The organism is Paenibacillus sp. JGP012, assembly GCF_014203995.1.
GTDB lineage: Bacteria > Bacillota > Bacilli > Paenibacillales > Paenibacillaceae > Paenibacillus > Paenibacillus silvae.
In genome coordinates this window covers 115,343-173,013 of sequence record NZ_JACHKG010000002.1, presented here as the reverse complement: position 1 = coordinate 173,013, position 57,671 = coordinate 115,343, and the positions used below count along the sequence as shown (strand labels likewise).

Sequence of the window (57,671 nt, the reverse complement as noted above, 5' to 3'; positions counted from 1 at the left end):
GTGGTTTCTTTTAGTCCACTTTTTAGTTCACCTTCGTTTTGTTGAACATCATTAATGACGAGCGATCGTACTTCCCCTTCGGCTTCATTACTGACTTTAAACTCTAACGGTTGGTTTAAAAGCTCTTCATATTTTCCTGGAGTCAGCCCGCCATATAAGTAAACCTTTTTCCCATCTTGAAGCGCTTTTTGTAAGAACGATCTCAGTTCAGGGTTGTTTTCAACTTCCTTTACATCATATGCGAAAGAGCTATAATCATTAAGATTTGGCAAATTAGAACTAGATTTTTCTAATGCAATGTTTGACCGTGCCACGTTTTTGCTAATTTCTTCGGTGGTAGCAAAAAACAACCCTTCTGGTTCAACAGGAGCAGGAGCTGCATACAAAGATGAACTAGTCACTGAGAACATAAGAGATGCAGCCAAGCTTAATCCAAACAATTTCACCTTACTCTTAGACAATTACTTCACTCTCCCATAGTTTTTTTCGAGTAGGAAAATAATTGTATGTAACACATTTCATATACTATTGTTTTCCACCTCTAATAATATATAACAGCAAAAGATCAAAGAAGGTTTTAAATTTTTTTTATTTTTTGTTATATATATTTATTCTTTATCGTTTACTTCTCTTAACCCTTCACCTTCTATGGTTTCAATACAGCTCCGTCAAGAGTAGTGTTGTGCAGCAGCAACATTAAAGTCTATATTGAAATTGGTAGGGAACCTGAACACTCCAAAGCCTGTTTAAATGTTTCTGTACTGAAAATATTTAGTTCTTCAATATACTTTTCCTTAATCTCCATCAATAGCTTGCACAGCAAGGAGCATTGCGGATGAAAACATTCGATCACAGTCTCAACTACGAAAAGCTGGATTTGCGCGAGCACCCCGAATTATATACGGTGGGCCGAGGTGAGCAGGGGGTGCTGATGGTGGAGCCGTATAAAAGCGAGATTCTGCCGTACTGGCGGTTCAAAACACCCGAGATTGCAACGGAATCTTCAAAGAAAATCTATGAGCTTTTTCTAACGTATAAAAAGAACAACGACTTCGTTGGCATGGATATGGCCCGCAAATTTTTGCAGATGGGTTACACCCGGGCCAGACGTTACACGAATCATAAGGGGGGACGCAAATATTCGAAGCAGGATGGCTTTGTCCTGCCTTATCAGAATGATCCCGTAAAGGCCGAGTCTGCTGCCATTTTCAAAGCCCAATGGGAAATTGCCAAACAGGATGAGCATTACATCCAGATGAAGAAGCAGCACATTGAGAAATATGAGTCCGAGACGCCGGATTGATCTGAACACGCTGTACAATGTTACAATCAATGAAAGTGGAGTCTGGCTTACCAGGACTCCATTCAACAGATAGACGTTAATGAACGTAGGTGAAGGTGATTGGTAGCGAAGTTAATTGGAACAACCGGATTGGTATGGTATCAATGAAGTCTTTCCTGGCTTGCTTGGAGCGCCCATCATTGATTCTGGAGCACAGTTGCTGACTGTCGGAATTATTCAGGCGATCTGGACCATGCTCTGCCTGTACTGGCTTCTCCCCAACGTACTGGGCTTCGGCAGACTCGGGCGAAACATCGAATCTGCGGCACTCCTCGCGGCCGGATTATGTATTCTGTATGGCGCACTCCGCCTGTGACATGCGTGAACGTGCCGACGGCAAGCAGGTTGTCATCGGCACGTTTAATCGCATCATGGAGTTCTGGGTTGTACTTTGCTGCTCTGCTGACGCGGCCGCAGCATACCTCCAACCACACGAAGAATTAGCCTGCGCGGCAGAAATCTCGCCAACTGGGCTGTCCAGTAGTTGGACGCTCCAGGTACAGCATAAGACTTGCCGGATTGAAGAGCCTTCATCGCAACCTCCACCACATGCTCGGGTGTATCACGCTTGCCCACAGAAGCCTCTTCCGCATTAACTACATCGAAGAAGGACGTCTCTGTAGCACCCGGACAGATTGCCAGAAACTGGACACCGCGCCCCCGATTCTCCTCATACAACGCTTCTGTAAAAGAAAGCACATACGATTTCGTAGCTCCATACACAGCCATGTACGGATCAGGCTGGAAGGCTGCCGTGGAGGAAACGTTAATTACCGCTCCGCTTCGGGACTCGATCATACCCGGCAGGAACAGGTGTGTCATATTCGTAACGGCAACCACATTAAGCATAATTTCCTCTTGCTGTCGCAATCCATCTACTTGCTCAAACCATCCATGTGTCGCAAAACCCGCATTATTTATCAGCGTATTTACCCGAATGCCTCGTTTCTTACATTCATCATAGATATATTGAGGCCCCAGCACCTCGGACAGGTCAGCTGCCATGACCTCTGCTTTGACAGAATACATCCGCTCGATTCGTTGTGCCAGCTGGATCAGCTTCGCTTCCGACCTTGCCACCAATACAACATGGTACCCCTGTGATGCCATCTCGATCGCAAACGCTTCCCCGATTCCTGACGATGCTCCTGTAATTAACGCCCATTGATGTTGCTTTGTTTTCATGTCAAGGCCACCTTTTCACATTCGTTTTTTTATTGGAAACACTGTTTCCTAATGAAAACATAGTATCTATATTCTTGAATGTTGTCAATCCTCACTTCACAAATTGACGTTCTTCGCTTCATAACAGTAAAATAGGTTTAGGAAACAACGTTTCCTAACAAAAACAAATATAACGACTGAGGATGAACATAGATGAAAAAATCAACGACTACACAGACGGAGTCGCTACGTCCGGTGACGACCTTTCAAGAGACAAGAATGCAGCATTCGGAGAATCTGCGTCAAAATATTGTCCACGCCGCCGCAGCCCTGCTTCAGGAGCACGGTCCTGAAGCGGTTACTGTTCGGCGAGTGGCCGAGCGAATGGAGTGCTCTACCAAAATCATTTATAACCTTTTTGGCAAAAAGGAGGGGCTCGCTAAATATTTGTATCTGGAAGGCTGCATGATTCTGTCCAGATCCTTCGAAGCAGTACCACAACAGCCTTCACTTCAGCAGCAGCTTCGCGCCCTCGCTCATGCCTACTGGGACTTTGCCATTACGCAGTCCAGCTTCTATCAAGTAATGTTTGGCGGTTCATTCGCGGAGTTTAAACCGGATGCAGATAGTCTTGAGGGAACGGCTACCGCCATGAAACAACTCACGCAACTTGTAGAAGAGGCTCAGGCTCAGCAATACATTCGGGAGATGGATACGATCGCTGCCGTACAGATGATCTGGGCGCCATTGCATGGTGTGATTCATCTCTATTTGGGGGGACATCTAGAGAGTCAAGGCGCAGCCCAAACCCTGTATGAGCACACCTTGTCTATGATCCTACAGACGCTCTTTACTTCGGATTCGAAGGAGTAGGAACAGCAGAGACATGAAAAAGAGCAGAGATTTAGCCCATTTGTATGGGTTAAATCTCTGCTCCTGTTAATGCATCAAGCACGTCCATGATATGACACTGCTATAGTTTTATTTTCACATATCCGAGATGCTTGACTACAGACTGCTCAAATTATCTCAGGCATTCTCTGCTTCCCAGCGGGCAATCTCCTTGCGTACGATCGGTGCGACTTCCTTGCCAAGCAGTTCGATAGCGTGCATAACCTCATCATGCGGCTGCGTTCCGAGCGGCGTATGCAGCATGAAACGGGTGATGCCGACTTCTTTGCGAAGATAGATGATTTTCTCAGCTACAGTCTGCACATCGCCTACATACAGCGCACCTTCCAGGCTGCGTGCTGCATCGAAGGTTTCCCGGCCATAGTGCCCCCATCCGCGTTCACGTCCGAGCTGATTCATAACAGCCTGTGCAGGGCGGAAAAACTTCTCTACTGCTTCATCTGTTGTGTCGGCAATGAAGCCGTGGGAGTGAGAAGCTACGGTCAGCTTGGAAGCGTCATGACCCGCGTGCGCAGCTGCTTTCTTGTACAGCTCGACCAGCGGTGCGAACTGCTTCGGACGACCACCGATAATCGCAAGCACAAGCGGCAATCCAAGCAGACCTGCGCGCACAACCGATTCCTGATTACCGCCGCTGCCGATCCAGACCGGAAGCTTCTCCTGCACCGGACGCGGGTAGATGCCCAGGTTGTTGAAGGAAGGGCGGTGTTTACCCGACCAGGTGACCTTTTCGGATTCTGTCAGCTTCAAGAGCAGATCCAGCTTTTCATCAAACAATTCATCATAGTCGCTCAGCTCATAACCAAACAGCGGGAAGGATTCAATAAATGATCCACGTCCGGCCATAATCTCTGCACGTCCGTTAGAGATGCCGTCCAGCGTTGCAAAGTCCTGAAATACACGTACGGGATCATCCGAGGACAACACCGTTACCGCACTTGTCAGACGAATATTTTTGGTCTGGGATGCTGCTGCTGCCAGGATCACAGCCGGGGATGAAGCGGCATAATCAGCACGATGATGCTCTCCCACACCGTATACATCCAGCCCTACCTGATCTGCCAAAACAATCTCTTCCACGACATCGCGAATACGCTGCGCATGACTGATTAATTCTCCTGTATTTACATCCGGGTTTGTTTCCACAAATGTACTGATTCCGATTTCCATTGTATGTTCCTCCCTGTTAATGAAGCGATCCGTCGTTCATCTAACCTATTGTAAGTAGATCACCTTTTGTTATTTATCTTCATATTGAACTATTTTGAGGAAAAATACAAGTACCCTCTGTTTCCAGAGGGCAATTTTCATTCAATCCGGTGATAAGCGTATGCTCCCGATGTAGCTTTCTTGCAGAAAACTTTCAGGCCACCGCTCTTATTTCTTACAGCTTCCTCCCGATATACAGCAGATGAGATGAAATCCCCAATATGTAAGGGTCCTTGGCCGCTTCAATCAGGTAATGAAACAGCTCCTGCTCCTCGCCGCGCTCCTTCCAATACTGCTCCTGTTCGTCCGTAAGCATCGCTTTCAGGCTGGAGGAGCCAATCAGATGCACGGTCTCGAAACCATGCTGCTCCATAAATGGCACAACGTCCTGCACATGAACATAGTATGCTCCCGTGAAACGGCCCTGATCCTGATGGTCGAACGTAGGTCTCATCGTCAATCCCGTTCAGATGGGTCGCATCCAGCACATAAAATCCTTCAAACTGTTGACTCAGCTTCATTTCCTGAGCCTTCTGTCTGGCCATATCCACAGAGGCAGGGGTCAGATCTGAGAGTGTAACACGGTATCCTGATCGTGCAAGCTCCATCGCATACTTACCCGGCCCGGCCCCGTTGTCCAGCACAAGTCCTGTGGCGGGAAGCGCCTCTCTTATATAATGCATGTTAATCATGAATTCAAGCGGCTCCCGATCCAGCCTTCCCCACTCGTCAAATCGAGAATAATAGTCCACCACACGTGATCTTTCCATCCTGCCGCACCTGCCTTTTCTCAACATTAAGGCCTGTTATATAAAACAAAAAAACCTGCCGCCTCAGCTAAGAGGCGACAGGTCTGACCTTCGCGGTACCACTCTTGTTGAATTATGAACAGGATAAATATATCCGAACCTATCCTGCCATAACATCTCAGAACCTGATGACGGAGGTTACCCGTCAGGGTCTACATGAATTCAGTTCTGTATATCTATGAATCTATTCAGCTACTTATTAGCCGGATCAATGGAGACATACTATAACTGCTCTTCAACCCTGCTGCTCACAGGTGAGTTGGGGTCAGGCTGGACTGTCTTGCACCCTGATTGACAGCTCTCTGCACCGATGCCATATACCTTACTACTCCTGATCATTGCATTTAACTGTTAAATTTTAACTAGTATATTATTCCTGATTATTCCTGTCAACTCCGGGAATTGAAATGCACTCTTCGAACAAAAATGTAAAAATATATTATAATAATGAAACATATTCAAATACTATACACTTTGAAAAAAGGAGACCTGACTTTGTCCTAGTTTTCCAATGACCCGATCCTGACTCGTATTTTCACTTCTCTTCCAGCAGTGGTACAGTCACTTCACGTTCCGGTTCTTCTATACTGTACATATAAGGATATACAACTGCCGTATCTGAAGTGTACTTCTCATATCGGTCAATGCCCTGGTTGTTCCCGTCTCCGGCAAACTGTGTCTTGGCCGGCATGCCGTAGCTCCGTTCGCCTTTCTCAAGCATAAACGTCTGATTTATTCCTCCAAAACGAGGGTCATCGCTATACCTCTCCACATACAAATCACCGTCCTTGCGGTAATATGTCCAGTGGATGATGACACCGCCCAGCTTGGAATCCACAACCTGTGGTTTGTCACTAATGGCGGATAACGTAATCGGCTCCGATTCAACCTTAAAATAATTGACCTTATGATGGGCATGAAGAGTTATCGGTGTGTCAGGAGAGATATTCAGCCCCGGACTGACTTCAAACCGAAGCTCCGTCTCACCTTTGTCATTCTCTGAAGGCCAGATTCCTCCCTCTAGCTGAGTCCCCTTCACATCCAGTGTGTATTTCAAATAGGGGAGCTGCCTGTACGGTTGATGATCCGCAAGAATGACCCTGATTTGTGTAGGTGTGATGATAGCTTCCTTAACCATGACGTTATCCGATTGCGGATCGAGCGGGATGTTAAGCATTCTTTTACTCGTGCCGCTGAGCATCTCTGTTTTATCCAGACGTATACGGATATCCAGTGGCTGATTCATACTGCCTTCTTCTTTACTATAAGCGAGTACATATGAGGATGCTTGCTTCTTCAGCGTCTCCAGATTGTAGAACTGCTCTGATATATATTCACCGTGTGCTCCAGGCTTACCACTGATACTTGGTGCAGCTTCCTCCAGTACCTGGCGTTTTTGATCGTATATCTTTAGAAAAGGATAAGCGTACTCTCGAACCTCGGACTGACTAAAGGTCAGTGCGGTGGACAGCATCACTTGATGATCCTGTTCATGGAACACACTTACTGCGAGTTTATCCAATCCATCCTTATTGATATCAAACAACTGGGACTGCTGTTGAGACAGATCCAGCGTGATTTTTTCCTCTGCAGGTGCTAACACTTGAATCCCGCCTACTGTAAATTCAACATTCGCTTCGTTGCCTGAAGGTGTCCAGTCGGTCTCAAAATAACCTTTATACTCTCCATCCGTCTGGTCGAGAACATGATAGTAACGGCCTTCAATTACCTTGCCGCTCTCATCACGCAGCCCGATCGAAGAAAATCTGACGGTATCCCCTTTGTACGAGCCAGGGTTCAAGGTATATAGAATAACCGTGCGATTATCATCGGAAAAGGCTGTATCCAGCGTTAAGGTTACTCCTTTTACTGTCACGGAATGATTCAGCTTCTGCCCAAGTCCGTTCTGCATCGCAGACTGAATACCGCTCCGGTGATCCATAAGGTCAAACCAGTTATAATGAACTGCTGCATATACGGGCGTTGCCATAAGAACCACCGCAGCTGTTCCGATCAGCGCCGTCTTTTTCCATCTCAAATGCCTCAAGCCCCTCCCTTGCACTGGCGAAAAGTCAAGCTCAGGACATCTCTCCTGATCCTGCTGGATCTGTTCCCACATAGCATCAAAATCTGGATAGCGAATGTCCGCATCATTTTTCAGATGATGAGATAACTGACTTTCCGTATGCTTCATTGTACATTTCCCCTTTCTGCTGCTGCTTACTGGTCTTCTCCCATCTTTTCTTCAGCAAACGAAGGCCCTTATAGATTCTTGATTTCACTGTACCCAGCGGAATGTCCAGAATCTCGGCAATCTCCGCCAGGCTTAATTCATTCATATAACGCAGCAGCATGGCTGCGCGAATCTTCTCAGGCAGCTCCTGAACCCACTGCTGCCAGCGCTCCTGTTCCTCTTCATGCTCAACTATGGTATCTACCGGCTCAGCTGTCCTTTGCGGTGTAAGCATAAATTGCTTTTTCTCCCGCTGCTTCGATGCACGTTCTCTTTTCATAAAATTAAGGCAGTGATTCACTGTAATTTTCATCAGCCATGTCTTCATATGCTCCACCTTCCGCCAATCCTGACGGAACACGGTAACAAACACATCATGGCAGACATCCTCTGCATCCTGAGCGTGATGGAGCATGTAATAACAAGTTCGGTACACGTCCCTGCTGTAAAGCTCGAACAGTTCCTTTTCGTTCATACCATCCCCTCCTTTCTCTGCATCAGCCTTTTCAAATCTATAGACAAAGCCGACGCTTCAAAGGTTCATTCCTGCTGTCTCCCTACCAAAAAAAGAACGTTCACTTCTACAATGCTGTAGAGATGAACGCTCTTTCTGGATGAAGATACTTACAGCCAATCACAAGCATCACGCTTGGACGGGCAGTTAGATTTTTTTCACAAATTCGGACTTCAGCTTCATCGCACCCAAACTGTCAATCTTGCAATCAATGTCATGATCCCCGTCAATCAGGCGAATATTTTTCACCTTGGTGCCTTGTTTCACGACGAGCGAGCTGCCTTTGACCTTGAGGTCTTTAATGACTGTAACCGTGTCACCATCATTCAGCACATTTCCGTTGGCATCGCGCACCACTTTGGCATTCTCCTCCTGCTCCTCCGCTTCCAGTGACCACTCGTGCGCACATTCCGGGCAGATCAGCAGCAGGCCATCCTCATACGTGTACTCTGAATTACATTTCGGACAATTAGGCAAGTTAGACATATGTATTAAACTCTCCATTCTGATTTTAGCTATCTCGCAAGTATACAGAATTTTGACGATATGTTCCATACCATGGATCACTGCATCCCTGTCAGGTATGGATTGAAGGATATATTCAGGTACATATTTAAACCAGATTTAAAGGAATTCGACCTTCACTTTAAGGTAACCCGCTTATGATTAGAAAATAACATATCACCTTAACCATATGATAACAGGCTGCTACCACACCTTGTACGGATCTCTTGCTGGCCTGTCATCCTGCTAGAAATATAAATGATAGTACCATCTGACCGTTACTCTTATCTCAAAAGGAGCTTCCTTATGTCATCTTATGTGTTCCCCATTCAGACTGCGTTTATTATCTTTGTCATTGCCTCCATGTTCCTGCTGGTGCCTTGGTTAATCTATGGTTATCGCAAGGACGGCTTCTTCAGCTGGTCACGGTTTGCCATCAGCTTTTCATTTGTTTTCTACCTGCTGGCCGCCTACTGTCTGGTCATTCTGCCGCTTCCAACAACACGAAACACTTGTGCTCAGCAAGCCGCAGATACAGTCTATTACAACCTGACACCATTTATGTTCGTCAAAGACATTATGCGGGAAACACCCATTGTCTGGTCCCAGCCGTCAACCTGGATCAACATGATCAAGGGCCGAGCCTTCCTGCAAGTGATGTTTAATGTCCTGCTTGTCATGCCGCTGGGGGTATATATCCGGTATTTCTGGCAAAAGAGAGCGTTCTGGAAACACGCCCTGGTAGCCGGGTTCGGGCTTTCCTTGTTTTTTGAGGTAACTCAACTGACTGGACTGTACGGATTCTACAGCTGTCCTTACCGGCTGTTCGATGTGGATGACCTGATGATGAACACCTCCGGTGCAGTGATCGGTTTCTTTGCAGCCCCGCTGCTGCTGGCCCTGTTCCCGTCCAGAGCGAGTATCCAGGCCAAAAGTGAACAGATTATGGAGCAAGATCGTGTATATCCTGTTCCTCAGCTGCTTGCGCTTCTGATCGACGGTATTGTCGTGGTCGTTATCACCAATTTCTTGTCCATTTTCACTTTAACCAATGACATTCAGACGGTATTGGACTCGTCCACGGCAATGGTTATTGTTCTGTTCTTCATCCCTTGGGTTCGCAACGGATATACACCGGGTTCAGCTATTCTGCGCTTCCGTTATGTCGATCGTCAGAGCGGTACACCGACGCTTCCAGCGCTGGTGAAACGATTTATCGCCATCTATGCTCCGTGGCTGCTGTTAACTATCATTCAACTAGTAAGCAAGTATGCCTACCCTAACTTTCGGGAGGATACGCTGCAGCCTTATCTCATCTGGATTTCCCTGGGCATCGGCGCCCTGTACCTGATCGTGTACCTCACGCTGTTTATCCATGCGATCGTGGTGTTGTTCTCTGGCGGCAAACGTTCCTTCTACTTCGATGAAGTTTCTCGTATCCGAGCCTCGCGGAAATAATATGAGTATTTCTCTTGCTTCCACTGCGATCAATCGAACGAATGCAACACCACACGACATCACACAGAACCCAAAAGGCGGCCTTTCATGGATCATCCATGAGGCCGCTTTTGATGTTTGGAGATGCTGTATCCTAAGATGTTAGTTTCTTGAAAATTGGAACATAGGCTGTCGCTTATATATGAAACGTGAGTTTGAACGACAGACGCTACGCGATCGCGGGTATAGCCAAATTGCCTGAAGAGAGAGTATGATCCGGGAAGGTAGTGATGGTTCTGGATAATGCCCGTATTCACCATGCGAAATTACCTTAACCTCTTCTGGAAGAACAGAAGGAACAGGTGGAAATCGCCTTTTTACCTCCGTAAAGCCCGACGTTTAACATCCTGCAAGGGACATTGGACTGTGGTGAGTGGTGTTTGGTGTTTGGTGTGTTGTCTATGGTACATGGACTGTGGTCTGCGATGTGTGGACTATGGTCTGTGATGTGTGGACTGTGGTCTGTGATGCGCGGTCTGCGGTCTGCGATGTGTAGATCTGTTGATCTGTAGATATGTAATTCTCTAACGAATCGCAGAGAGCTTATTCAGGTGTTTTGGAGCGCGTTACAATTCTAACGAATCACAGAGACGTTATATCGCTGATTTTGAGCTACTGGAGGTTGTTTTTTCGATTTTTTGCTGTAATAAGCTTCCTGTGAATTGTTAGAATTCAGACAGCCTGAATTGAGGACCAATAAGGTTTGTAGGAATCGTTAGCGTTGTAAAGTGCTATGCTTTGGGATGATGTATAAGGTGAACGATTCATTTACACTATAACGGAGAGAACAGAAAAAACCTGGATAGGCGGAGCTAAGAGCTTTCTGAATGAAAGTTGCATCGGAAGCATAAGCTTCGCCTTCATGCCCGGATTTCCCCCTTAGCAAAAGGGATTTTCCCAAATCCGGGCATAACGCTAATCTCCAGGTGATTCTGTCATTTTTGCATACAAAGATTCTAGGAATCTTTGATTATATACCAGAGATGACTTATCTATACACCCAACAGTTCACGCTTGGATGATTCAGGGTCATGCACGACCTCAATCTCATGGTTGAAGATAAGCGTGGCCCGATTCTGACGATATTCAGGCCATTCAATTTCCGCGGTAGAGGGTTTACCTTCCTTCGCAAAAGCAAGCCAGGCGTCCTGTACCTTCAGTGCAAGAGCCTTTGCAGCTTCATCCGGCTCGGCTTTCATGAACTTTAAGGCATCCAGCGTGTTAAACACAAAGAAGATCTCGATGCTGTGAATAGCTCTCTTTAACAATGGATGCTCCGGCATGACCCAGTCGAAGCGGTACATCCACACCGGGGCATGCTGCTGCTGTGCAGCTGCGTACTGCAGCGCCGAGCGCCAGAAGAACATATCGGTCATGACCTGAGCCTGTCCATCCGCAGTTTTCGGATAGCTGTCCGCGATTGCAGCCCGATTCTCCAGATCAGGTGTCATGAAATCAACCCCCTGCACCATATCAATCTCCTTCGAGTATGGTACATGCGGCTGAATAAACAGCGATCCCTCATGCAGCGTTGTACCGATGAGTATCGGGATTTCCTTAGCCGAGCCTTCGCTCACAGCCTGAAGCGGGATTTGCGGCAGTGTCTCGCCATCCAGCACAGGCTGGAATAACAATGCCATACCCGCTCCGCTCTGCTGCTTTACCGTTTCTGCCGCCGCCATTATCTTCTCCACCGGCATACTGTTCAACTTTTGCAGGTTGTTGCGGTCTACACCCAACACCTTCAGCATGCCCTCTCGCAGGGCAACCGCCTGTTCTTCCGGCATGAACTGTGATGCACCACTCTCCATAATCGCACGTTGGAACAGCCCTTTGGCAGATGGCATCGCCATCAATGCAGCAATGCTCATACTTCCTGCGGATTCGCCAAACACAGTAACCTGATTCGGGTCACCACCGAAGGCAGTGATGTTCTCCTTCACCCACTGCAGTGCTGCCACCTGATCCAGCAGACCTGCATTGGATACAAAACCCTCGCCTAGCGGAGCCATGTGAAGGAAACCGAGTGGTCCAAGACGATAATTAATAGTCACCACAACAACATCGCCACGAACAGCCAGCTGGGTGCCATCATATACGGGCAGACTGCCTGAGCCAGTTACAAATGAACCCCCGTGAATCCAGACCATGACGGGAAGAGGGTGACTGCTCTCTTTTTCAGGGGCCCAGATGTTCAGATACAGACTATCCTCCGACTCTGGCGGCTTCTGTCCAGCCATCTCCTCTGAATTGTGACGCGGCTGTATGTTCTCAGGACCAAATTCGGTCGCCTGTCTAATTCCATCCCATGACTCGGGCTGTGCCGGAGCACGGAAACGCAGCTCGCCTACTGGCGGCTTGGCATACGGGATGCCTTTCCACACGCTTGCACCTTGTAAAAGCTCGCCTTGAACCCTACCATATTTCGTTTGAACCTGAAGTTCTCGCATGCGTCTTCTACATCCTCTCCGTAAATAAGTAAATGGATTTATTCCAATGTTTGGAATAACAATGTGTATCTATTTGAGTATAAATCGTAGCCGCACCCATTTACAAATTTTGCTCGGCATGGCGTATTTGCGTGACGTTTCACGTGGAACGATATTTAGTTTTGGGGATAGCACACTGTATACTCAGCACCCTCGATCCATTTTCCGTCAGTAAAGTCCCGGCCCTTCACAACCACCCGATCCGTATAAATCTCCACATGCAGCCCTTCGCTGCCCTCCGGATGCTCATCTGAATCGGTCCAGAGACAAGCAGTGGAGGAGGCATTAAACATGGTCTCTCACGAGACCTACATAACCGCTATCAAATTAAAGTATACCCTCCGTCTACATACAACTGTTTTTTCTCCGATATTTCTTTGATTTTATGTAGAAACCCGCGTGATACAGAGCAACCAAAAAGGCCGGGGATCATATTCCCGGCCTTTTTGTGCTTGGATCTTTTGTTCATTCAGAAATGGTTATTTGTTCTTTGCTGCTGTTCATTCTTACTTCTGTGCCGCTACTTCAATATCAGCATATGCCCAGTGTGTGGCAGGCACATCGCTAAAGGATGGTGTTGCTGCCCCTGTCAGCGGTGTACGTTTGAACAATATGTTCAGCACTTTAACCGCTTCGGCACGAGTCAGCTTGCCGTCTGGTTTGAACGTGCCATCCTGGTAACCTGTCATCAGCCCTGCAGATTGCACGTATGCAATTGCTTCGGCTGCCCACAGATCAGCAGGTACATCGGTAAAGGATGCTACATTTGCCGTTTTTGCAGTAGTGCTTGCGCTAGTTGTAGTTGCTGTCGACGTCGTTCCTGTTGTCACCGCTGTATTAGCTTCTTGCTTCTGCAACCAGCGGTATGCAATCGTCGCCATCTGTGCACGTGTGATCGAACCTTCAGGTGCAAACACGGAGATGCTCAGGCCATTCATAATACCAGCAGCCTGCGCTTGCTTAATCTCGTTCGCTGCCCAGTGTGTTGCAGTTACATCAGTAAAGCTTGTCTCTGTTGCAGGTGCTGTCGCTGCTTCAACCGATAGATTACGAGCAAGCATCGCTGCCATCTGGGCACGTGTTACGAACGCATCCGGACGGAAGTCTGCACCGAAACCTTGGATGTACGGATGGTTTGCTGGTTGAACAGCGTTCAGTCCGTCTACAGATACCAGTGTAAATGTACTGAACTTCGTTACGGTGAACTCAATGCCTTCGCTGTTATCAGCCAGCTTCACGAGCTTACCTCGTACCAGTTCTTTCGTACCGTCACTGTGTTCAATATATACAGCCAGGTTATTCAAGGCTTGCTGACGAGCAGCTGCATCGGATGGCAGACTGCTTCCCAGCGGCAATGTCAGAGTGACTTCACGACTCTGCATGTTCGTTTCGATCTCTACTGGACGAGCCAGTACACGTACGTTTGCATTCGGAGCGGCTTGCTGAATCACTTGCTCTTTCTTCGCACGGTCCTCTACTTCTTTGCGCTCGGATTCCTTTTTGAGCGGAACGATGCGGAAGTACAAGTCCTGATCGAATCCGGCAATAGATTGGGTCGGAATCGAAATCACTGCATTTTGCGTTGAAATCTCCAGCTTGAGCGAGCCGTCGCTCAGGTCTTTGACGGCTGTTTTTGGAATTTCAACGCGTGTCTCAGACACAGCATCCTTCGTATCTGGAATGACGATACGTGCGGTATCGGTACCCAGCTGTTTGGCTTTTTCAACCGATTGCTTGGCAATCACTTCTGTCATTTTCACCAAATCTTTAACAGTTCCATTGGTCTCGGTTGTACGTGTAATTGGTGTTTTGGTCAGATTCGTGCCGTTAACTCCATTCACATCCACCACGAGTTGCTCTTGTTTCGGTGTTGCAGCTGGTGTAGTCGTTACTGGTGTCGTAGTAGATGTTCCACCGCCAGTTCCGCCTGTATTCCCCCCATTGCCGCTGCCCGGGTTAGGGTTAGAACCGTTGCCGTTTCCACTGTCACCATTTGCCGTGAAAACAACTTTCACAGCACGTCCTGGCAGTTCATCGCTAAATGCCTTATGACGCACCCACACTGTCTTGTTACCACTAAAATTCAATACTTGAATAGAGTCAAGATCAATCCAGGTCAATTTGCCATCAAAAGAAATCTCCATCGTACTATCCAGACCAATAATTTTGTTGTTAATGTCATCCCCTTGAATCTTGGGAGCGGTAAAGAATCGATTGATCACATATTGCAGATTCCCAATATCCTCATAGCTATCTTGTTCATTAAGCACCCACTCAGCTAATTCCATTCTCACTTCAGGGCTGAGCTCTACTCTTTTGGATAGATCGAGGGCACCTGTACGATCAAATTTATATTTATTAAAAAAGGCCTCACCCTCAAGCTGATCGTTCATCGCATTATCCAGCCATTGATTCATTAGAGGCGTAGAGTTAGACTCTCCGAAGGAAGTATAAGGCATCGAGAAAAGGTTGAGCACAATATCCGGATTTACGATATCTCCTGCAAACTCCCCTTCCAGTCTTTCAAAGGCAATTGCATGCAGGTATTTGTAAGCAAACACACCTTTATCTACTTTACTGCGCTCCAGATACTTTTCGCCAATGCTGCGGAGTCCGTATGTCTGTTGATCATTAAAATGAAGGGTGCCATCTACCAACTGCTGAGCCAGAAGATCAAGCTCGGTTTTCAGCGTACTTAATTGTTTTTGCTCCCATACGGACTGGGCCAGGTAACCAAGTTCAATCATATATTGAACCTGACCTTTGTTATCAAAATCGTTCTTTACATTCTTGATCAGGAAGTCCGCGATGAAATCTCTAACCTGTAAGGATACTGCACCGTACCCATCAGGGAAAGTAATGCCCAGATCAGGGTTTTCCATTGCCGTACGCATAGCTGCTGTACTTCCACTTCTCTTCGCAGTATTCAAGACAGACAAGGCATTCGTGTTGTCATCATCAGGGAAAAATTTATTAAATGCAGTCTGGATCTGTTCATAACTTGCGTATCCTCCAGATGGCCGCTCCGCTATCATATGATTGGCAAGTTTCTCCCAATCTTCATTTGTCTCTAATTCATTTATTTTACTCACATCAAGAGTGAAGCTGTTTATTGGCTCTTGTGATGAATTTGCATTATATTCTTCTATCTTCTCCTGAAGGTCCTGCAGCTTTTCCAGCACAAACACCATTTCTTCGGTCGACTGTCCTGTACTGTTAATTGAAGGCGTGTCCTGTACCGCGCTATCGATATAAGACAGTACTCCCTTTACAGCATTATTTCTTTTAGATCTCAGGCCCATGATATCTGCTGTCATTTCCTTTTCAATGTCTGAAAATTGAAGGTATGTTTCAATATTTTTATAAAACAAGCTTTCAGCAGCAGGGTAATCAAAATAAAGCTTACGGTCAAACTGATTCATATACAGCGCATCCAATGAGGATACAGCATTTTGCCCACCGTATGCGCGGGTAAACTCCAATGCTTTTTGCGCCGACTGAACTAAAAACTGAACTTGTCCCTTGTTTGCATATCCATCACTCGTAGGGGGATCTAATTTAAGCATATATATGACGATCGCCTTCTGATCCTCTGTTGAAAGTTGTTCAAAGTCAGGCGTAGTTATGAAATTTTTATCGCTCAGCAATTCGATTGCTTCCTCGATGAAGTCATCCGCGTTGCCTTGATCCGCTGCCTTCTTCAATTGGTTATACTTGATGAGTCCTGGTTCAAAGAATGCATCAAATGCTTTTTGCACGTCAAATACCGTTTCATAACCATCATCCTTATGATCAAGCATCCATTGAGCGAGTTCATTTTTAGCTTCTTCATTCTGAATCGTAGACATCTTGTCCATGTTAAAAACGAACGGTTGAACGCCTTCGGTCTGCCCCACTTGTGGAAGGAACATCATATATATTCCAAAAAGCGAGTCGATCGCCCCAATCATACTGTTGATGTCAGTTGTTTTATTTATCTCTATATACTCATTGAGTTTGTAATTCATCATTGTGAGCTGACTATTATGGTAGATCGTAGCACTATTCTTGAAAACTAGATTGTGGAACAGTATATTATCAAGAAACATTGTCCGATCCGCACCTGTCAGCTGCATATAACGAGATGCAGATTGTGTCCACTCCGATTTGTCGACACCCGAGAAATAGGAGTTCCACTTCCCTAGCGAACTGTATACCTGATCCATTTTCTCGCCTAATGCATCAATATCAAACTGTCCGGGTATTACACTGACGTTATAGATCAGTTTAAATGCATATACAGCATGATTATCACTCTCATATTGCACCTCTGATGGAATCAGCATGATCATACCTCTGGCAATCTCATTCTTTTGATCGTCGCTTAATGCTGCGTAACCTTCAGGCAGCTCCAACAATTCTCCGTCCTCAAGCAAATGACGAACATTAGCTATTTTTTCGCCAGGGTTGGAATCATCATATCCTTGTCTCTCCATGTTTATAAGTTCGAATGGGTAAGATCGGGCACTCACCACACCTCCAGGACTTACAATCTGAAGCAACATCACAGCCACCAACAAAAAACTTGCTATCTTTCTGAACAAGGCTTCGCTCTCCTCTCAATTCATGTTTGATCTATTTGCCTGCATCTTTGGACCTAGTTTAAAACACAACAATAAACAGAATCTAAACAGGAAATGATAATAAAAGGAAAAAAATCCACTCCATAGTTGAAAATAGAGTGGATTTCTTCATAATTTTCGTCAAAATTCATCATTTCAAAAAAAATTTCAAGTGAATTCCTTGTCAATGGTCCGTCCTTGCCTGATATTCACGCAGTCTCCCCTCATACACCAGCTTCAGCTGCTCGCATTGGCGAAAATCGTCCGGGGTGACAAGCGCAGGCAGCTTGTTCCACAGCTTGATGCCGGAGCGCTGCAAAATTTCGGCGACAAACTGGGAGCAAAAATAAGAGTTGCTGAATTCCACCGGCTCCTTGAGGGTGATGCCAATGACACCCAGCAGATTGTACATATATTTCTGACGGCTGCGAATGAAAATGTGCAGCACACGCTTCATTTTTTCCACTTCACGCTCTGATACCTGAAGCTCATATATCACACATGTCGTGTTCGGATATTTGCTATATGTACCTGTCTGGATATCCTCCTTCACAAACCCGCCGTTCAGCGGATTGCTCGGATGCTTGCGGCCAAAGCTGTACAGCTCCATTAATTCCCGGTCGAATGAGATTGATGCATGATTATACGGCGCTCGGGTATAGCTCTGAATTACTCTTGTAAACAACGTCCCCGTGTTGGTCAGCAAAATATATATTGAACGTTCATCCGTCATTCCCATATTTCCCCTTATCATTTTGGCACTGTTCCTTCATAATAACATAGGTACCCTATAATGGAATCTTACTTCAACCAAGCAGGTGATCCTTTGACATGAACAGCTCGCTATTTACATTAACCCTGATCTTTGCTGCCTTACTCGTTATTCATATCGTATACAAAATCATTGCCAGGCTTCAGCCGGACAAGGATTATTCGGGCATTGGCTACAAGATCAAAACCTGGTGGGGCATGCTTGTAATTTTCTGCCTGGCCACTTTATTTAACCCGATCGTTTCCCTGATCTCCCTTATGGTACTTACGTTCTTTTCCCTTAAAGAATATTTCTCCATGATTCGCAACACACGCAAAGCGGACCGCCGCCTGTTTCTGTGGGCATATCTCGCGATTCCGGTTCAGTTTTACTGGATTTACATCGGATGGTATGGCATGTTTATCATATTCATTCCGCTCTATGTGTTTCTTGTTCTGCCGCTTCCGCGTCTGATTAACAAAGGCACTGTCGGCTTCCTGCGCAGTGTCAGCTCCACGCAGTGGGGACTGATGCTGATGGTATTCGGATTAAGCCATCTGGCTTATTTCCCGTTTGCTACACCGGAATATGGATCGAAGCTTGTGCTTTTCCTCGTTGTGTTAACACAGTTGAATGATGTGGTGCATTATCTGGTATCTCTGTATCTGGGCAAACGAAAAGTAGTGCCCACCGCCAATCCATTTATTACTTGGGAAGGGTTCGTGTGTGCATTTGTTGTGACAACGGCGACCTCATATTTCATTCATCCGTACCTGACGCCGTTTGATTGGGAATTCTCACTGTTCATTGCAGCACTGATCAGTCTTGCAGGCTTTTTCGGCAGTCTGACGGTATCGGTGCTGAAGCGTGATCTGCTGATCGGAGACGACACCAAGTTCGATGCGCTCAAAAAAAGCTATCTCAGCCGGGTGGATAGTCTTACCTACACCTCCCCGGTGATGTTCCACGTTGTTCGATATTTCTTTGATTTTATGTAGAAACCTGCGTTACAGGACAGCCAAAAGGCCAGGAAGCTTATTCCTAGCCTTTGCTATATTCAGTTCATGTAATGGGCTTTCTAACTACTTCAGACGAATCTCCTTCTCGGACATCAGCACGTTACCCTTTTCATTGGTAAATACAAATATCGCCTTCCCGCGTTCACCCTTCATCTCGTCTGAATAGATAAACCCGGAATACTGCCCGTTACCACTAAAATAAAAACCGTCTTCCCCGTTCTTGCCATGCTCAATTGCTTCCTCCAGAGAGTTTACAATCGTGATGGTGTTGGAGGTCCAGCGCATCTCCGTTAAGGAGTAACCCTTCGGTACCTGCTTGATGGCAAAATCAAAGCTGTTGTCCTTCTTCGGTTTATCCGACTGGTCAATAACAATCTGTATTTCATCTGAGGCTGCTTCAGCTTCAGATTGTGTCCACATTTTGCTCTCTTGAGCTCCAGCACTGTTCCCGTTCGTTTTGTTCTTGGCCTCTGCATTCGGTACAGTCGTCTGTCCCGCTTCCTCTATTGGTTGTTTGGACTGCGGATAGGCATGCTCCTGAACAGACTCTTGATTATTTTTAGCACCACACGCACTAATGACAAGAACCAAACACAATACGGCTGTGTATAACATCATTCTGTTAAGCATTTGATTCATACGCTACTCTTCTCCCTTCATTCCTACGCATGCCTGAACATACATGACTTCGAATATGAACCCTATTCATCACTACACCATATCGTTCCTCATGAAGCTCCATATTATGTAAATGAGATCAAAATTCAGATGATACGGTTCATTCGAGGATCATGTATAAGTACGTATGCGCAAAAAAGAGAAGAGACTCACTAAAGCAACTGCCTGTAGTTATCGTTGAAATTGTGGCAAGCTCAGCACTTGTCCGCTTTGAATGGTACCATGCTGCAGCCGATTGGCATCTTTGAGCGCTTCGACATATATCCGCGTATCCATCTGCTCCGGTTTGTGTTCAAGCGCAATGCTCCATAACGTATCTCCTGAGGTGACAATAACTTGCTGATTCAACACAACTGGCTCGTCCCCCGCCGAGGCGGTAAACACCACACTGCAGCCCGCGATAAAAACACTAATGCTAATCAGCATCTTGATTAAGGCTCCATGCGTCATCTGGTGCAATGAGTGGGACTTCCCATAAGAAATACTTGATTTTGCAGGCAAAGCCTGCCCGTGCTCATGAATACTTTTGTACGTGGAATATCTCATCTTTTCATCAACCCCCGAGCTTCATCTTCCTTTATTCGCTAATCCTAAGCTTGATTACCTATATTCATTTCGTCTAACAACGTGAATTTTCTCTATTTTTCTACATTAATTAGGCAATTACTACTACCTTTTAATCTGATATATAGGTCTATACTATCACTTGATTCTAAACAAATTCTGAACAATCTCTTTATTTTGAAATAAACCGCAGTGTACAGCAGAATTAATGCCTGATTTTCGGCGATGGTATCGGTTAACCTGACCTATAATAAGGGAAAGATTGTGATTCTAATGAAGTAAGGACGTGCAGTTGATGATCTCTGCGGAGCTGAAGAAACAATACTATACGGCGCTGGTCGCCAAAGATTCAGAATATGAAGGTTTGTTTTATGTCGGAGTCAAAACAACAGGGGTATTCTGTCGTCCGACCTGTCCAGCCCGGAAACCGAAGTTTGAGAACTGTGAATTTTACGAAACTGCGGAGCAGGCCTTGCTTGCATCCTTCCGTCCATGTCAACGCTGCCGCCCCTTGTCTCATCCCAACCACGTGTCCGATGTAGTACGCATGCTGGTGGAGGCTGTAGAGAAGGAGCCTGAGAAGCGCTGGAAGGCACAGGATTTCAGGGCATTGTCTATTGATGAATCAACAGCCCGCCGACAGTTCAAAAAAAGATTCGGCATGACCTTTGTTGCTTATGCCCGTGCACGGCGAATGGGACTGGCTCTCAAGCATATTCGCTCGGGGCGCACAATTATTGATAGTCAGCTCTCCACCGGATATGAATCCAGCAGCGGATTCAGAGATGCCTTCTCACGAATCATGGGCGCTGCCCCGACCCAAGTCGATGAAGAGCGGGTGCTGAAGGCTGCCTGGATCGATACAAGACTTGGTCCGATGATGGCTGTCGCTGACGAACAGGCGCTGTATCTGCTTGAATTCGTTGACCGCAGAGGACTGGAGCGTGAGGTGGAACGTCTGCGCAAACGGACCCGCTCTGCCATCGTGCCTGGCACAACAATGCCCATTCAATCCATTGAACGGGAATTAACGGAGTATTTCGACGGCCAACGGACAACGTTCGACACAGCGTTGTTCTGTTTAGGAACACCATTTCAGAAACAGGTCTGGGATGCATTATTATCGATTCCAGCCGGGGAAACAAGGTCCTACCAGGAGATTGCTAATGCAGTGGGGAAGCCGGGAGCATACCGGGCGGTAGCACAGGCGAATGGAGCCAATCAGCTGGCCATTGTTATTCCGTGCCATCGTGTCATTAATTCAAGCGGAGAGCTGGGCGGGTACGGTGGAGGACTGACACGCAAGGACTGGCTGCTCAAGCATGAGAAACAAAACAGAGAATAGTCATCATATCCATCACGGAATAGTCCATAGCATCACGAAACGTTGAAAATGATAAGGGAGTGAATACAGATGAGCGTTGTAAAGAACAAGTTAGTAGAGAAGGCAGAACAATTTCATCGATATCATGTAAAAGGAAATCCTCTCATCCTGGTTAATGTATGGGATGCAGGAAGTGCACAGACCATTCAATCTGCCGGGGCCGCGGCTATTGCTACGGGAAGCTGGTCCGTTGCTGTTGCACACGGGGAGCAGGATGGAGAAGCTTTGCCTTTCCCTTTGGTGCTGGCTAACCTGGCACGTATCACACGCAGTGTTGATCTGCCTGTAACGGCCGATATAGAGGGAGGATATGGCAGGTCTGTGTCAGAGGTGAAGCAAAATGTGATGCTCGTTGTCGAGCATGGAGCCGTTGGCATCAATATTGAAGATCAGCTGCCTGCTGGTGAAGGGATGTACAGTATAGAAGAGCAAGTTCTGAGATTAGGGGCTGCCCGGGAAGCGGCAGAGCAGACAGGCATTCCGCTTTTTATCAATGCTCGAACCGATTTATTTCTACAGCATGCTGCCGAGCAGCATAATGATACGTTGATCCATAAAGCACTCACAAGATGCAAGGCTTATGCAGAAGCTGGCGCAAGTGGTCTCTTCGTTCCAGGACTCCAGGATCAACGTCTGATTCAAGAGCTTTGCGAACATTCGCCGCTTCCTGTCAACGTGATGGTAACCGCCCAGGAGCCTTCTCCCGGGCAGCTCGCCGCACTGGGCGTAGCACGAATAAGCTATGGACCGTATCCTTATCTGCAAGTGATGGAGCATCTGAGAGTACTTGGACGCAGCATTTTAACAGCTCTGTAGCAGAATAAGTCCATAAGGCTTCACCTCGCACACTTGCCCATGGGCAGAAGATGTTTCCCGCCTCCACCTGTGGTATAATCCCACTACCTAACATTAACAGGAGGCAACTATGCTTAACGTTGAACAAAAACTCGAAATTCTGGATTCGTATCCCCAGCTGCAGCGCAAAGAGGTTTCCCTGGGACGTGTGAACTTCCACTACGAAGACAGCGCGTATGAGAAAAAGATTGTAGCACTCCATATTCACCCTAACGGTAACGGTTATATTTATGCAGGGCTGCTGCCGGAATACGAGACCGATGCCAAAGGCTTCGTTAATATTCGTGATTACTCCGAAGCGGAACTGCGTTCGTTGCTGGATGCAACCCTCAAGGCGATGTCTTACAACCCGGACGCACCAGCCCCAGCAGAATCACCAAAAGAAAAAACCGGCATGCAGGGATCAGCAGCACCCAAACTCTCGACTGGCGGCGGAATCTGGATCGATGAGCACGGGAATACCCTTACGCTGAAATACGATAATGACATGTGGTGTGTGTACGCCGGACACGATCTGGAGATGGCCTTCGAGTCCCGCAGCGAAGCTGGCGAATATCTTCAGGAGGAAGGCTTCAAACCACAGGCACAGGCTTAACGAAAATAAAGCAAACACGAGGTGAGCAGCGGCTCCCTCGTGTTTTACTTATATGCGTCCAGTTATGGATACACTGATGACGTGTGTTCATATTTGGCATACATCAGATGAATGATGTTTATCACAAAATTTTGCAGCTGTACCCTTAGCGTCCAAGCTCCTGCTTGATCAATCCTTGCTGCTTTTGCGTACCAACGGAGCATGCTTCATCATGGGATAGGTGGACAGAAGCAGCGCGCCACCGATTACACCCAACACCGTGAATACGAGCATTCGATTTTGATAGGCAATCCAGAGCGTGAATTGTCCCATATCTCCAAATGCAACCACCAGCGACATCACTAGGCCGAGGCCAAACAACAGAAACAGAAAGTTACGCATTCCCAGCCTGATCCAGCACACCGTCAGGAAAACGGACAAGCCAAGTACCAGGAAACCAAGCATCAGGTCCATCCATAGATATGGCAACACAAGGTAGTTGGAAGAGTATAGCATCCCTGGTTGAAGCAACGTAACCTCCAGCCATCCCGCGGTATTCAGCAGATGAATGATCAAGTAGATCAAATGCAGGATGACCATTGTACCCGCAACCATCCCGGCTCCCATGATATAAAAGGATTTCATAAATTGAATCCGTGTACTACCCATGCCAATGGCTACCGGATAGAGTGTGATCAAACCTGCAATCGCGAAGGTACAGATTCCTCCATACATTGGTCCGAATAACTGCGAGGAATAGCTGACATGAAACAGAAAACCAATAGCCACATATATGGCTGTAAGTCCAAGAGCAATCGAGGTAAAGATGGTCAGATACAAACGCATATCATCCCAGATCATTCGGTTGGTTCCCTTGATCGCATTCATACCTTCATCCCCTCCTGCTGCCGGGTCACGTGGACCAGATATTCCTGAAGTGATGCTTTTTCAATCGAAAGTCCGTACTGCTGAGCCTTCGCCTTCCAGTCCTTCGAATACACGTCATCAATCATCACTTTGCTGGTCGCACCTAATCGGGCGGATTCGATAACCGCAGCACCTTGAGCCGCCTCTTCAACTTCTCGAACTAACCCTGTTAGAAGAACTCCACGCTCGCGCATCTTCTCCATAGGCTGATGAATGAATATGTTCCCTTGATGTACCACGATCAGACTCTCACATAATGGCTGTACCTCTTCGATATGATGTGTCGATATCAGAATGAGCCTTGGATTTTCTTCGTAGGTTTCCAGAAGCGCTTCATAGAACAGCTTCCGTTTCTCTGCATCCAGTCCGTTGGTCGGCTCATCCATAATTGTCACACTTGCATGACTGCTCAGTCCGAGTATGATCTGTGCCGCAGTTTTCATGCCCTTCGAAAATTTGCTGATCTTCTGTTTGGAAGGCAGCTCGAATGCCTCAATTAGCCGCTGGGCCAGCTGCTGATCCCACTGTGCATGAAAATGCGAGCCGATGGTCAGCAGATCATGTATCGTCCAATTTTTCCCGAGCGGATGATTCTCCTGAATATAACAGAGATGCCCTTGTGCAGACAGATTATTGTATGGATTCTGGCCCATCACCTGAACCGTTCCACGGTCAGGGCGGCTGTGACCGGCGAGCAGACTCATCAGCGTTGTTTTGCCAGCTCCGTTTCTTCCCCAGATCGCCCCGATCACGGGTTCATGCTCATGCAGAGTGACGTTGTTCAGAATAGGGGATTTATTCTTTTGATAACTGTAATATACCTGCTCCATATGAATCATAATTCACGCTCCTTATCCTTCTTGCCACGAATCAGATCAATGATCATGTCCTCATCCATACGTATGCGTCTTGCTTCCTCAAGCAAAGGTTTGATGTATTCTTCGTAAAAATGCTGTTTCCGCTCAACGAGCAGCGCATCTCTCGCTCCCTTGGCAACAAACATGCCTACACCTCGCTGTTTATATATGATGCCTTTGTCCACCAACTCCTGCAGCCCCTTCCGTGCCGTGGCCGGATTAATATTGTAGAAACGGGATAGCTCATTCGTCGAGGGTACCTGTTCTTCCACCTTCAATCTGCCTTCCACAATATCATCCATGATCATCATGGCGATCTGATGAAAAATAGGCTGGGATTCATCCAAAGTCGATTTCATCTGTTTCCAACTTTCATTCGAATTAATGATTGGCGAGCCTTCAATCTGGATCTGTCATCTGTAATCAAACGGCATCACCTGCTTTACTTCTTCATTCCGTATGATCATCTAGTTAGTTAGTTGGTTAGTTACTCATGTAACTAACTATAATATACAAAAACCATATTGTAAATAGGTCATACTTAATTCATCCATTTCTCCACACACATTCGATTGTATTGATTCAGCAGGGCATCGAGCACTACGGATTGTCTGATCACTTCAGGATGAAGCAAGCTCCCGTATTGCAAATGCACCTGATGCAGCTGTTGTCTCGCTTCTTCAATCTGTGATTTTAATTCCATACGATCCATAGTCCCCCCTCCTTTTGTCATATTTTAGATTATTATGCCAATCAATAGATTGATGAGGGTATGACAGATGTGTTTTATTGGTTGTTATTACACCTTGCTCTGTTCATTGGCACACAAAAAGAACGCATCTGAACGATGTCAGATACGCTCTGGTGGCTCAGGCTTATGTCCCTAAACCATGATCGAATGTTCGGTTAATTGGAGGGTTGGGGTTACCCTGAATCGGGGATGTTCCCAAGATGGGCGGGAAAACGCTCACCAGTATACTACAAGTAACTATCAGCAAAGCCAGTTTTTTCTTCATTGATTTTCTGCACCTCACCAATCAAGATTTTGTATTGCTGTATAGCTGTATCGGACGCATAATCCCTGTATTGCTCAAATAGTCCGATACTTCTAAGCATACCTCGTCCATCGCTAATTTCAATAGAGAACTTCAAACTATCCAGAACAAAATTCAAACCCTCCGCATAGCGGTTTTTCTTGAGATAGTACCTGCCTAACCCAGCCAAAAGACGGACATAACGATCATCCGTCACCTGCTTGCTAACCTTCCCAATCCGGTTGCTTTGCTCCTGATAAGTGAAATGTGGGGCGTATTGCTCTAACACCTCATCAATATCCATATCGTAGCGATTGGCTGCCGTGACAATATCACATAATGCAGGAAATATCTCATTCTCTTTCGTTGAGATGTAGGCCAGATACTGGGGTAATATCTCAAATTGACCAGCCATTAATTGATATATATAACGATTCCCCTCTGCCCATTCCTGAAATTGCTGAATTACAACCAATTCTTCTTGATCAGGGTCCTTCACCCAACTGGAATCGGTGTATAATGCCACATATTTCAAGGCCATTTCATAGTTATCTAAATGGAAATAAGCACTGCCTGAGGCCAAATAGGCATACATAACATAAAAAATAACAGGTCGCTTTGTTTCTTCCGCTTTTCTTCTTCCATTCAATTCATAGTGAATCGTGGCCTTTACTCGTAATTTCTCGGATAACTCCAGCACTTTACTCCATCTGTGAAGAGAGGCAAAAGCATTAATTAATTCATTCAATGCATCCAACTGATAGCGTTCATCCAGCCGATCCACGTAATATTCAAACTGGGCGGCAATGATGACATTCCGCTGCTGATCATTGGTCAGCCCCAGCTTAAAAAGGCGGTACTGACAAAGCGCAAGCCGCTCGGAATGCTGCATCTTCTCACTTTCGGCAATCGTTTCATATAAAAGAGCTGCCGGTTTCCTTTTGCCATCATGATAGAATTCCTCTGCCAATTCAAATAACAACGGAATATATGACAAATTATCCATCATCAGACGAACAACCTCTTCGATACAGTCCAGCTTATCCAGCTCAGCACAGCGATGCAGGAAAGGCCCGAGTCTACGCCAATCCGGTGTAGCATGCACAAAGCACTCATCAATATACAGCTCATAGAAATGGCCTGCTTCAAGCTTCATAGCCATCGTAATACGATCCAGCTGCTGCATGGAGATCGGTCGGTTTTTATTCAAAATATTGCTGAGTGTGCCTGAATTAATTCCAGACAGCTCTGAAAAAAGACTGATCGACATCTGTTCACGCTTCAGATAACGTTCTAAATGATCGCGTATCGTGGTTGTCGGCTCCAATGGAACACCACCCTCCAAAATAAAAACACCAAAAACGAGATTGTCGGTATGCAAAAGTAATTATATGTAATATGTGTGTACTTTTCAATAAAATAATTTCAACTAATTTGTATTAATTACAATTTAATCCTTTAACATCATAAAAGTACGTACCCATATTTTATATCAAAAAGGGCTCCTCTTCAAAGCCCTAAAGTACGCACGAAAAAACACGAGCCGCCAGGGCTCGTGTCGATTACAGTTTAAGGCAGCACATTACCTGCCGCACGGTAGATTTCATACCACTCTGGACGAGTGAGATGAATTTCACTCGCTTTCACACAATCCAGCAGACGCCCAATGTTCATTGTGCCTGTCACCGGCTGCATCTTTGCCGGATGACGAAGCAGCCAGGCAATCGCAATCGTTGTGTTGCTGACATCATACTTTGCGGCAATTTCATCAATTTTGGCATTCAGTTCCGGGAACTTCTCATTGCCCAGGAAAACACCCTCAAAGAAACCATATTGGAACGGTGACCATGGCTGAATCGTAATGTCGTGCAGACGGCAGTAGTCGAGAATGCTGCCATCGCGATTCACCGCAGCGTCATTCTCCATATTCACGTTGATGCCGCTGTCGATCATCGTTGTATTGGTAATACTCATCTGCAGCTGGTTGGCTACCAGCGGCTGTTTCACATATTTTTTCAGCAGTGCAATCTGGTTCGGGTTCTGGTTGGATACACCAAAGTGACGTACCTTTCCCTCACGCTCCAGCTGGTCGAAGGCTTCGGCTACTTCCTCCGGCTCAACGAGCGCATCCGGGCGGTGCAGCAACAACACGTCCAAATATTCCGTTCTCAGACGCTGCAATATACCATCAACGGAATTCAGGATATGCTCTTTGGAGAAATCGAACATGCCTTTGCGAATACCGCATTTGGATTGAAGAATCAGATTTTCACGAACTTGGGGATTCATCTGCACAGCATCGGCAAAAATCTCCTCACATGTTCCCGTGCCATAAATATCGGCGTGATCAAAGAAATTTGCACCTGCTTCCATCGCAGAACGTACGAAATGCTCCGCGTCCTTACTATCCAATGAATTGATTCGCATACAACCTACAGCAACTACAGGCACATCGAGTGTGCTGCTGCCCAGCTTCATGGTTCTCAAGATGTTTCCCCTCCAGATTCAAAAATAGTTTAATGCATGTGACACAGATACATATATGCATGTCCATATGTCCATACCCGTCTTCCGTCTATGATTGTGACACATATATGCAATCGGTTTCAATAGATTTCCCCTACAATTATATGGAGAAATGCTCTGTACTTGCGTTCGCTCTAAGTTTCTTCAGGCACAATGACCTGAATATATTGCGGCAGCACCCGAAGATGAATCGGCAAGGCAGGCCCTTCTTCGCCGTCTACATTGGTACGAATCATGTCTTCCGAATGTACACGCACGTCTTTTGCCGTAAAATAATGCACGTCCTTATGATGCTTCAGATTGCCAAAGAATAATGATGTACCTAAGGTCACGCTGTTCAGCACGCCGATGTTACGAATCACAAAGCAGTGAATCAGCCCGTCATCCAACTCCGCATCGGGTGACATCTTCTCAAACCCGCCGACCGAGTTTGTCAGTGCCGCTACCAGTAGAGGAGCCTCTCCTTCCCATCGCTGTCCGTCATATTCGAGTGTCATCACACTTGCGGGTGTGTTCACCAGATCCTTCAGCCCTTCCTTCACATAAGCAAAGGAGCCCAGCTTCGACTTCTCTTCTGATGATACAGAAAACAAGGCTTCTGCCAGCGAACCGGCAGCCACCACATTGGCAAAGAGCCGATCATTGACCATGCCAAGGTCTACAGATCGAATCCGTTCCGAGCGCAGCTGCTCAATCGCTTCATCCGGGTCAAGAGAAATATGTAAGGCTCGTGCAAAATCATTGACCGTGCCTAGCGGAATGATCCCTAATGTTGGGCGGTGCTCCTGATCCATCATTCCGTTAATCGTTTCATGCAGTGTGCCATCCCCTCCGATGGAGATCACCAGATCACAGCCGCCCTTACAGGCATCCGCTCCGTAATTCGTAGCATCCCCTTCCCCTGCCGTTTCATTAACCGAAACAGCGTAGCCCCTCGATTCCAGAATGGTCTGCACCTGCGAAACGTATTGCTCCGCCTTTTCTTGACCTGACGACGGATTGCTGATGATCATCGCTTTTTTCATAGGCTCCCTCTTCCCCTCTGCATATGGCATCTGTACATGTATACCCGCTTTCCCGGGAGGTTGAATAGGTGGCTGAAAATAATAGGTTTGATTGGCTGCAAATTTATGTTGAAAAAGTGCAGGGCTAAAGCCCCATCATATCGAATAAAAGTATACAGAGGTACTTGTTCATAAATGAATTGTTCCTGTTTGCTCAAGATAGGTTAATAACTAGATGAGTTGAACTAAAGATTTTACACAATCCACTCCGATGACAGAACAACCTTCCAATCGCTGTTATCCCCAGATTTTTGGGATTCCCCTTTCCAAAGGGAAAAATCCGGTGATAAGTGTATGCTTCCGATGCAGCTTTCTTTCAGAAAGCTTTCAGGCGACCGCTCCGCTTTTTCAGGTTTTTTCTGTCCTCTCCGTTCACGTGTAAATAAATAGTTCAACTTAATATAGATGAATTAAACTATAGTCTTCAAGAACTGCTGAGGCGGTTTTAGATATCGTTTGAATATTACGTTTTGAAAAAGCACGGTCTCCACAACTATGTACAAGATTTGGAGGGAAGGCATGTAATGAGAAGATTCACTCTGTTATTGCTCATCTGTATTCTAAGCATCAGCTCCGCAGGACAAGCGCTGGCCTATACTGTCTCTGATACGGAGGAGCATCTCGTTAAAGACCCGGCACTGGAGGACGGACTGAAGCTGATACTAAATATTCCTGTGGGGGAGCCGCTGACTTCTGCCGATCTGAAACAGCTGCGTGTAGTTGATCTGAGCAACGCAGGCATTCAGAGTCTGTCCGGGCTGGAACACGCCGTGAATTTGACCCATCTGCGCCTCTACGGTAATGAAATTTCGGACCTTACACCGCTGGAGCATCTAACCCAGCTAAGAGAGATCGACGTTCGTAACAATTACATTACATCGATCCAGCCGCTGGCCGCACTGCAGCAGCTCGGGCGATTGTATGTCAGCAACAACTCTATCCGCTCTATTGACGTTGTGCGTTCATTCCCAAGATTACATACACTGCATGCCAGCGGCAACAAGATTGCCAGTCTCAATGCTTTAGCAGAGCTGCATTCGCTGCAATGGCTGGAGATTGCGAACAATGTCATTACAGACCTTACACCACTGGAGACTCAAACCAAGCTGGAGCAGTTAAATATAGCCAACAACCATGTCTCTTCACTTGATGTATTCACAGATATGCCCGATTCGTTGCGAGAGCTGAATGTGTCCAACAACCATATATCCCGTCTTAAACCGCTAAGCCACATGACACATCTGCGCAAATTGGATATTTCGGGCAATCAGATTCAACATCTGAACGATATTGCAGCATTGAACGGTTTGAAGGAGCTGAATGCCGAATCCAATCAGATTTATGATCTGGAACCTCTGCGCACATTCACCAGCCTGAGTGTACTCAAGCTGTCCAATAACCGGATATGGGACCTGGCGCCGATCTCGGACTTATCGTTCACGCTCGAGAGTGAAGAACCACAGAGCATCGACAACATCTCTGCCTCCACTTCAGTGTCCGTAGGAACGCAGCAAGCGGCGGCGGAGCCCGAGTCCTCCGGACTCACCGTTCAACATAATTATCTGGATGTGAGCAGCGGAAGCTATACGATGAGTCTGCTTAATCAGATGAATGTACGAGAGCAGAAGCGGACACCGCAGGGGCGTTTTCAGCGCCTGATCGAAGGCTCCACCACGGCATATGTGGGTGATCATGCCTATTCACTAGATGCCGCTCCTTTTATTAGCGAAGGCCGGACGTACGTGCCTCTCCGCTTTGTATCCGAGCATCTGAATGCTCGTGTGAATTGGGACAGCAGCACTAACGAAGCCACTATCGTCCATAACGATGAGACGATCCGCTGGAGTGCAGGAAGTAAACAGGTTGCCGTCGGTGATGAGCTTGTCATGAATGATGCCCCGCTGTTGATGAAGGATGGCATTACCTATGTTCCGATCCGTTTTATCTCAGAGCAGCTTCATACCACGGTTGGATATATTGCCAGCAGTAAAACCATTCTGATCTTTGAAAATAAACCGGAGCCTGAGGATATGATGCCTCAGACGACACCGTAGCAGAGCAATAACAGAGCAGCAGCAGAGAGCAACTATAGATATAGACACTGCCTCCCATCTCACACCCCCGCCTGAACCATCAGCGGGGTTTTCGGGTTTTGTTTTGGTAAGGAACAGGGTATATCACGCTGTAAGCCCTCCAAAGGTCTTTTGAACTGTCGTCAGCAGGTTTGATGTGTGTAAGGGGTTATTTTCCCATGTTATATCACTCATTCATTCCATCCATATCATCTTGGATTTGGGTAAATATTGCGCGGTTTAGCATATCTGCTTTTGCAACGCAAGTTGGTATACTGAACGTACTTACACGGTTACTGAGGAACAGATGAGGAGGAGCATCATATGACATATACGTTTAAAGGTTATTCCACGACACCTGACAATCCATGGAACGAGTTATCTGCTGCACCCACAAATGAAAGCGCTAACCTGAAATTAACAGGCGAGCAGCATCAGCTGGTGGAAGGGTTTGGCGGCTGTTTTAACGAGCTGGGGTATCTTGCCTTGGCGCACTTGAGTGATGAGCAGCGTCACGAGGTATTTCATTCCCTTTTCCACCCGGAAGGAGAGCATCGTTTTACAATCTGCCGCCTGCCTATAGGCGCGAGTGATTATGCAGAGCAGTGGTACAGCCATAACGAGGTAGACGGAGATGTGGCTATGGACCATTTTTCCATCGAACGAGATTTCAAATATCTGATCCCTTATATCAAGGAAGCTTTGCGTTATAACCCGGACCTGCAGCTTTTCGCGTCGCCCTGGAGCCCGCCAACCTGGATGAAATTCCCGAAAGCCTACAACTACGGCACGCTGCGCTGGGAAAAGGAAATTCTGGAGGCTTACGCCCTTTATTTTGTAAAGTTTGTTGAGGCGTACCGCGAGGCTGGCATTACCATTCATCAGGTGCATGTGCAGAATGAAGTGATTGCAGATCAGAAGTTCCCTTCCTGCATGTGGACAGGCGAGCAGCTGCGTGAATTCATCGCGGATTATCTGGGACCTGCCTTTGACAAACATGGTCTGGATACAGAAATTTGGCTTGGAACCATTAACGCCCCCGACCCATGGGAGGAACTGATGAAGAAGAAAACAACCGGCTTTGACGAGTATGCCGGACTGGTGCTCAGTGATCCGAAGGCATACTCCTACATTAAAGGAGTCGGATATCAATGGGCGGGTAAACATGCCATTCAACGCACTGTGGCAAGTTATCCCGAGCTTCGCTACATGCAGACGGAGAACGAGTGCGGCGATGGCAGCAATTCCTGGAACTATGCCAAGCATGTATATAACCTGTACCAGCATTATTTCAGCAACGGTGTCAACGCCTACATCTACTGGAATATGGTGCTGGAGCCAAGGGGCCGCAGTACATGGGGCTGGGAGCAGAATTCCATGATCACGGTTGATCCAGAGAGCAAGGAGGTTACTCGGAATCCGGAGTATTATGTAATGAAACATTTTGCTCATCATATCGTTAACGGTGCCCGTCGGCTAGGGCTTTCTGGAGCCTGGAGCGGCAAAGCGGTTGCTTTCCGCAACCCGGACAACAGTCTCGTTATCGTCGTTAACAATCCATTTCCGGATCGACGCGACCTTCATCTGACCATCGCCGAGGGACAAACGATCCATGTGCAGCTGGAAGCCGATTCATTCAACAGCGTGGTCATTACTGCGAACTAAACTGGCATGTGTAGATGAAGTGGTGTGTGTGTATGCGTTTATGGATGAGTTGCTGAGGGAATCTCTGAATGAGTTTATTCATGATGACATGCATGCCAATATAGAAGAGCCTGTCCCACAAGACGATGGGAACAGGCTTCTTTTGGGGATAAGGCTGTTGATTCAGACTCCAGATCGAGATCAAGTGGTAGAGTTTCTTGAAGTCGTTGAAGCCTCAGCTGATTTAAGGATTGTTTGCCATGTAGGATTTCAGCCACTGCATTGCAGGACGCTCTGTGCCGTTGCTGTTCACCAGGTGGGAACCGCTTACCCATGTTTGGTTTTGGTTGTAGCCCCACAGTGTGATGCCTTTAACAGCAGAGTGCTTCCACAGAACAGGAAACTTCTGCTGATAACGTTGCAATTGCGTATTATCATCGCCAGTCATATCCAGCTCGGACACATAGATTGGCAGACCTGTTGCAGCCAATTTGTTCAGTACTGTATTCATCGTGTTCACGGATACGTTGTCCATGTTGAAGTGATGCGCTTGAATACCGATACCATCAACCAGACCTCTGTTTTTGAGCAGGTTGATGATCTGGATATATTGATCTGCTTTCGCAGGATCACCGATGATGCCATACTCATTAATCAGCAATTTTGAATTCGGGAAAGCTTGTCTTGCTTGCTCGAATGACCAGATTACCCAATCCCAGCCCGTTGCTCCATCTCCACCAATCGCATTGCGGAAGGATGGCTTCGCATGTAATGGCTCATTGACTACATCCACAAACTCGGACTGTGAATAGCGTTGACCTGCTGCTCTGATCCATTGGAGCACCTCTGCTCTCTGATCCGCTGCAGAAAGGTTATTAATCCAGTTAGGCGCCTGACTACCCCACACAAGCGTATGGAATTTGAAAGGGAAACCGTTCTGCTTGGCATAGTTATAAGCCATATCCGCCTGGCCCCAGTTCATCACATTACGCGTGCCTTCTACAGCTCCCCACTTGGTGGAGTTCTCTGGCGTTACCTGATTCCAGTATGGACTGAAATTGGATGGAACCTGGTTAGCGATAATATTCCCCAGGAACTTGCTGCCCTTAGCGAGTCCGGCACTGACACTGCCCACCGCTACTGATGCAGCCAGCACACCTGCCAGAGCAAGCGTACCTACCGTCTTAAACCATTTGGACTTCAACATAATATTCCTCCTTGGCTTGGTTTATTTTTAAAGCGCTTACAATGACATCATAATGGATAATTTTGGTTTTATACACATAAAAATCATACCATTTACTTTGAAAAGTATACTTTTTTTCACGCATCACTGCTCCGCACAACTCATTTATCTCGAACACGAATGTTATATGAGCGTTTACATTCCTCTGATGTTTCTCTAGTATGGGATGATACATATAAATACACACGCTACATAAGTCGAGCTATTTATTTACACCGGAACGGAGAGGACAGAAAAAACCTGAAGAAGCGGAGCTAAAAGCTTTCTGCAAGAAAGCTGCATCGTAAGCATAAGCTTCGCCTTTATCCCCAGATTTTCCCCATGCAAAAAGGGAATCAAAAAAATCTGGGGATAACAGCGATTGGAAGGTTATTCTGTCATGGAAGTGTATGGGTAAATATCTTTGGTTCAACTTATGTACATCACAAGGGAGATTACACATGCGTACACATGGTTTGAAACGTTTCGCCAGTTGGTCTTTATCCGTTCTCTTAGGCACATCCCTGCTGCTCACACCGCTCGCTTCGGAAAGCGCTCAAGCGGCTGAGGCAGATCAGGAAACCACCATTACTCTGCTTGGTACCTCTGACATTCACGGTCGGTTTATGCCATGGGACTATGCATTGGATGGGCCTAATCCATCCGGCAGCATGACTCAGCTCTACACGATGGTGAAAAAAGTCCGATCCGAGAATCCAAACACGATTCTGCTGGATGCCGGAGATATGATTCAGGATAACTCTGCCGAGCTGTTCAACGATCAGCCGCAGTCCCCAATGATGGTTGCGATGAATGAAATGAATTATGATGCCTGGGTTATGGGCAATCATGAGTTTAACTTTGGTCTGGACGTGCTGGAGAAGATTTCTTCCCAGTTCAAGGGCCAGGCGCTTGTCGGTAACATTTTCAAAGAAAACGGTGACCGTTACATGCCTGCATACACGATTATTGAGCGGGATGGCATCAAAGTAGGTGTCATTGGCATGAACACCCCGATGATTACCGAGTTTGAGAAAGGAACCAATCATCTGAATGGTGTCACCGTCAAGGACCCGGTCGAGGAGACTCGCAAAGCGATAGCTGAGCTGAAAGGCAAAGTAGACGTGATGGTTGGACTCATGCATATGGGGCTGGATAACGAGAATGGCAAACCGGGAACCGGGGTGACGGATATCGCCAAGGCCAACCCGGAGCTGGCTGCTATTTTTGCAGGTCACATGCATCAACTGATTGAATCGCAGACGGTAAACGGGGTGCTGATCTCCGAGCCGAACAAATATGGTACACATCTGTCTCGCATCGACCTGAAATTTGCCAAAGAGGACGGCAAGGTCGTGCTCAAGAGCAAGGAAGCCAAGGCACTCGCTGTCAAAAAAGCTGATGGCACATATGAAATATCCGATCCTGCCTTGGAACAAACCTTACATCCCTTCCACGAGTTCGCTCGTGCGGATGCCAACATTGAGGTAGCTGAGCTGAAAGGAACTAATCTCGTTCCCGCAGATGAGATTAAGGGGATTCCAGCGGTACAGATTCAGGAGACACCCCTTTCCGACTTTTTCACCGAAGTCATGCTGCATTACAGTAACGCCGATGTGGTCGCACATCAGATCGATAATGACAAGGCCAAGCTCGATGTAGGCCCGATCAAGAAAAAGGATATTGCGTTCAACTACCAGTACACTTTTGGTGAAGTGACCGTATATGAAGTGACCGGACGTGATCTGAAGGATTACATGGAATGGTCTGCGGGATACTTTAATTCTACACGCCCTGGAGACGTCACGATCAGTTTCGATCCGAAGCGCCTTGCTTCCAAGTACAGTACGGATGATTTCTTCGGCGGTGTAACCTATGAGATTGATCTGACCAAGCCGTATGGCAGCCGCATTACGAACCTGAAATATAGCAATGGTAAAGCTGTTCAGGCAGCGGACAACCTCAAACTGGGTATGAATGCGTACCGGATGGAAGCGTTGATTGCCAAAGGCGGGGCACTCGAAGGACGTAAGTTCACGCAGCTCTGGTCCTCCAAGGATGCTTCGGCGTTCGGTGAGATCCAAGGAACCATCCGCAACCTTTCGATTGCCTATCTGAAGGATGTCATGAAAGGAGTCTATGAGCCAAAGATTCAGCATAATTGGAAAATCACCGGCGTAGACCTGACTACACCAGAACGTGCAGATGTTGTTCAGCTGATTAACGATGGTGTGATGTCCGTGCCAACAACGGAAGACGGCAAATATACGAACATTGCCTCCATTAATATTTTGGATGCTGTAACTGCGGATGAGATTGAAGCCCTGTCTTCCAAAGCCGGAGTCGATGCAGCGCAGTTCAAAGGTGTGAAATCGAAGGGTGCATTCTATCAGCAGCTTAACAAAGCTCGCAAAGTCGCAGCTGGCAAGCACGGTGAGGACAGCGAAGGCGGCAAAAACGAAGCAGCAGCTCCTGCACCGGAGAAACCGGGGACTCCAGCGAAGCCGAAGCCAGCACCAACACCAGGAACATCGAAGCCGGATGGAACTCAACCAGGCAAGCCATCAACGTCCACTGGAAACAGCAAGCCCGCTCCAACTGCTTCAAGCAAACAAGCACGGGTTACAGCGGCGTATCTGAACGTACGTGCTGGCGCATCCTCCAAAGCCAAAGTGATTACTTCCGTACCGAAGGGTACGATGCTTGAAGTCATCAGCACAGACCATGCTTACGGATGGGTTAAAGTGAAGGTGGATGGACGGGCAGCATATGTATATGGCAAGTATGTAACTATGCTAAAATAATAATCACTACACTACTGAAATTCGGGGCGATGCATCCCATGTCATTATGGGGCGGCATCGCCCCTTTTTGATACGGACTATCATCTAGCACAACCCGCTACAAAGCATCAATCCTTATACCTGAATGCTACAAATCGTTTCACGTGGAACGTTGCCACGGGTACTCGGCGGTGCTTATGCTTATTGGATGGTTCCTGGTTAGAAGGAAGGCTGCATGGAAGGCCATGATCCCCTGTGCACAGGCTATCGTCCGTATAGATTATAGATTACGTTATAGGAATTACGTTCAAAACGGTGGCTGAAACCTCGCAGCTGCAGGCTGAATTGAACCAGACCAGATTGATTCAGATTACCCTTGTCTTGCAGTCAAAGTATCCGATAAAAATATCAGACAATGGACGCTGCAAGCGGTTATGCAATCAGATTGCAATGGGAACTTCTAACGATCTCAGGAAACGCTATTCGGGCTATATTATGCATCTTTATTTTCTAACGAATTCAGGAAAGCTTATTCAGTGAAATTCATGTGAAAAAGAGCGTTTATCGTGGATTTTCAGCGAAATAAGGTTTCTGGAGATCGTTACAATTATAGAAGCCCTTATATTCGCCAAATAAGCTCATCTGAGATCGTTACAGTATACAAGATTTCCGGAGTGCTTCAAATTTGCGATTTCAGCCTTCATAAGCAGCCACTAACCGATATAGAGGGCGTTCGATACATCATTATAGAGGTCCACAGATCTACCCATCTACGGATGACCAATAAACCTGACACACGGATACACTGGTAATGCACTGCTACACTGGCTAATACACCAATATAGAGGATTGATATAACCCTGCAATGTGAAGCCTTTTTATTTACCACCCTTCATTACTTGCACATAGGGTATAATAAGGCGAGTATACGGTACATGTACGGAGCAATACTTATAAGTAAAATCATGGGTATGTGGTATAGGCCAACGTCACATGAGTACACTGTCCGCATCCCAAACTATAACGCAAAAGAGGTAAACGATGATTAAACCGCATTTTAAAGATTACGGCTTGAGTGATGAAATTGTGAGAGCACTGGACAGTCTGGGCTATGAGCAGCCTACCGAGGTTCAGACACAGGTTATTCCTGTTGCACTGGAGAAGCAGGATATGGTCGTTAAATCCCAGACAGGCAGTGGCAAAACAGCCGCATATGGCATCCCGCTCTGTGAGCTGGTTGACTGGAACGAAAATAAACCTCAGGCCCTGATCTTGACGCCTACACGAGAGCTGGCCTTGCAGGTTAATGAAGATATCACGAACATCGGACGTTTTAAACGCATTAAAGCAACCGCGCTGTACGGACAATCCCCTTTTCACATTCAGAAAGCCGAGCTGAAACAACGAACCCACGTTGCCGTTGGTACACCGGGCCGGGTTCTCGATCATATTGAACGGGGCACGCTGCCGCTGGAGCGCATCGCTTATCTGGTCATCGACGAAGCCGATGAGATGCTAAACATGGGCTTTATCGAGACGGTACAGGCCATAATTCAGGCGCTGCCGCAGGAACGCACAACGATGCTGTTCTCCGCAACGTTCCCGGAAGATGTAGCCAAGCTGTCCCGTCAGTATATGAACACCCCTGTAGAGATTGAGATCAAAGCCAGTGGACTCACCACAGCCACGATTGAGCATGCCGTGATTCATACATCGGAAGTGAATAAAACCGCTCTGCTGCAGGACTTGTTTATTATGGAAAACCCGGATAGCTGCATCGTATTCTGCCGTACGCAGGAGAATGTGGATAAGCTGTTCCGGGTCATGGCTGACCTGGACTACCCGGTGGACCGCATTCATGGCGGTATGGAGCAGGATGAACGGATTGAAGTCATGAACGCCTTCCGGCGTGGACAATTCCGCTATCTGGTGGCAACCGATGTAGCCGCGCGGGGTATTGATATTACGAATATCACTCACGTGATCAACTACGATATTCCGCTGGAAAAAGAAAGCTACGTGCACCGTACAGGCCGTACGGGTCGCGCAGGGCAAACCGGCAGAGCCTTCACGCTGGTGACACCGAAGGATGGCAGACGTCTTGCCGAGATTGAAGCCTATATCGGATTTGAGATTCCTGTGGTAGAGGCCCCTTCCGAAGAAGAGGTGGATCGCCATAGGGAAGCCTTTGAGCAGCGGCTTCGAATTGTACCCGAACGCAAAAAGGACAAGCGTGAGCAGCTGAACCAGCAGATTATGAAGCTGAACTTCAACGGCGGCAAGAAGAAAAAGCTGCGGGCTGTTGATTTTGTAGGCACAATTGCCAAGATTGAAGGCGTCAGCGCAGACGATATCGGCATCATTACCATCATGGATAACGTGACCGATGTCGAGATTCTCAACGGTAAAGGTTCACTCGTACTGGAAGTCATGCAGCGCACCACGGTCAAGGGCAAGCAATTGAAGGTGCGTAAAGGCCGCAAATAGACAGAGCATACCGAGTAGCGGTTGCCATCATCCAGTTACAAAGCAAGGGATAGCAGGCCCGCAGTGGTCCGTTATCCCTTATCTGCTCTTTTCGTTGAGCATATTATCAGAAAAATCCCCTCCTCCATTATCATGGAGTCAGAGGGGATTTTGTGCTGTCACAGCTATTAAAAAAAGGTCTTTTACATAGAACAGGTAATTGTCTTTTCGCTGTGCACAATTACATGTTATAAGTGTGATCCCCCGCTGGCATCAAGACACTGCCCGGTAACCCAGCGGCTGTCCGCCGAAGCAAGAAATGCAGCTACATCTGCGATATCCTCCGGCTCTCCCCAGCGGTTCAGGACAGACAATCCTGCTGCAAACGCCTGTCCTTGCGAGTTCGTGAGTGTTCCTGCATTCATCTCGGTATTAATAATGCCCGGCTGGATTGCATTGACTGTAATCTGGCGGCTTCCCAGCTCTTTCGCCAGCAGCTTCGTGAAGGTATCCACCGCTCCCTTCGTCATACTATAGGCAAACACGCCTGGAGAAGCCACTCGTGTAACAAAAGAAGAAATATTAATGATTCGCCCTCCATCCCGCAGGCGCGGGACTGCCTGCTGCGTTACAAACAGGGGAGCTTTGACATTTATGTTCATCACTTCTTCGAAGGAAGCCTCTGTCGTCTGCTCCAGATCGAGAATCTGCCCGATCCCCGCGTTATTTACCAGAATGTCCAGCCTGTCGTCTCGTCCATGCTTCTGAACAGCATCATCAACCTTGGCAAATAATGCATGAATGCCACCCAGCGTGCTTAGATCAGCTCCAATGGCTTGGGCCTGTCCACCATGATCCGTAATATGCCGCACAACCTGCTCCGCTTCGGCTTGCCGCGTCCCGAAGTGCACAAGCACATACGCGCCCTCCTGTGCCAGACGGATTGCAATACTGCGCCCAATGCCTCTACTCGCTCCTGTTACCAGGGCCAGTTGTCCTTCCAGTCTTCCGCACGTCTCGTTCATAACGTAATCCCCCCTACTGAATAAGTAGCACCCTTCACGGGCACAGGACAGTTATATCATGAGACGACATACGCAATGTTGCTCTCATATTCGGCACGAACACTTCGCTCAGCATATATAGATCATATCCGTATATCCTCTGAGTGGAGTTGGAGTTCCTGCCGAATCCGATCGGCTTCAGTCACTTTAATGACCACTGCGGGCGTATATCGCTGCGTTATGAGGTCATAGGGCAATTCAGAGTCTGATGCGGACTGCAGCTGGAACAATTGAAAGAAATACAGACTGCTCGGTTGATGTGAGTCTCTATGTCTGGGTGGCACCTCATAGGTCAAGTAAGGGAATTGGGATAAATCCGGCATTGATTCTTTTGGAATAGCTTTGTCGGCATCGGTACCCCCAACCAGGCGGTTCCACCGGGGATCATCGATCATATCTTCAAGCAGGTTATAACGGGTTGAAGGCATTTTTGTATTTTCAAGGATCAAAGGGGTTGCATCCACCGTATTCGTCTTCGCGTATCCATATACATATATCTCCTGGCTCGGATCCAGGCTTCCATCCGTTCGATACAAGCTGGCATAGAATAAAGCATGCAGCGGAGATGTTGTCAGCTCCAGCAGGTTCGTTGACTGGCCCTCCTGATGACACCAGGCCAGTACATTCTCCTGTTCCCATACACCCGCTTTATCCACCATATCGTGCATATAATCATTGACGACATCGACATAGTATTGCGGGTTATCGCGTAGTAACCGAGAGAATGTGTGGCGCAATAAACAGGAATTCTGACAGGCAAAACGCCTGTTTTCTCCACGAAAATAATACCCATCCTTCCCGTAAGGGAGCCTCTCGATCGTTGCTAAGTAGTCCTCTAATGAATTTACCTCACACCATAAGGGATTCGACATAACAACCAGCCCTCCCGCACCCTGTACCAGATTTATTTTGAAATAAAAACATTCTAACAGATGTATACGCCATCCGATCTACCTTGGCTTCATTTCCGTTTCATTTGCATTCGGGCCCTCGCTCTTGCTGCTCTTGCCTTGTGGTTTGCTGCTTTGTTCATCTCTCATCGAAATGTTCACTTGCCAAAGATTGTAAATCAATTACAATATAAATGAAAGCGCTATTATTTATTCCTATTCTCTGTGGAGGTGTACGTAATGGGGAAACGAAAGACGGTCTGGCTTCTGGTTTTCGCGCTCGCATTCACCTTGTACGGCCTGCATCCTGAACGAGCAGGTGCGGCAAGTGTGACAATTACCAATGGCACCGATTGGCTTGATACGGCAGGCAATCCCATTCACGCAAACAGCGGTAACATGCTGCAGGTTGGCTCCACGTATTATCTGTATGGCGAACATGCGGTAGGCGGCAAATTTGACAGCGTCAATGTCTACACCTCAACCGATTTGAAAAATTGGACCTTCAGCAACGCTATTCTGACCAAAGACTCCGCCACCGAACTGGCCTCCAGCAAGATTGAACGCCCCAAAGTGATCTATAATGCCTCAACCGGACAATATGTGCTATGGGCACATTATGAGAATGGCTCAGATTATAACCTCGGCCGCGTAGCGGTCGCGACAAGCAGTACACCCAACGGCAAATTCACGTATGAGGGCAGCTTCCGCCCGCTCGATTATGAGTCTAGGGACATGACAGTTTTTGTGGACACAGACGGCACGGGTTATCTGGTTACAGCCTCCCGTAAAAATGGCGGGGCTAATGATACGATGGCTATTTTCAAAATGAATGCAAGCTATACGGGGATACAGTCGTTTGAAGGATGGCTGTTCGAGAATGCCTACCGTGAAGCCCCTGCCGTTGTGAAAAAAGGAAACCGCTACTACCTCTTTACCTCCCAGGCTGCCGGCTGGTATCCGAATCAGGGTGCATACGCCACGGCCACATCCATGACCGGGCCTTGGACTGCGCTCACTCCTTACGGCAACCCGTCGGCCTTTGGCTCCCAGATTCATGACATCGCCACGATTCAGGGCAGCAGCACAACCTCCTATATTTATATGGCTGATCGCTGGAATCCGATGAATCTCGGCGAGCATAAACACATCTGGCTGCCGCTCACGCTGAATGACGCAAATGGAACAGCTTCGCTGGAATGGTATACGGCGTGGAATATAGATGCAGCAACGGGACAGGTCACACTACCTGTGCTCGTCAACCATGCTCAAGGTAAAACGGCTTCGGCCAGCTCCACTGCCTCAGGCTCGTCTCCTTCGCTCGTCAATGACGGAAATTATCAGACCTCATGGGTGGCTTCCTCCAACAGTTGGCCTGCATGGTGGCAGGTCGATTTTGGAGCACCGAAGACGATAACCGAGATCGACATTTCGTGGTTTATGTATAAAGGCTCCGAGGGGTATTACAAATACAAAATCGAAATTAGCAACGATGGTATAAACTACTCTACGCTAGATCGCACCAATAACCTGACATATGGTTTCACCACGGATGCGGTGCATTTCACGGCCCGCTACGTACGGATCAATATGGTCAATGCTGTCTTGTGGAACAATCCCGGCAACTGGTACACCCCAACGCTGCATGAAGTCAAAATGCTGGGTCCATCGAACCCTGAAGCCACAGGCTACAGTCAGTTTGTTTCACACAATGTACCGGATCGCATGATCCGTCACGCCAATTATGTCGCTCGTATTGATGCCAATGTCTCCCCTGCGCTTGACGCTCAGTTCCGTGTTGTACCAGGCCTTGCCAGCTCAAGCGGCATTTCATTAGAGTCCATCAACTATCCGGGATATTTCCTGAAACGGAACACAAGTAACAAAATTGTACTCGAAGCCTTCACAAACACCACAGCATATAAGGGTGATGCCACATTCCTGATTGGCCCCGGCTGGGCCGACAGCAGCAAAGTCTCCCTGCAATCCTTCAGCCAGCCCGGATATTACATCCGGCATTATGATTATGTACTGCAGCTGGATACCGTGAGCGCTGCCAGCACTGCTACAGTGAAAGGCGATGCTACATTTGCACGTATGAATTACTAGATGAATCAATTTTAATCGTAGCTGCACAGCCGTGATTCAGCATCTCTTCAGGCTCACCCTGCATCTGAATAAGTTGCAGAGTGAGCCTGGTTCATGAGAGGGTTCGCATCATGGGAATCCTTCACCCCATTCTCCTACCTCTCGATTGCATGATTAGAGAATTGAAACACGAGCTTGGGTCCATCTTCACAGCCTGTTTCCGCAACGTTCTCTTCATACACGCCTTGAGTATAATTGGATACTGTCTTGCGCCAGAAATGCTGACCTACTTTGTTTTTCTCCGCTTCATTGGTGAATATCACCCATTTGCCCTGAAACCTCTCAAAGATTGCTACCGCCGCCTGCTCTGCAAGCCCCAACCCGCGGAATGGCTGCAGCAGGAAAAATTCATGCATGAAATAATCAACATCCTGCCGGCAATAAGGCGGCGTTGCGACAAAGGCAAACCCCGCAGGCATACCCGATACCGTCATAAGAAAAGGATAGAGACGTTCCGGGTCTCCCCACCATATGTTTTGCACATCGTACTGATCCTGCAGTGTCCTGTACTCTGAGCCGACTTCAAATATGCCATGCTCGTTCGGCCTGTGTCCTTCTTGTAATCCGTAATGACCGGACAGGTCGTGCAGGTATAACGGGTACATGTTTTTGATGATATAAGCCTGCTTCTGATCCGTTAGTTCAACTTGAATGTTCACTGGGTTCACCCTTTCCGCTTAGCTTTGCAGCACCAAGCTGCTCCGCATGTGCATCACTTGCTCGTGACTCTATTGTAAGGTGTGCTTCTGTAGACGAATATGGAACATTCTTTTGTTAATCATTTTCTCCATGCCAAAAAGCCACAGCCGATTGCTCGAATGTGACTTGAATAGGGATCGTTTGTTCATCAGTTTTCACGGTTTTTCCTGCAGTACACAATCTTTTTGATGCTGTCGACGGATAAGCAAAATCGCGCTGCCAGCTGGTCGATTGTCTCGCCCTGCGTATAACGGTTACACATCTCGCGGTTGCGTTCCCGTATCCATTCGCGGCTGCCCGAACGCTCTCCCCACTTGATACGTGCTTCCTTGGGCTTGGGAATATAGATCAATCCACCGGGAAACCGGCGCTGAATTTCCTTGATCAAAGCCTCGGGAAGGACGGCATCGGCATTTGTATATTTCACATTGCTCCACTCCTTAAAAAATTTCTTTAAGGCAGCAGAGTCGTGCGAGAAACTTCAGACGTTATCCGTTCAAGTCAATTATGGCGGTAAAATCATTCCGGCTCTATGCAAACAACCGCCGTTGTTCCTCGCATGGACTCTGCACAGAGCAAGCGGTTAAACCTGTTATGAATCGACTCATGGTAGCCCCCCTTTCAAAATTATATGTTCTAGTTGGAGTGTCGATCTCCTCTATTCTTGCCTGTACTGTATCACACTTTGCTCCAGCATGCTGCGAACCTGCTCCTGCAATGCTGGCGGAGATATCACCTTCACCTCGGGTCCATATGAAAGCAGTCTGCGTGCTGTAAAAGAAAACTCCGAACGCGGCACAAGCCCGCGCCATTCCTGATCGACCACCGCTCTGAACAACACATCCGATGCAGCCATTCTGGCCCCGAATGCTGTGAAGCGCAGCACGACCTCTTCGCCTGCTCTATTCTCTGTCTGCTTCAGCCACGCCTTCAATGCAGGCACCGAATCATCCGTCTGATCCAGCACGGTAAGCTCACTTATTCGGTCAACACGGTATAACAGTACTCGATCTTTATTCCGTGCAGGCATGTACCAGTATCCTTGCTCATAATAAATGCCGAGGGGATACACATTCACCCTCTTCCATCCACTGCGAGCGTGATACATAAACGTAATGGCCCGTTTCTCGGAAGCGGCTGTTAATAGCTCTGATGTCAAGGCATTCATATGTTCGCCGGGATGCTGAATGAATGCAATGTGATCCCTCATGCCTGTGATCCGTTCCTGCACATCGGCAGGAAGTGTGGAGAAATACTGCTCTGCCAGATGCTCGCGGACTGAACCGTATGGAAAATCCGGCACCTGCTCCAAATATTCCAGCATCATAAACAGCCCCAGCGCTTCCTGCTGATTCAGCTGTAAAGGCGGCAAAATGCGGTTGGGCAGCACCCGGTATCCACCGTTAGCACCCACCTCGGTGTACAGCGGGAAGCCAAGCGCCTGTAATGCATCCAGATCACGCTGAATGGTACGCACCGACACCTCGAACCGCTCTGCCAGTTCACGTGCTGTGAACTTCTGTCTGGAATCCATAAGGCGCATCATCGACAGCCTGCGTTGGTTCATCCTATCGCCATCCTAACTACGCCAAACTTTGTCATAGATGGATTGTAGCATAGAGAAACGGCCCATTCCATTATTATTTGACACTCCCACCCCTAAAGGGGCAAGGTCACTAAAGTGACTGGGATTCTTAGCTAGCTTAACGTCCTCATTTCATTTCTGCTTTGGACAGATGCTAAGATCAGGGTATGCCATTACCCCTCCTAAGACAGTGCATATAGCATCTTAGGCTGATTGACTGTTACCGCCAATCACAGTTGCGTAGCGAATATTCATCGCCCCAACGATATCACGATGTTTCTTGAATCCACATGGGCACGTATATCTTCGATCTTGTGCCTTGTTCTTTTTTGAACATTCCGGGCAGGTTTGACTTGTATAAGCAGGGTTCACATATTCTACTTTGATCCCTGCCATATTGGCTTTGTATTCAATGAATTGTGCCAAACGGTAGAATGACCATGTGTGTAGATTCTTTTCGTTTTTACGACTTGTTCTTGTCGTCTGCCTCATATTCGTTAGTTGCTCTAAGCGAATGACAGAAATCTTATTCTCGACTGCGAAATGAACGATTTCGCGACTCACTTTGTGGTCTTTGTCTTTCATCCATCGTTGTTCTTTATCATCTAACTTGCGAATAGCGTTCACTTTCTTTTGTTTTCCTAGCTTTTTACGAGCACTACGAAACTTCCGTTTCTTGTATTTGTTTTCTCGCCCATTCCCAAAGAAGCGAGCTTGACCATCATCTGTGATGGCTACAGCAGGAACTTTCAGCCCTAAATCAACGCCCAAAATCCGCATACCCGTTTTTTCAGTTGTTGGCAGGGTGACAGCAATTTGGGCTACCCACTTCCCTGAGCTTTTCGTGACACGGAGCGTACCCCGTTTGTGCTTCAAAAGGTCAACGTTTCGATGGTCCCTGCCGATGAACAATGCTCGAATTTTTACACGCCTCGATTTTCCCTCTACCAGGAATGGAATGGAAATGTGCGTGAAGTCAAACGAATAGTTTTGGTTATTCCATACGCAAATCGGTTTCTTGAGGGTCGGTATGATGGCGTATTTACTTTTCTTCACTTTGGTAGAGAACACGCTATTCGCATCTTTAATCGCTTGATTTTTTACTGCACTTGGTAGATGAGCAGGAACGTCTTTTGTTGTCTTCTTCAACCTTTTCTTTTCTTCTGCCATCTCGGCCACGAGTGCATTCACAACTCGGATATATTCATGACTACTTTGTTGCAATAGTCGGATCTGCTCTTTTGTCGGCAGCAGCTTGACCTTAACCGTTAGGGTCTGAGACATAGGCTTCACCCCCTTGTCTTTTGTTGTTCAACATAACGCTTGATGGTTTCACTGGATACATGTCCAGCGGTAGAAACAAAATAGGAACGTGTCCACAAACTGGGCAAATGCTGAAGGTGTGGAAACTCCTCTCGTAGTTTTTTGGATGTGACTCCTTTTATTTTTGCCATGATATCCGCAGGGCTTAATGTTGGAAGTGCATGGAGAAACAGATGTGTATGGTCTTTGTCGCACTCCATGGAAACAATCTCCATTTTAAGCTCTGCACATACCTCATGCACCAATTCCTTGAAGCGCTGTTCTACCTCTGATTTGAGAAATATCTTTCTCCTGTATCGTGGGCAGAACACAAAATGATAGTTCAACAAAGATACGGTTGTGTTTGTTCTTCTATATTCGTCCATGTCTATATTGTATCAGTTTAATATATGAATTGAAACAAGCGAATAAAAAATAAAGAACACAGATTGGATACTTGAAGCATCACAATAGTGATACTCCGTATCCGCCCTCACTTTTATCCCACGTCTAAAAAAGTGGGCTTTCTCGTTCGGGGATTCTGTAAAACTTCAGTGGACAGACAGGGGAGATACTTTTGAAAAGCAGAGTAACGGCATTTAGAGGTTCCAAGCACTTTCAGTTGAAACATGTCACGGATCATGTCATCGCAGCCATTGCAATTCCGGGTACGGGCTCTCTAAATAATGCAGCGATCAGCGATCTGGGTGATACTACCATCGTCGTTGATACCTTCCTGACCCTTCAGGCCGCATCCGATCTGAAAGAAGCCGCCATATACCTTACAGGCAAACCCGTATCCTATGTTGTTAATACCCTTTGGCACAGTGACCATATTTCCGGAAATCAAGTATTCCTGCCTGAAGCGAGAATCATTTTGACAACAGCTTCGCATGAGATTATGGACACTTTTTCCAGACAGAGGTTAAGTCAATATCAGGAAAATATCGAGCAGATGGTCATTCATGGGAGAAGTAGCTGTGTGCAGCTGCTTACTTTTGGCGGGGGACATACACAAAGTGACGTTATCGTGTATATTCCTGAAGAAAAACTAGTGGTTACAGGCGATTTGGTGCTCTCCAAGCATCACCCGGTTCTGACAAATGCCAATCCGCAGGAATGGCTGCATATACTGGAGCAGATCGAACAGCTCGGGATTGAGACCATCGTGCCCGGACACGGGAATATCTGCTCTCTGCGGGAGCTTCGCGAAGTGAAGGATTATATTTCCGACATACTTGGTTTGGTGGCAAAAGCTATGCAGAACAAGCAGCATATTGATTCACTCGAAGTACCGGACAAATATCAGGGATGGTCCTTTACAACCTACTTCAAATCCAATTTAACCAAGGTTCAGACCCTGATTTCGGCGTATGAGGATGAACAATAACCTGAGAAAATGAATTAAGAAAGAAAATGTAATCCCCACGGTTATTTAAGTATTGAATAAATTCCCATTACAGGGTATGTTTTAGATAGCTTAGCGATAAGCAAGTTCCTTACACGAAGGGAGAGGTTTTTAATGGCAGCTACTACTAATATGGTTATGGTGGTTTGGTCTTAAAACTGAATAGCGGGCATTTCTGAAAAAGCGGGATAGATCCCGGCTTCTTTGTTATGCCATCCAAAGTAACCTTTCGTGAACATTGCTGTTTGAAGATACGATCAAGGTCGTATCTTTTTTGCGTCCTGATGCCGCAGAACAGCAGCTTCTTCAGAGGCTGCTTGTTTGCGGCATTTTTGCGTCCAAAAAACAACTTTAAAGGAGCTAAAACAATACAAATGATTAATTTGAAAGCCTATGGCTATATAGAAACAGAAAAGATTCCTGATGGATTGTTACCCGGCAGAATTACCGAGATTCAGCGGGAGCGCTTTACGGTCATGACCGAGCAAGGCGAAGTCACCGCCGTACTGAAGGGCTCATTTTATCATCATGCAGCTGTGCGCGCAGAATTCCCGTGTGTTGGCGATTTTGTACTGCTGTACTACAGCGATGCAGGTGATTCCCTGATCGTTAAGGTGCTTCCCCGTCGTTCCAAGTTCTCGCGTGCAGATTATGCGGGTCATGCTGCCGGTTATGCCAAAACGATATTGGAGCAGGTTGTCGCATCCAATTTTGATACAGTCTTTATTTTGTCTTCGCTGAACGGTGATCTGAACGTGAATCGTATGCTGCGGTACCTGACACAAGCCAGGCAGAGCGGCGGTACACCCGTCATTATTTTAACCAAAGCAGACTTGATTACAAATGTTCAACCCATGCTTGCCGAATTGAAGAGACGCATCTCCGGTGTACCTGTTCACGTTATCAGCAGCCACACCCGTATGGGAATGAGCGAGCTTCATCCTTATCTGACACCTGGGCAAACGGTTGTTTTTCTCGGGATGTCCGGTGTGGGAAAATCCTCACTGCTTAATGCTTTAATGGAGCAGGATGTTATGAAGGTTCAAGCCATCCGAGAGCAGGACAGCCGGGGGAGACATACCACAACCCATCGGCAGCTATTCATGCTTCCCTCCGGGGCAATGGTAATGGATACCCCTGGGATGCGGGAGCTGGGACTCTTTCATGCCGAGGAGGGCATTCGTGCAAGCTTTGCCGATGTTGAAGAGCTGTTTGCACAATGCCGATTCACCGATTGCCGCCATCAGACCGAGCCGGGCTGTGCAGTACTTGCCGCAATAAATGACGGTTCACTGTCAAGCGAACGTTGGGAGAGTTATGTTTCCCAGCAGCAGGAGAGCAGGTTTGTGCAGCATAGAACAAGCTACCTCATCGACAAAAGAGCAAAAGACAAAACAAACGCCATGTGGAATAAACAAAAGAAGAAAAACGGAGGCTGGAAAAAATGAATATAACAATGAACACGTTACATCAAGCGCTGTCCAACTACTTCAAGAAGGAGATTGTCGGAGCAGACACTTCTACCGTCAAACTGCATGGCGGAACTGTCGGCAATGTCAGTCTCGTAACGGGAACAGCCGAAACAGCTGATGGTCAAAAGCTGCCGTACCAGGTCGTGTTGAAAATTTCTTCTAAATGGGAGCGTTACAATGACCCGAATTCCTGGCGCCGCGAATATGATCTCTATCAATCTGGGCTCGAAACCACTTTCACGGACACCCTGCGCTGGCCTACCTGTTACCACGCTGAGATGAATGCCGAAGAAACGGAATTTCAGCTCTGGCTGGAATATATTGATGGGGTGTCCGGTTTAGAGCTGTCGGGGGATATGTATGAGCAGGCCGCACTGGAGCTGGGACGTTATCAAGGCAAGCTGTATGCGGAACAGCCGGAAATTCTACAGCGTCTGGACAATCTTAGCCATGCTAATCTGATGAAAAATACGTATCTGCATTATCGTTCATGGCCTCTCGTCTATGATTACATCCGTTCCGAAGAGTGTGATTTCCCGCCTCATATACGGCAGATGCTTATAAACATTGATGAGAACTCGGACGCCATCTTCTCCCGGATCGAACAGCTGCCTCTTGTGCTAAACCATCGGGATTTCTGGGTGACCAATATCTTCTATGCAGACGGGAAAATAAATCTAATCGACTGGGACACCTCAGGTTGGGGTTATTTCGGAGAAGATCTGGCCAGCCTGATTGCAGATGAAGCCGATATGGATCATATGGTGGAATATTACCAGCGCTGTGTGCCTGCATACTACAAAGGCTTTGCAGCCTATGCAGAGGCACCGCCATTAGAAGAGCACTGTGTGTATGAGATGATTCTGATCGTATTTGGATACAGAATGGTAGAGAATTATCTTCATGCCGATTCTGATGAGGAAAAGAAACAGCAGGTCCGGATACTCCAGAAAATCTATGAGATAAAAGGAAGGCCGCTGCACGGATAAGCCGGACGCCACAGGCGATGAGCCCGCCTAAGCTTGACTAAACCGGAGCATGTATCTATTCCTGAAAAAAAGCATTCCAACCGTCATGACCATGATCATCGGCTTCTATCCTTAACATGTCTTATCTTGGACGCACTTCATATAACTACGACATGTTTTGTCATAGTTCAGGTGTATGCTGTAGCTATCAAAAGGAAGGGAGCGATGAATCATGACGGCTTCAAAAACAATTCTATACATTGCTATTAGTCTGGATGGTTATATTGCACGCCTCGATGGCTCCGTAGATTGGCTGTTTGATGTCGAAGGGGATGGAGGAGATAACGGCTACGCCGCTTTCTATCAAACGATTGGTAGTGTAGTCATGGGGCGTTCCACATATGAGGAGGTACTGACCTTGTCCGAGGATTTCCTTTATGCGGATCGTTCGACATATGTGCTCTCCCGCTCGGAGCAGCCCCCTGCACCACATGTACAGTTCACAGCCGAGAGCCTGGAAACACTCATTCCCCGTCTGAAACAGACCTCGGAGGGAGATGTATGGATTGTCGGTGGGGGCTTGCTTGTTCAGGCAGTGATGGAGGCACATCTGCTGGATGAAATAGAGGTAGCCGTGATCCCGAAGGTGCTGGGTGAAGGCATCCCGTTATTCCCCAAAGGCACCGTACCTACGCTGCTGAAAATGATACGTACCCAAACCCTTGGACAGATCGTATCCATTCGTTACGAGGTACAGCCTGACAAGGCAGCAGGTACACCAGCAGACGAATCTACTCGTTAGAAAATAAACCAAAGACCGCGCGGCAATCTGCTGTGCGGTCTTTGTGTATATTGCATCGTCATGAAACAGGGCTTCACGGGCTGGAAGCTGTGTGGTTGTTGGCTATGCTACTTGAATTTTCGTGTTGTAGCCGCAATTTATTTCAAAATCTTACGAATATACGCCGTCAGAACCTCTGCCGCCCTGCGATGGGATAGCTCACCCGGATGTGTTCTCGCCCCCATCGTCTCTTCCGTTGTATCCGGAAGCTGTATAATCGAAACAAGGCGATCCCCGGTTTGCTTGCTATATCCGTCCACGGCACGATAAATAGCTGGAAGCAGGGAGGCCCCAAGCATGCCATAAGCCCAGACAATATGCGCTTGCGGGTTATTTTTTCGCAGCTTGGTCAGGAACTGCTGCACCGCTCGCTCGAACTTGGCAAGGTCCGCTTCATGATAAGTTCCATCCTCGTTCAAACGCTGCTTATGCACCTGCCCGGTGACGGGATCGGTCCATGCCGGAGACTGGAATGCACCATCATCGTTGCTGCCCAGATTAACCACAACGACATCCGGCGGCCAGGTGCTGAAATCATGAGGTTCAAGCGCACCAAGCTGCTCGTTCCGTTCACCGTTCAGCAGGCCGCACACCTGTTCATAATACGCAGGAATATTACCTTGCGGGTTGTTATCCCAGCTGCTCAGCACTCCCCAGCCGCTTTGAGAGATGACACGATACTCTGCATTCAAAGCCTCAGCGGTCATAAATGTATAATTGTGCAGCGCACTGAACCACATCGGCACCCAGTCTTCCTCCGTCTTCGCACCTATTGCACCCTCGCCTGAAGTAATGCTATCACCAATAAACTCGATTCGATAAGGCTTCTCCTCCACAGGCAGCATCGCCCCATCCGTTCGCACCGCATGAAATTGTAAAAGACAGTCCGGGTCTGCGCTCATCGCTTGTACATCCTTGATGATGCGCACATTTTTCACTACATCAGGGTTCATCCCGCGAAAAATGCAGAGCCAGCCTCTGCCTGAGGTTAACATCTGCCGACTGACCGGAACACCGTTAACTACAATGCTGATCCAGGGCTCCAGGTGATCATATGCCGACTCGACCTCCACCCACAATTCTGCCCCCCGCACGTTAAGCTCCACCGCACTTCCCGTCCAAAACAGAGTTACAGGGGTGCGATTAACATTTGTTCTGCCATGGATTTTGAGATGAGCAAGGTCTGATATCGCAATGGTCTGTAACTCCTCATTGGTATGCTTAGTCATATGTATCCTCCTGTTCTGATTAAAACGTTATATCCTCACCGAGATTACCCCACCTAGACGCTGGGCCTTGACCTGACAACCGCTATGTTACTCGGAACGGGGCATGTCCTGTGTCCGCATAAAGAAGCTGGGTTGGTTTACGTAAACGCGGGCTGCACGCCAGCTTGAATACGGCTCGCTTCCCGCCCTGTTCCACGCCCGCCAAAGATACATCAATCCAGAGCGGCACCAGCGGCACATGCCAGCAGAGCAGCTCTACTGCCTCTTCTACAGTGAAATGACGATCCGCGACATTCTCCGCGGCGAGCACCACCAGCCGCATCATCTCATCTGCACCATTCAGGGATTTGTCCGGCTCGGGCACAGGCTCAATGAGCAGTTGAATGTCTTCAAATTGCAGCTGATCCCGCGTTCGAATCTCTTCCAGTGCCTGCAACAGATTTGTTCGGAAAATCCCTTTATCCATCTGGGTTATTCGCTCCATAGACGACGCCCTCCCTGGCAGTTGATGCGTACGATGACAGTTCTGATGAATCCATTCTAATATGTATTACGCACAACAGCAAAAATCCCCTGCAAGCAAGCTGTCCAAGAGCATCAGTTCAGATGCACTCGTTCACGACTCACCCGGAGGGGATAAATCCTATGATCTGTTTTTGAATCAGCAGCAGCCTGAATCGCAAGTATCCTGGACACCCTGTAGCATGCTTCAGCTCACCACATCATCATCCACGATCACGATCGAAAGTGTCATCGACATCGGCCTCCTTCATTAGATTGACTTCGGGAATCATAACGCTGAATGTAGTCCCCTGCCCAACTGGAGCGGACTCCACCTGAATACGTCCTTCCAGAGATTGAATGATATCACGTACATGCGACAGGCCAATACCTGTGGCAGCAATGCCAACTTCATCAAACTTGGTCGTATAACCGGGCTCAAAAATCACCCCGCGCTTCGCTTCAGGTATTCCTTTTCCCGAATCAGTCACGACAAAATGAACTTCCTTGCCCTGTTCAAACACCTGCACCCGAATCAGACCATCCTGCTCTATGGCCTCAACTGCGTTGGCCAGCAGGTTATTCAGCACCGTGAGTAGTGGAATGTAATACGGCGATTCTCCTTCGTACTGCTGCTCAATCTCAATCTTCACCCGCTTGTGCAGCATCTCGCTGTACTTCCGATTCGCCTTGCCTGCAAAATTCAGCACTTCCGACAGACTCATATTCACGGTCTTCTCATTGTCATAGAGCTTCAGCAGTCCCGCCAGAATACGCTGGGAATCCTTCTTCACCTCATGAATCTGCTGTGCGATGCCTAGGGTACGCTGACTGTACTCGCTCATGTCCTGCTCCCGCAGATCACGATACAGCTCATAGCTGTTGGCCGTAATGCCTTCAATCGTGTCCATCGCTTTCTTCAGGTAGAACACCTCGCCGTACAACCCCGAGTTCACACTTAACATCTGCTCCATACGCTTCTCCTGCTCGGCATGCAAAAGCCTGATCTGCCTTACGGCAAAGCTGTTATACAGCCCTATTACAAAGTAACTTCGCAGCCCGCCTACAACAAACAGATACAGCCATTCACGCATATAAAATATATTGCTCCCGCTCAGCACACCCCGCACAAACAACTCCACCAGATTCGAGGAAAAATCCAGACCGGTGATGATGCCCCCCAGCAGGAGCGGGGGAATTTCATGGAATCGGTGCTTGAGCCTGCTCAGCCCATAAGCAAATACCACATAATACAAACCTGCCCCCAGATTATCCCGCATGCTCTCCAGCAATGATACAGTATGCACATGATGAATCAGATCAGCAGACTGAAACGCAAAGCTTGCAAGACCCGTCAGAATCCCTGTTTTGATATAAGACAAGTGGGGCATAATCATCAGCAAAAATAAAAAAATACTGACCCCGAGTCCGATCCGGAAATAATCCTCCCGAAAGGGATTAATCTTGAACTGCGCTCCTACAGCGGTAGCCAAAGCAACAGCTGCCATCTGCACATTTTCATTTTTGACCCAATTACGCATCGTCTTCTCCACCTACTATTACAGCGTTTCATAACACACACCACCGAAGCCATGCTTCTGATGTTAAATATACTAACATATGAAAGAGGCATTAGAAATGATTAAAATCCAGAAAACCTGTTATGTATGTGAGTTGAACTAAAAATTTTACACAAACCACTCCGATGACAGAACAACCTTCCAATCACTGTTATCCCCAGATTTTTTTCGATTCCCTTTTCTAAAAGGGAAAATCCGGTGAACAGCGTATGCTTCCGATGTAGCTTTCTTGCAGAAAGCTTTCAGGCGACCGCTTCGCTTTTTCAGGTTTTTTCTGTCCTCTCCGTTCACGTGTAAACGAATAGTTCAGCTTATATAACACTCAGACAGCACAAAAAGGCTGGAAGTTTGACTTCAACAGCCTGTGCCTTCGGTATGTCCTGTCCTCAGGTTATCCGTATAATCGCTCGAACATACACCGCTAATGCACTTCCCCGTCTGGGATATCAAAGGAAACCATCGTGCCCTCACCCAGCTCGCTCACGATGGTTAATCCGCGACCATAGCGCTGAAGTAATCTGCGGTTTGTGTTGGCGATGCCGATCCCGCCTTTGCTGTTCCACGAAGCTTCCTTCAGGGCAGCGACCTGCTCAGGCGACATGCCTTTGCCGTTATCTTTTACTTCAATCCGGGTGTACCCCTGCCCCCGGCCGATGGTCAAACAGATCGTTCCTCCGGCATGGCGGCTTAATAAACCATGTTTGACTGCATTCTCCACCAGTGGCTGAATAGACAGAGGAGGCAAGCGCAGCTCGAGATCAGGCTCAATATCCAGAATGACAGACAGACGGTCTTCAAAACGTGTTTTCTCGATAAACAGGTATGCCTCCACAAGCTCCAGCTCGTAGGACAAATTCACCAGCTCCCCGGTATTAAGGTAGTTAAAGCTGATGCGAAGGTACGAGGAAAAGGCTTCACCAAGCTTGCGCATATGCTCTGTATCTATATCACTAAGCACCATCAGTGAATTGAGCGTATTAAACAGAAAATGAGGCTGAATCTGCGCCTGCAAATAGGCCGCTTCCATCCGCAGTCGATCCTGAATGGACTTGTTCAGCATCGTCAAAGCACGTATGCGATACTTGAGTTCCACGGCATCCACCGGTTTCGTAATATAATCATTGGCCCCGGATGCAAACCCGGTATAAATGTCTGGCGGCTGACTTCGTGCCGTGAGCAGCAGCACGGGAAGCTCTGACATGGAATATTGCTCCCGCACCTTCCGGGTCAACTCGTATCCTGACATGTAAGGCATCATTACATCGGTAATCAATAAATCCCACTGACGTGTATTTAATAATTCCAGTGCTTCCTGCCCTGAACGAGCGGTGGTGATCAGGCAGGGCTCATTAGAAAGAATGCTGACCAGCACCTCCAGGTTAACCGGATCATCATCCACAGCGAGTATGAATGACTTGCCTTCCGGCAAAAGAGATGGCACATCCTCCGCAGCCGCGAATTCTGTGCGTTCTGAAACAGCATGCTGTAATAAAAATGCGTTCAACGTCTCCTCTGTCATGTCGGCAGTGCCTTCATCCCACCCGGCAGAACGCTGTGATCTCAGCTGAGACGCAGCCTCAGCTACAGCTGATTGAGCCAGCGGCAGATCAAAGCTGAACACTGAGCCTTCACCTGGCACAGAACGAACGGACAGTGAGCCGCCATGCAGCTCAACAAGCTGTTTGCAGATATTTAATCCGAGCCCGATGCCTTGACTATCCCGCTCATCATAAGCACCCTGTTCATAGGGAAGGAAAATCCGTTCTTGCGTTGCCGCGTCCATGCCTGTACCTGTATCAGCAACATGAATGAGCGCATGACCATCACGAAGCTCGGCACTTACCGTAATGGTACCTTCGTCGGTATGTTTGAGCGCGTTATGCAGCAGATTATACATAATCTGCACAAGCCGCTTCTCATCCGCCAGCACTTGAGGAAAGCTATCCTCAATATGCATCTGAAGCTGCACTGATTTTCGTTCAATCATATATCCCAGCATCGTCATGATGCCAGGTACAGCAGACTGTACGGATACAGCAGAGCACTGCAGTGTAATACGATGCTCCTTCAACCTTACAACATCCAGCAGATCGCCGAGCAGATGAGACATTCGCCGCCCAATGGTAATCAGCAGCTCCATGTCCTCGAGACTGCGAGCATCCAGTGTATTCTTCTCACGGTTAACGACATTATGAGCAATGTTGATGATTCCGTGCAGCGGTGTTCGCAGTTCATGAGACGTGTTCGCCAAAAACTGATCTTTGATCTTGTCTCCCTTCTGCAGCTC

The 57,671-nt window shown here is 47.4% G+C and carries 49 protein-coding genes and 1 pseudogene (2 of these 50 running past the window's edge); 17 read left to right on the top strand and 33 right to left on the bottom strand.

What is annotated here, in order from left to right:
* Positions 1-461: the start of a hypothetical protein gene (locus HNR77_RS03240; RefSeq protein ID WP_184180723.1), read on the bottom strand. Its footprint begins 730 nt before the window's first position; 461 of the gene's 1,191 nt are visible here — the first part of the coding sequence; the start codon lies at positions 459-461; the stop codon falls past the left edge of the window.
* Positions 462-835: 374 nt separating this feature from the next.
* On the opposite strand from HNR77_RS03240, the gene HNR77_RS03235 reads away from it, so the two are divergent.
* Together HNR77_RS03235 and HNR77_RS03230 are read left to right on the top strand one after the other, a co-directional pair.
* The gene (locus HNR77_RS03235; RefSeq protein ID WP_184180721.1) at positions 836-1,303 is read left to right on the top strand and encodes a DUF4385 domain-containing protein; all 468 of its coding nucleotides are present in this window, start codon (positions 836-838) and stop codon (positions 1,301-1,303) included.
* Positions 1,304-1,463: 160 nt separating this feature from the next.
* A complete protein-coding gene (locus tag HNR77_RS03230) occupies positions 1,464-1,658 on the top strand; it encodes a hypothetical protein (RefSeq protein ID WP_221443670.1) in 195 nt (64 codons plus the stop codon).
* Positions 1,659-1,711: 53 nt separating this feature from the next.
* Here the strand turns inward: HNR77_RS03230 and HNR77_RS03225 are convergent, their stop codons facing one another.
* Positions 1,712-2,527, bottom strand: coding sequence for an SDR family NAD(P)-dependent oxidoreductase (locus tag HNR77_RS03225; protein WP_184180717.1), 816 nt, complete (start codon positions 2,525-2,527; stop codon positions 1,712-1,714).
* A gap of 192 nt (positions 2,528-2,719) precedes the next feature.
* Here HNR77_RS03225 and HNR77_RS03220 point away from each other — a divergent pair, with 192 nt between their 5' ends.
* Positions 2,720-3,379 (top strand): TetR/AcrR family transcriptional regulator, encoded by a 660-nt coding sequence (locus HNR77_RS03220; protein WP_184180715.1) that lies wholly within the window; start codon positions 2,720-2,722, stop codon positions 3,377-3,379.
* A 156-nt stretch (positions 3,380-3,535) separates the two neighbouring features.
* On the opposite strand, the gene HNR77_RS03215 is transcribed toward HNR77_RS03220, so the two are convergent.
* The 6 genes and pseudogenes from HNR77_RS03215 to HNR77_RS03195 form a co-directional block, all read right to left on the bottom strand.
* Entirely contained in the window at positions 3,536-4,588 is a 1,053-nt protein-coding gene (locus HNR77_RS03215; protein ID WP_184180713.1) for an LLM class flavin-dependent oxidoreductase, read from the bottom strand.
* A 214-nt stretch (positions 4,589-4,802) separates the two neighbouring features.
* On the bottom strand, positions 4,803-5,081 hold the full coding sequence (locus tag HNR77_RS30545; RefSeq protein WP_311768576.1) for a hypothetical protein: 279 nt from the start codon (positions 5,079-5,081) through the stop codon (positions 4,803-4,805).
* Between the two features lie 55 nt (positions 5,082-5,136).
* Positions 5,137-5,235 (bottom strand): annotated as a pseudogene (locus tag HNR77_RS30540) (class I SAM-dependent methyltransferase); the annotation flags it as partial.
* Between the two features lie 736 nt (positions 5,236-5,971).
* On the bottom strand, positions 5,972-7,630 hold the full coding sequence (locus HNR77_RS03205; RefSeq protein WP_184180711.1) for a DUF4179 domain-containing protein: 1,659 nt from the start codon (positions 7,628-7,630) through the stop codon (positions 5,972-5,974).
* On the bottom strand, positions 7,587-8,144 hold the full coding sequence (locus HNR77_RS03200) for an RNA polymerase sigma factor (protein ID WP_184180709.1): 558 nt from the start codon (positions 8,142-8,144) through the stop codon (positions 7,587-7,589). The genes HNR77_RS03205 and HNR77_RS03200 overlap by 44 nt, the downstream gene beginning before the upstream one ends.
* 186 nt (positions 8,145-8,330) lie before the next feature.
* Positions 8,331-8,669, bottom strand: coding sequence for a zinc ribbon domain-containing protein YjdM (locus HNR77_RS03195; protein WP_145404927.1), 339 nt, complete (start codon positions 8,667-8,669; stop codon positions 8,331-8,333).
* Between the two features lie 324 nt (positions 8,670-8,993).
* Here HNR77_RS03195 and HNR77_RS03190 point away from each other — a divergent pair, with 324 nt between their 5' ends.
* Complete coding sequence (locus tag HNR77_RS03190) at positions 8,994-10,145, top strand: VanZ family protein (RefSeq protein ID WP_184180707.1); 1,152 nt, start codon at positions 8,994-8,996, stop codon at positions 10,143-10,145.
* Positions 10,146-11,176: 1,031 nt separating this feature from the next.
* Here HNR77_RS03190 and HNR77_RS03185 read toward each other — a convergent pair.
* The 4 genes from HNR77_RS03185 to HNR77_RS03170 form a co-directional block, all read right to left on the bottom strand.
* Positions 11,177-12,634 carry a carboxylesterase/lipase family protein gene (locus HNR77_RS03185; RefSeq protein WP_184180705.1) on the bottom strand — a complete coding sequence of 486 codons (1,458 nt, stop codon included), beginning with the start codon at positions 12,632-12,634 and terminating at the stop codon, positions 11,177-11,179.
* A 155-nt stretch (positions 12,635-12,789) separates the two neighbouring features.
* On the bottom strand, positions 12,790-12,966 hold the full coding sequence (locus tag HNR77_RS03180) for a hypothetical protein (RefSeq protein WP_397366017.1): 177 nt from the start codon (positions 12,964-12,966) through the stop codon (positions 12,790-12,792).
* Positions 12,967-13,179: 213 nt separating this feature from the next.
* Positions 13,180-17,256 (bottom strand): S-layer homology domain-containing protein, encoded by a 4,077-nt coding sequence (locus HNR77_RS03175; protein ID WP_184180703.1) that lies wholly within the window; start codon positions 17,254-17,256, stop codon positions 13,180-13,182.
* Positions 17,257-17,458: 202 nt separating this feature from the next.
* Positions 17,459-18,007 (bottom strand): hypothetical protein, encoded by a 549-nt coding sequence (locus tag HNR77_RS03170; protein WP_184180701.1) that lies wholly within the window; start codon positions 18,005-18,007, stop codon positions 17,459-17,461.
* Between the two features lie 98 nt (positions 18,008-18,105).
* On the opposite strand from HNR77_RS03170, the gene HNR77_RS03165 reads away from it, so the two are divergent.
* The gene (locus HNR77_RS03165) at positions 18,106-19,023 is read left to right on the top strand and encodes a phosphatidate cytidylyltransferase (protein ID WP_184180699.1); all 918 of its coding nucleotides are present in this window, start codon (positions 18,106-18,108) and stop codon (positions 19,021-19,023) included.
* Positions 19,024-19,107: 84 nt separating this feature from the next.
* Here HNR77_RS03165 and HNR77_RS03160 read toward each other — a convergent pair whose 3' ends face one another.
* Both HNR77_RS03160 and HNR77_RS03155 read right to left on the bottom strand, forming a co-directional pair.
* Positions 19,108-19,683 carry a hypothetical protein gene (locus HNR77_RS03160; protein WP_184180697.1) on the bottom strand — a complete coding sequence of 192 codons (576 nt, stop codon included), beginning with the start codon at positions 19,681-19,683 and terminating at the stop codon, positions 19,108-19,110.
* Between the two features lie 210 nt (positions 19,684-19,893).
* Positions 19,894-20,148, bottom strand: a complete 255-nt coding sequence (locus tag HNR77_RS03155) for a LysM peptidoglycan-binding domain-containing protein (protein ID WP_260410262.1) — start codon at positions 20,146-20,148, stop codon at positions 19,894-19,896.
* Positions 20,149-20,581: 433 nt separating this feature from the next.
* Here HNR77_RS03155 and HNR77_RS03150 point away from each other — a divergent pair, with 433 nt between their 5' ends.
* From HNR77_RS03150 to HNR77_RS03140, 3 genes are all read left to right on the top strand, one after another.
* On the top strand, positions 20,582-21,631 hold the full coding sequence (locus HNR77_RS03150; protein WP_184181263.1) for a bifunctional transcriptional activator/DNA repair enzyme AdaA: 1,050 nt from the start codon (positions 20,582-20,584) through the stop codon (positions 21,629-21,631).
* 69 nt (positions 21,632-21,700) lie between these two features.
* Complete coding sequence (locus tag HNR77_RS03145; protein WP_184180693.1) at positions 21,701-22,486, top strand: isocitrate lyase/PEP mutase family protein; 786 nt, start codon at positions 21,701-21,703, stop codon at positions 22,484-22,486.
* Positions 22,487-22,595: 109 nt separating this feature from the next.
* Entirely contained in the window at positions 22,596-23,120 is a 525-nt protein-coding gene (locus tag HNR77_RS03140; protein WP_184180691.1) for a hypothetical protein, read from the top strand.
* 168 nt (positions 23,121-23,288) lie between these two features.
* On the opposite strand, the gene HNR77_RS03135 is transcribed toward HNR77_RS03140, so the two are convergent.
* From HNR77_RS03135 to HNR77_RS03105, 7 genes are all read right to left on the bottom strand, one after another.
* Positions 23,289-23,987: a hypothetical protein gene (locus tag HNR77_RS03135; RefSeq protein WP_184180689.1), complete on the bottom strand. Its 699-nt coding sequence runs from the start codon at positions 23,985-23,987 to the stop codon at positions 23,289-23,291.
* Positions 23,984-24,865: an ATP-binding cassette domain-containing protein gene (locus HNR77_RS03130; protein ID WP_184180687.1), complete on the bottom strand. Its 882-nt coding sequence runs from the start codon at positions 24,863-24,865 to the stop codon at positions 23,984-23,986. The genes HNR77_RS03135 and HNR77_RS03130 overlap by 4 nt, the downstream gene beginning before the upstream one ends.
* A complete protein-coding gene (locus HNR77_RS03125; protein WP_184180685.1) occupies positions 24,862-25,242 on the bottom strand; it encodes a GntR family transcriptional regulator in 381 nt (126 codons plus the stop codon). The genes HNR77_RS03130 and HNR77_RS03125 overlap by 4 nt, the downstream gene beginning before the upstream one ends.
* A 182-nt stretch (positions 25,243-25,424) precedes the next feature.
* Positions 25,425-25,595: an aspartyl-phosphate phosphatase Spo0E family protein gene (locus HNR77_RS03120; protein WP_111272079.1), complete on the bottom strand. Its 171-nt coding sequence runs from the start codon at positions 25,593-25,595 to the stop codon at positions 25,425-25,427.
* A 266-nt stretch (positions 25,596-25,861) separates the two neighbouring features.
* Positions 25,862-27,244, bottom strand: a complete 1,383-nt coding sequence (locus tag HNR77_RS03115; RefSeq protein WP_184180683.1) for a helix-turn-helix domain-containing protein — start codon at positions 27,242-27,244, stop codon at positions 25,862-25,864.
* Positions 27,245-27,486: 242 nt separating this feature from the next.
* A complete protein-coding gene (locus HNR77_RS03110) occupies positions 27,487-28,404 on the bottom strand; it encodes an aldo/keto reductase (protein WP_184180681.1) in 918 nt (305 codons plus the stop codon).
* Positions 28,405-28,577: 173 nt separating this feature from the next.
* A complete protein-coding gene (locus HNR77_RS03105; RefSeq protein WP_184180679.1) occupies positions 28,578-29,468 on the bottom strand; it encodes a diacylglycerol/lipid kinase family protein in 891 nt (296 codons plus the stop codon).
* A 563-nt stretch (positions 29,469-30,031) separates the two neighbouring features.
* Between HNR77_RS03105 and HNR77_RS03100 the strand changes: the two genes are divergently transcribed.
* Positions 30,032-31,561, top strand: coding sequence for a leucine-rich repeat protein (locus HNR77_RS03100; RefSeq protein ID WP_184180677.1), 1,530 nt, complete (start codon positions 30,032-30,034; stop codon positions 31,559-31,561).
* Positions 31,562-31,903: 342 nt separating this feature from the next.
* Positions 31,904-33,244 (top strand): glycoside hydrolase family 30 protein, encoded by a 1,341-nt coding sequence (locus HNR77_RS03095; RefSeq protein ID WP_184180675.1) that lies wholly within the window; start codon positions 31,904-31,906, stop codon positions 33,242-33,244.
* A gap of 223 nt (positions 33,245-33,467) precedes the next feature.
* Here the strand turns inward: HNR77_RS03095 and HNR77_RS03090 are convergent, their stop codons facing one another.
* Positions 33,468-34,430, bottom strand: a complete 963-nt coding sequence (locus tag HNR77_RS03090) for an endo-1,4-beta-xylanase (protein WP_184180673.1) — start codon at positions 34,428-34,430, stop codon at positions 33,468-33,470.
* A 479-nt stretch (positions 34,431-34,909) separates the two neighbouring features.
* Between HNR77_RS03090 and HNR77_RS03085 the strand changes: the two genes are divergently transcribed.
* Both HNR77_RS03085 and HNR77_RS03080 read left to right on the top strand, forming a co-directional pair.
* Positions 34,910-37,252, top strand: coding sequence for a 5'-nucleotidase C-terminal domain-containing protein (locus HNR77_RS03085; protein WP_184180671.1), 2,343 nt, complete (start codon positions 34,910-34,912; stop codon positions 37,250-37,252).
* 1,020 nt (positions 37,253-38,272) lie between these two features.
* On the top strand, positions 38,273-39,718 hold the full coding sequence (locus HNR77_RS03080; protein WP_184180669.1) for a DEAD/DEAH box helicase: 1,446 nt from the start codon (positions 38,273-38,275) through the stop codon (positions 39,716-39,718).
* A gap of 227 nt (positions 39,719-39,945) precedes the next feature.
* Here the strand turns inward: HNR77_RS03080 and HNR77_RS03075 are convergent, their stop codons facing one another.
* Positions 39,946-40,722, bottom strand: coding sequence for an SDR family oxidoreductase (locus HNR77_RS03075; protein ID WP_184180667.1), 777 nt, complete (start codon positions 40,720-40,722; stop codon positions 39,946-39,948).
* A 122-nt stretch (positions 40,723-40,844) separates the two neighbouring features.
* Complete coding sequence (locus tag HNR77_RS03070; protein WP_221443669.1) at positions 40,845-41,498, bottom strand: hypothetical protein; 654 nt, start codon at positions 41,496-41,498, stop codon at positions 40,845-40,847.
* Between the two features lie 393 nt (positions 41,499-41,891).
* Between HNR77_RS03070 and HNR77_RS03065 the strand changes: the two genes are divergently transcribed.
* Positions 41,892-43,760 (top strand): AbfB domain-containing protein, encoded by a 1,869-nt coding sequence (locus HNR77_RS03065; RefSeq protein WP_184180664.1) that lies wholly within the window; start codon positions 41,892-41,894, stop codon positions 43,758-43,760.
* Positions 43,761-43,894: 134 nt separating this feature from the next.
* Here HNR77_RS03065 and HNR77_RS03060 read toward each other — a convergent pair whose 3' ends face one another.
* From HNR77_RS03060 to tnpA, 5 genes are all read right to left on the bottom strand, one after another.
* Positions 43,895-44,458, bottom strand: a complete 564-nt coding sequence (locus HNR77_RS03060) for a hypothetical protein (RefSeq protein WP_184180662.1) — start codon at positions 44,456-44,458, stop codon at positions 43,895-43,897.
* A gap of 188 nt (positions 44,459-44,646) precedes the next feature.
* On the bottom strand, positions 44,647-44,925 hold the full coding sequence (locus HNR77_RS03055; protein ID WP_184180660.1) for a CD3324 family protein: 279 nt from the start codon (positions 44,923-44,925) through the stop codon (positions 44,647-44,649).
* Positions 44,926-45,156: 231 nt separating this feature from the next.
* Positions 45,157-46,065: a helix-turn-helix transcriptional regulator gene (locus HNR77_RS03050; RefSeq protein WP_184180658.1), complete on the bottom strand. Its 909-nt coding sequence runs from the start codon at positions 46,063-46,065 to the stop codon at positions 45,157-45,159.
* Between the two features lie 222 nt (positions 46,066-46,287).
* Positions 46,288-47,367 carry an RNA-guided endonuclease InsQ/TnpB family protein gene (locus HNR77_RS03045; RefSeq protein ID WP_184180656.1) on the bottom strand — a complete coding sequence of 360 codons (1,080 nt, stop codon included), beginning with the start codon at positions 47,365-47,367 and terminating at the stop codon, positions 46,288-46,290.
* Positions 47,368-47,372: 5 nt separating this feature from the next.
* Entirely contained in the window at positions 47,373-47,771 is a 399-nt protein-coding gene (gene tnpA, locus HNR77_RS03040) for an IS200/IS605 family transposase (RefSeq protein ID WP_184180653.1), read from the bottom strand.
* A gap of 191 nt (positions 47,772-47,962) precedes the next feature.
* Between tnpA and HNR77_RS03035 the strand changes: the two genes are divergently transcribed.
* The 4 genes from HNR77_RS03035 to HNR77_RS03020 all read left to right on the top strand — a co-directional run bounded on the left by HNR77_RS03035 (position 47,963) and on the right by HNR77_RS03020 (position 52,035).
* Entirely contained in the window at positions 47,963-48,775 is an 813-nt protein-coding gene (locus tag HNR77_RS03035) for an MBL fold metallo-hydrolase (RefSeq protein WP_184180652.1), read from the top strand.
* Positions 48,776-49,167: 392 nt separating this feature from the next.
* On the top strand, positions 49,168-50,241 hold the full coding sequence (gene rsgA / locus HNR77_RS03030; protein ID WP_184180650.1) for a ribosome small subunit-dependent GTPase A: 1,074 nt from the start codon (positions 49,168-49,170) through the stop codon (positions 50,239-50,241).
* Positions 50,238-51,254 (top strand): phosphotransferase, encoded by a 1,017-nt coding sequence (locus HNR77_RS03025; RefSeq protein ID WP_184180647.1) that lies wholly within the window; start codon positions 50,238-50,240, stop codon positions 51,252-51,254. The genes rsgA and HNR77_RS03025 overlap by 4 nt, the downstream gene beginning before the upstream one ends.
* Positions 51,255-51,465: 211 nt before the next feature.
* Positions 51,466-52,035 (top strand): dihydrofolate reductase family protein, encoded by a 570-nt coding sequence (locus HNR77_RS03020; RefSeq protein ID WP_184180645.1) that lies wholly within the window; start codon positions 51,466-51,468, stop codon positions 52,033-52,035.
* A 137-nt stretch (positions 52,036-52,172) separates the two neighbouring features.
* On the opposite strand, the gene HNR77_RS03015 is transcribed toward HNR77_RS03020, so the two are convergent.
* The 4 genes from HNR77_RS03015 to HNR77_RS03000 form a co-directional block, all read right to left on the bottom strand.
* Positions 52,173-53,303: an SGNH/GDSL hydrolase family protein gene (locus HNR77_RS03015; protein ID WP_184180643.1), complete on the bottom strand. Its 1,131-nt coding sequence runs from the start codon at positions 53,301-53,303 to the stop codon at positions 52,173-52,175.
* Positions 53,304-53,385: 82 nt separating this feature from the next.
* The gene (locus tag HNR77_RS03010) at positions 53,386-53,787 is read right to left on the bottom strand and encodes a hypothetical protein (protein ID WP_184181327.1); all 402 of its coding nucleotides are present in this window, start codon (positions 53,785-53,787) and stop codon (positions 53,386-53,388) included.
* A gap of 241 nt (positions 53,788-54,028) precedes the next feature.
* Complete coding sequence (locus tag HNR77_RS03005; protein ID WP_184180641.1) at positions 54,029-55,345, bottom strand: sensor histidine kinase; 1,317 nt, start codon at positions 55,343-55,345, stop codon at positions 54,029-54,031.
* Between the two features lie 460 nt (positions 55,346-55,805).
* Positions 55,806-57,671 carry the 3' portion of a hybrid sensor histidine kinase/response regulator gene (locus HNR77_RS03000; RefSeq protein WP_184180639.1) on the bottom strand. It continues 1,299 nt past the right edge of the window, so 1,866 of the gene's 3,165 nt are visible here — the last part of the coding sequence; the start codon falls outside the window, past its right edge; the stop codon is at positions 55,806-55,808.

What these genes read in the sequence shown, in the direction of transcription:
- HNR77_RS03235 (WP_184180721.1), top strand. Translation starts at nt 836, where the DNA reads ATGAAAACATTCGATCACAGTCTCAACTACGAAAAGCTGGATTTGCGC.
- HNR77_RS03225 (WP_184180717.1), bottom strand. Translation starts at nt 2,527, where the DNA reads ATGAAAACAAAGCAACATCAATGGGCGTTAATTACAGGAGCATCGTCA.
- HNR77_RS03220 (WP_184180715.1), top strand. Translation starts at nt 2,720, where the DNA reads ATGAAAAAATCAACGACTACACAGACGGAGTCGCTACGTCCGGTGACG.
- HNR77_RS03215 (WP_184180713.1), bottom strand. Translation starts at nt 4,588, where the DNA reads ATGGAAATCGGAATCAGTACATTTGTGGAAACAAACCCGGATGTAAAT.
- HNR77_RS30545 (WP_311768576.1), bottom strand. Translation starts at nt 5,081, where the DNA reads ATGAGACCTACGTTCGACCATCAGGATCAGGGCCGTTTCACGGGAGCA.
- HNR77_RS03205 (WP_184180711.1), bottom strand. Translation starts at nt 7,630, where the DNA reads ATGAAGCATACGGAAAGTCAGTTATCTCATCATCTGAAAAATGATGCG.
- HNR77_RS03200 (WP_184180709.1), bottom strand. Translation starts at nt 8,144, where the DNA reads ATGAACGAAAAGGAACTGTTCGAGCTTTACAGCAGGGACGTGTACCGA.
- HNR77_RS03195 (WP_145404927.1), bottom strand. Translation starts at nt 8,669, where the DNA reads ATGTCTAACTTGCCTAATTGTCCGAAATGTAATTCAGAGTACACGTAT.
- HNR77_RS03190 (WP_184180707.1), top strand. Translation starts at nt 8,994, where the DNA reads ATGTCATCTTATGTGTTCCCCATTCAGACTGCGTTTATTATCTTTGTC.
- HNR77_RS03185 (WP_184180705.1), bottom strand. Translation starts at nt 12,634, where the DNA reads ATGCGAGAACTTCAGGTTCAAACGAAATATGGTAGGGTTCAAGGCGAG.
- HNR77_RS03180 (WP_397366017.1), bottom strand. Translation starts at nt 12,966, where the DNA reads ATGTTTAATGCCTCCTCCACTGCTTGTCTCTGGACCGATTCAGATGAG.
- HNR77_RS03170 (WP_184180701.1), bottom strand. Translation starts at nt 18,007, where the DNA reads ATGACGGATGAACGTTCAATATATATTTTGCTGACCAACACGGGGACG.
- HNR77_RS03165 (WP_184180699.1), top strand. Translation starts at nt 18,106, where the DNA reads ATGAACAGCTCGCTATTTACATTAACCCTGATCTTTGCTGCCTTACTC.
- HNR77_RS03160 (WP_184180697.1), bottom strand. Translation starts at nt 19,683, where the DNA reads ATGAATCAAATGCTTAACAGAATGATGTTATACACAGCCGTATTGTGT.
- HNR77_RS03155 (WP_260410262.1), bottom strand. Translation starts at nt 20,148, where the DNA reads ATGCTGATTAGCATTAGTGTTTTTATCGCGGGCTGCAGTGTGGTGTTT.
- HNR77_RS03150 (WP_184181263.1), top strand. Translation starts at nt 20,582, where the DNA reads ATGATCTCTGCGGAGCTGAAGAAACAATACTATACGGCGCTGGTCGCC.
- HNR77_RS03145 (WP_184180693.1), top strand. Translation starts at nt 21,701, where the DNA reads ATGAGCGTTGTAAAGAACAAGTTAGTAGAGAAGGCAGAACAATTTCAT.
- HNR77_RS03140 (WP_184180691.1), top strand. Translation starts at nt 22,596, where the DNA reads ATGCTTAACGTTGAACAAAAACTCGAAATTCTGGATTCGTATCCCCAG.
- HNR77_RS03135 (WP_184180689.1), bottom strand. Translation starts at nt 23,987, where the DNA reads ATGAATGCGATCAAGGGAACCAACCGAATGATCTGGGATGATATGCGT.
- HNR77_RS03130 (WP_184180687.1), bottom strand. Translation starts at nt 24,865, where the DNA reads ATGATTCATATGGAGCAGGTATATTACAGTTATCAAAAGAATAAATCC.
- HNR77_RS03125 (WP_184180685.1), bottom strand. Translation starts at nt 25,242, where the DNA reads ATGAAATCGACTTTGGATGAATCCCAGCCTATTTTTCATCAGATCGCC.
- HNR77_RS03120 (WP_111272079.1), bottom strand. Translation starts at nt 25,595, where the DNA reads ATGGATCGTATGGAATTAAAATCACAGATTGAAGAAGCGAGACAACAG.
- HNR77_RS03105 (WP_184180679.1), bottom strand. Translation starts at nt 29,468, where the DNA reads ATGAAAAAAGCGATGATCATCAGCAATCCGTCGTCAGGTCAAGAAAAG.
- HNR77_RS03100 (WP_184180677.1), top strand. Translation starts at nt 30,032, where the DNA reads ATGAGAAGATTCACTCTGTTATTGCTCATCTGTATTCTAAGCATCAGC.
- HNR77_RS03095 (WP_184180675.1), top strand. Translation starts at nt 31,904, where the DNA reads ATGACATATACGTTTAAAGGTTATTCCACGACACCTGACAATCCATGG.
- HNR77_RS03090 (WP_184180673.1), bottom strand. Translation starts at nt 34,430, where the DNA reads ATGTTGAAGTCCAAATGGTTTAAGACGGTAGGTACGCTTGCTCTGGCA.
- HNR77_RS03085 (WP_184180671.1), top strand. Translation starts at nt 34,910, where the DNA reads ATGCGTACACATGGTTTGAAACGTTTCGCCAGTTGGTCTTTATCCGTT.
- HNR77_RS03080 (WP_184180669.1), top strand. Translation starts at nt 38,273, where the DNA reads ATGATTAAACCGCATTTTAAAGATTACGGCTTGAGTGATGAAATTGTG.
- HNR77_RS03075 (WP_184180667.1), bottom strand. Translation starts at nt 40,722, where the DNA reads ATGAACGAGACGTGCGGAAGACTGGAAGGACAACTGGCCCTGGTAACA.
- HNR77_RS03065 (WP_184180664.1), top strand. Translation starts at nt 41,892, where the DNA reads ATGGGGAAACGAAAGACGGTCTGGCTTCTGGTTTTCGCGCTCGCATTC.
- HNR77_RS03050 (WP_184180658.1), bottom strand. Translation starts at nt 46,065, where the DNA reads ATGAACCAACGCAGGCTGTCGATGATGCGCCTTATGGATTCCAGACAG.
- HNR77_RS03045 (WP_184180656.1), bottom strand. Translation starts at nt 47,367, where the DNA reads ATGTCTCAGACCCTAACGGTTAAGGTCAAGCTGCTGCCGACAAAAGAG.
- tnpA (WP_184180653.1), bottom strand. Translation starts at nt 47,771, where the DNA reads ATGGACGAATATAGAAGAACAAACACAACCGTATCTTTGTTGAACTAT.
- rsgA (WP_184180650.1), top strand. Translation starts at nt 49,168, where the DNA reads ATGATTAATTTGAAAGCCTATGGCTATATAGAAACAGAAAAGATTCCT.
- HNR77_RS03025 (WP_184180647.1), top strand. Translation starts at nt 50,238, where the DNA reads ATGAATATAACAATGAACACGTTACATCAAGCGCTGTCCAACTACTTC.
- HNR77_RS03020 (WP_184180645.1), top strand. Translation starts at nt 51,466, where the DNA reads ATGACGGCTTCAAAAACAATTCTATACATTGCTATTAGTCTGGATGGT.
- HNR77_RS03015 (WP_184180643.1), bottom strand. Translation starts at nt 53,303, where the DNA reads ATGACTAAGCATACCAATGAGGAGTTACAGACCATTGCGATATCAGAC.
- HNR77_RS03010 (WP_184181327.1), bottom strand. Translation starts at nt 53,787, where the DNA reads ATGGAGCGAATAACCCAGATGGATAAAGGGATTTTCCGAACAAATCTG.
- HNR77_RS03005 (WP_184180641.1), bottom strand. Translation starts at nt 55,345, where the DNA reads ATGCGTAATTGGGTCAAAAATGAAAATGTGCAGATGGCAGCTGTTGCT.